This is a genomic window from Nocardioides mangrovi, from assembly GCF_020073815.1.
Taxonomy (GTDB): Bacteria; Actinomycetota; Actinomycetes; order Propionibacteriales; family Nocardioidaceae; genus Nocardioides; species Nocardioides mangrovi.
On the sequence record NZ_JAIQZJ010000014.1, the window covers coordinates 1 to 56,488 of the forward strand.

Annotated in this window: 51 protein-coding genes, 1 tRNA gene and 1 pseudogene (1 of these 53 cut by a window edge); 33 read left to right on the forward strand and 20 right to left on the reverse strand. The window is 71.8% G+C overall.

All coding sequences use genetic code 11. The features are described 5' to 3' along the window. Nucleotides 1-128: 128 nt before the first annotated feature. The 3 genes from K8U61_RS19745 to K8U61_RS19755 are packed head-to-tail and all read right to left on the reverse strand — an operon-like array spanning nucleotide 129 to nucleotide 2,555. A complete protein-coding gene (locus K8U61_RS19745) occupies nucleotides 129-386 on the reverse strand; it encodes a hypothetical protein (RefSeq protein WP_224124778.1) in 258 nt (85 codons plus the stop codon). Between the two features lie 29 nt (nucleotides 387-415). Then, nucleotides 416-1,291 carry a 1,4-dihydroxy-2-naphthoate polyprenyltransferase gene (locus K8U61_RS19750; protein ID WP_224124779.1) on the reverse strand — a complete coding sequence of 292 codons (876 nt, stop codon included), beginning with the start codon at nucleotides 1,289-1,291 and terminating at the stop codon, nucleotides 416-418. Nucleotides 1,292-1,301: 10 nt separating this feature from the next. Continuing rightward, nucleotides 1,302-2,555, reverse strand: coding sequence for an MFS transporter (locus K8U61_RS19755; protein WP_224124780.1), 1,254 nt, complete (start codon nucleotides 2,553-2,555; stop codon nucleotides 1,302-1,304). A 199-nt stretch (nucleotides 2,556-2,754) separates the two neighbouring features. Here K8U61_RS19755 and K8U61_RS19760 point away from each other — a divergent pair, with 199 nt between their 5' ends. The 4 genes from K8U61_RS19760 (at nucleotide 2,755) to K8U61_RS19775 (ending at nucleotide 7,654) form a co-directional block, all read left to right on the forward strand. Then, nucleotides 2,755-3,729, forward strand: coding sequence for an AMP-binding protein (locus K8U61_RS19760; RefSeq protein ID WP_224124781.1), 975 nt, complete (start codon nucleotides 2,755-2,757; stop codon nucleotides 3,727-3,729). Next, nucleotides 3,726-4,673 carry an o-succinylbenzoate synthase gene (locus K8U61_RS19765; RefSeq protein ID WP_224124782.1) on the forward strand — a complete coding sequence of 316 codons (948 nt, stop codon included), beginning with the start codon at nucleotides 3,726-3,728 and terminating at the stop codon, nucleotides 4,671-4,673. Before K8U61_RS19760 ends, K8U61_RS19765 begins: the two co-directional genes overlap by 4 nt. Then, entirely contained in the window at nucleotides 4,670-6,250 is a 1,581-nt protein-coding gene (gene menD / locus K8U61_RS19770; protein ID WP_224124783.1) for a 2-succinyl-5-enolpyruvyl-6-hydroxy-3-cyclohexene-1-carboxylic-acid synthase, read from the forward strand. The genes K8U61_RS19765 and menD overlap by 4 nt, the downstream gene beginning before the upstream one ends. An 81-nt stretch (nucleotides 6,251-6,331) precedes the next feature. Beyond that, entirely contained in the window at nucleotides 6,332-7,654 is a 1,323-nt protein-coding gene (locus K8U61_RS19775) for a hypothetical protein (protein ID WP_224124784.1), read from the forward strand. A 10-nt stretch (nucleotides 7,655-7,664) separates the two neighbouring features. Here the strand turns inward: K8U61_RS19775 and K8U61_RS19780 are convergent, their stop codons facing one another. After that, nucleotides 7,665-8,288 (reverse strand): hypothetical protein, encoded by a 624-nt coding sequence (locus K8U61_RS19780; RefSeq protein WP_224124785.1) that lies wholly within the window; start codon nucleotides 8,286-8,288, stop codon nucleotides 7,665-7,667. Nucleotides 8,289-8,350: 62 nt separating this feature from the next. Here K8U61_RS19780 and K8U61_RS19785 point away from each other — a divergent pair, with 62 nt between their 5' ends. From K8U61_RS19785 to K8U61_RS19795, 3 genes are read left to right on the forward strand one after another with little or no spacing between them, the layout of a single operon-like run. Next, nucleotides 8,351-9,259, forward strand: coding sequence for a helix-turn-helix domain-containing protein (locus K8U61_RS19785; protein WP_224124786.1), 909 nt, complete (start codon nucleotides 8,351-8,353; stop codon nucleotides 9,257-9,259). A gap of 36 nt (nucleotides 9,260-9,295) precedes the next feature. After that, on the forward strand, nucleotides 9,296-11,152 hold the full coding sequence (locus K8U61_RS19790) for a Na+/H+ antiporter (protein ID WP_224124787.1): 1,857 nt from the start codon (nucleotides 9,296-9,298) through the stop codon (nucleotides 11,150-11,152). Further along, a complete protein-coding gene (locus K8U61_RS19795; RefSeq protein WP_224124788.1) occupies nucleotides 11,149-11,862 on the forward strand; it encodes a cysteine hydrolase family protein in 714 nt (237 codons plus the stop codon). Before K8U61_RS19790 ends, K8U61_RS19795 begins: the two co-directional genes overlap by 4 nt. Here the strand turns inward: K8U61_RS19795 and K8U61_RS19800 are convergent. The 3 genes from K8U61_RS19800 to K8U61_RS19810 are packed head-to-tail and all read right to left on the reverse strand — an operon-like array spanning nucleotide 11,800 to nucleotide 14,062. Continuing rightward, entirely contained in the window at nucleotides 11,800-12,978 is a 1,179-nt protein-coding gene (locus K8U61_RS19800; protein WP_224124789.1) for a cytochrome P450, read from the reverse strand. The genes K8U61_RS19795 and K8U61_RS19800 overlap by 63 nt on opposite strands. After that, complete coding sequence (locus tag K8U61_RS19805; RefSeq protein ID WP_224124790.1) at nucleotides 12,975-13,457, reverse strand: GNAT family N-acetyltransferase; 483 nt, start codon at nucleotides 13,455-13,457, stop codon at nucleotides 12,975-12,977. Before K8U61_RS19805 ends, K8U61_RS19800 begins: the two co-directional genes overlap by 4 nt. Continuing rightward, entirely contained in the window at nucleotides 13,454-14,062 is a 609-nt protein-coding gene (locus K8U61_RS19810) for a LysE family transporter (RefSeq protein ID WP_224124791.1), read from the reverse strand. The genes K8U61_RS19805 and K8U61_RS19810 overlap by 4 nt, the downstream gene beginning before the upstream one ends. Before the next feature lie 35 nt (nucleotides 14,063-14,097). On the opposite strand from K8U61_RS19810, the gene K8U61_RS19815 reads away from it, so the two are divergent. Continuing rightward, on the forward strand, nucleotides 14,098-14,736 hold the full coding sequence (locus K8U61_RS19815) for an MBL fold metallo-hydrolase (protein ID WP_224124792.1): 639 nt from the start codon (nucleotides 14,098-14,100) through the stop codon (nucleotides 14,734-14,736). A gap of 83 nt (nucleotides 14,737-14,819) precedes the next feature. Here the strand turns inward: K8U61_RS19815 and K8U61_RS19820 are convergent, their stop codons facing one another. Then, a complete protein-coding gene (locus K8U61_RS19820) occupies nucleotides 14,820-16,046 on the reverse strand; it encodes an isochorismate synthase (RefSeq protein ID WP_224124793.1) in 1,227 nt (408 codons plus the stop codon). Between the two features lie 64 nt (nucleotides 16,047-16,110). On the opposite strand from K8U61_RS19820, the gene K8U61_RS19825 reads away from it, so the two are divergent. After that, nucleotides 16,111-16,764, forward strand: a complete 654-nt coding sequence (locus K8U61_RS19825; RefSeq protein WP_224124794.1) for a hypothetical protein — start codon at nucleotides 16,111-16,113, stop codon at nucleotides 16,762-16,764. A 4-nt stretch (nucleotides 16,765-16,768) separates the two neighbouring features. Here K8U61_RS19825 and K8U61_RS19830 read toward each other — a convergent pair whose 3' ends face one another. After that, nucleotides 16,769-17,623, reverse strand: a complete 855-nt coding sequence (locus tag K8U61_RS19830) for a L,D-transpeptidase family protein (RefSeq protein WP_224124795.1) — start codon at nucleotides 17,621-17,623, stop codon at nucleotides 16,769-16,771. A gap of 127 nt (nucleotides 17,624-17,750) precedes the next feature. On the opposite strand from K8U61_RS19830, the gene K8U61_RS19835 reads away from it, so the two are divergent. The 16 genes from K8U61_RS19835 to K8U61_RS19910 all read left to right on the forward strand — a co-directional run bounded on the left by K8U61_RS19835 (nucleotide 17,751) and on the right by K8U61_RS19910 (nucleotide 35,387). Further along, a complete protein-coding gene (locus tag K8U61_RS19835; protein WP_224124796.1) occupies nucleotides 17,751-18,440 on the forward strand; it encodes a demethylmenaquinone methyltransferase in 690 nt (229 codons plus the stop codon). Between the two features lie 288 nt (nucleotides 18,441-18,728). Further along, nucleotides 18,729-19,088 (forward strand): NADH-quinone oxidoreductase subunit A, encoded by a 360-nt coding sequence (locus K8U61_RS19840; RefSeq protein ID WP_224124797.1) that lies wholly within the window; start codon nucleotides 18,729-18,731, stop codon nucleotides 19,086-19,088. 145 nt (nucleotides 19,089-19,233) lie between these two features. Next, nucleotides 19,234-19,788 carry a NuoB/complex I 20 kDa subunit family protein gene (locus K8U61_RS19845; protein ID WP_224124798.1) on the forward strand — a complete coding sequence of 185 codons (555 nt, stop codon included), beginning with the start codon at nucleotides 19,234-19,236 and terminating at the stop codon, nucleotides 19,786-19,788. Nucleotides 19,789-19,855: 67 nt separating this feature from the next. Continuing rightward, nucleotides 19,856-20,536 carry an NADH-quinone oxidoreductase subunit C gene (locus tag K8U61_RS19850; RefSeq protein ID WP_372454322.1) on the forward strand — a complete coding sequence of 227 codons (681 nt, stop codon included), beginning with the start codon at nucleotides 19,856-19,858 and terminating at the stop codon, nucleotides 20,534-20,536. Next, nucleotides 20,536-21,873 (forward strand): NADH-quinone oxidoreductase subunit D, encoded by a 1,338-nt coding sequence (locus K8U61_RS19855; protein WP_224124799.1) that lies wholly within the window; start codon nucleotides 20,536-20,538, stop codon nucleotides 21,871-21,873. The genes K8U61_RS19850 and K8U61_RS19855 overlap by 1 nt, the downstream gene beginning before the upstream one ends. After that, nucleotides 21,870-22,622 carry an NADH-quinone oxidoreductase subunit NuoE gene (gene nuoE, locus K8U61_RS19860; protein WP_224124800.1) on the forward strand — a complete coding sequence of 251 codons (753 nt, stop codon included), beginning with the start codon at nucleotides 21,870-21,872 and terminating at the stop codon, nucleotides 22,620-22,622. The genes K8U61_RS19855 and nuoE overlap by 4 nt, the downstream gene beginning before the upstream one ends. After that, entirely contained in the window at nucleotides 22,615-23,925 is a 1,311-nt protein-coding gene (nuoF, locus tag K8U61_RS19865) for an NADH-quinone oxidoreductase subunit NuoF (RefSeq protein WP_224124801.1), read from the forward strand. Before nuoE ends, nuoF begins: the two co-directional genes overlap by 8 nt. After that, nucleotides 23,898-26,312 (forward strand): NADH-quinone oxidoreductase subunit G, encoded by a 2,415-nt coding sequence (locus K8U61_RS19870; RefSeq protein ID WP_372454324.1) that lies wholly within the window; start codon nucleotides 23,898-23,900, stop codon nucleotides 26,310-26,312. The genes nuoF and K8U61_RS19870 overlap by 28 nt, the downstream gene beginning before the upstream one ends. A gap of 8 nt (nucleotides 26,313-26,320) precedes the next feature. Next, a complete protein-coding gene (nuoH, locus tag K8U61_RS19875; protein ID WP_224124900.1) occupies nucleotides 26,321-27,604 on the forward strand; it encodes an NADH-quinone oxidoreductase subunit NuoH in 1,284 nt (427 codons plus the stop codon). Further along, nucleotides 27,604-28,176, forward strand: a complete 573-nt coding sequence (nuoI, locus tag K8U61_RS19880) for an NADH-quinone oxidoreductase subunit NuoI (protein WP_224124803.1) — start codon at nucleotides 27,604-27,606, stop codon at nucleotides 28,174-28,176. Before nuoH ends, nuoI begins: the two co-directional genes overlap by 1 nt. Further along, nucleotides 28,176-29,015 (forward strand): NADH-quinone oxidoreductase subunit J, encoded by an 840-nt coding sequence (locus K8U61_RS19885; protein ID WP_224124804.1) that lies wholly within the window; start codon nucleotides 28,176-28,178, stop codon nucleotides 29,013-29,015. The genes nuoI and K8U61_RS19885 overlap by 1 nt, the downstream gene beginning before the upstream one ends. Continuing rightward, nucleotides 29,012-29,311 (forward strand): NADH-quinone oxidoreductase subunit NuoK, encoded by a 300-nt coding sequence (gene nuoK, locus K8U61_RS19890; protein WP_224124805.1) that lies wholly within the window; start codon nucleotides 29,012-29,014, stop codon nucleotides 29,309-29,311. The genes K8U61_RS19885 and nuoK overlap by 4 nt, the downstream gene beginning before the upstream one ends. Nucleotides 29,312-29,322: 11 nt before the next feature. Next, complete coding sequence (gene nuoL, locus K8U61_RS19895) at nucleotides 29,323-31,254, forward strand: NADH-quinone oxidoreductase subunit L (RefSeq protein WP_224124806.1); 1,932 nt, start codon at nucleotides 29,323-29,325, stop codon at nucleotides 31,252-31,254. After that, on the forward strand, nucleotides 31,251-32,780 hold the full coding sequence (locus K8U61_RS19900; RefSeq protein ID WP_224124807.1) for an NADH-quinone oxidoreductase subunit M: 1,530 nt from the start codon (nucleotides 31,251-31,253) through the stop codon (nucleotides 32,778-32,780). Before nuoL ends, K8U61_RS19900 begins: the two co-directional genes overlap by 4 nt. Before the next feature lie 4 nt (nucleotides 32,781-32,784). Next, the gene (nuoN, locus tag K8U61_RS19905; RefSeq protein ID WP_224124808.1) at nucleotides 32,785-34,386 is read left to right on the forward strand and encodes an NADH-quinone oxidoreductase subunit NuoN; all 1,602 of its coding nucleotides are present in this window, start codon (nucleotides 32,785-32,787) and stop codon (nucleotides 34,384-34,386) included. Next, nucleotides 34,383-35,387: a polyprenyl synthetase family protein gene (locus tag K8U61_RS19910; RefSeq protein ID WP_224124809.1), complete on the forward strand. Its 1,005-nt coding sequence runs from the start codon at nucleotides 34,383-34,385 to the stop codon at nucleotides 35,385-35,387. The genes nuoN and K8U61_RS19910 overlap by 4 nt, the downstream gene beginning before the upstream one ends. Before the next feature lie 98 nt (nucleotides 35,388-35,485). Here the strand turns inward: K8U61_RS19910 and rarD are convergent, their stop codons facing one another. The 3 genes from rarD to K8U61_RS19925 form a co-directional block, all read right to left on the reverse strand. Next, nucleotides 35,486-36,397, reverse strand: a complete 912-nt coding sequence (gene rarD, locus K8U61_RS19915) for an EamA family transporter RarD (RefSeq protein WP_224124810.1) — start codon at nucleotides 36,395-36,397, stop codon at nucleotides 35,486-35,488. Between the two features lie 145 nt (nucleotides 36,398-36,542). Then, entirely contained in the window at nucleotides 36,543-37,610 is a 1,068-nt protein-coding gene (locus K8U61_RS19920) for a 2-oxoacid:ferredoxin oxidoreductase subunit beta (RefSeq protein ID WP_263427492.1), read from the reverse strand. 14 nt (nucleotides 37,611-37,624) lie between these two features. After that, nucleotides 37,625-39,562, reverse strand: a complete 1,938-nt coding sequence (locus K8U61_RS19925; RefSeq protein WP_224124812.1) for a 2-oxoacid:acceptor oxidoreductase subunit alpha — start codon at nucleotides 39,560-39,562, stop codon at nucleotides 37,625-37,627. Between the two features lie 277 nt (nucleotides 39,563-39,839). Between K8U61_RS19925 and K8U61_RS19930 the strand changes: the two genes are divergently transcribed. The 4 genes from K8U61_RS19930 (at nucleotide 39,840) to K8U61_RS19945 (ending at nucleotide 43,516) form a co-directional block, all read left to right on the forward strand. Next, nucleotides 39,840-40,868, forward strand: coding sequence for a sulfate ABC transporter substrate-binding protein (locus K8U61_RS19930; RefSeq protein WP_224124813.1), 1,029 nt, complete (start codon nucleotides 39,840-39,842; stop codon nucleotides 40,866-40,868). Between the two features lie 104 nt (nucleotides 40,869-40,972). Next, complete coding sequence (gene cysT, locus K8U61_RS19935; protein ID WP_372454327.1) at nucleotides 40,973-41,716, forward strand: sulfate ABC transporter permease subunit CysT; 744 nt, start codon at nucleotides 40,973-40,975, stop codon at nucleotides 41,714-41,716. Then, a complete protein-coding gene (locus K8U61_RS19940; RefSeq protein WP_224124815.1) occupies nucleotides 41,709-42,542 on the forward strand; it encodes a sulfate ABC transporter permease in 834 nt (277 codons plus the stop codon). Before cysT ends, K8U61_RS19940 begins: the two co-directional genes overlap by 8 nt. Continuing rightward, nucleotides 42,539-43,516 carry a sulfate/molybdate ABC transporter ATP-binding protein gene (locus tag K8U61_RS19945; protein ID WP_224124816.1) on the forward strand — a complete coding sequence of 326 codons (978 nt, stop codon included), beginning with the start codon at nucleotides 42,539-42,541 and terminating at the stop codon, nucleotides 43,514-43,516. Before K8U61_RS19940 ends, K8U61_RS19945 begins: the two co-directional genes overlap by 4 nt. 25 nt (nucleotides 43,517-43,541) lie before the next feature. Here K8U61_RS19945 and K8U61_RS19950 read toward each other — a convergent pair whose 3' ends face one another. Beyond that, nucleotides 43,542-44,549 (reverse strand): hypothetical protein, encoded by a 1,008-nt coding sequence (locus tag K8U61_RS19950; protein WP_224124817.1) that lies wholly within the window; start codon nucleotides 44,547-44,549, stop codon nucleotides 43,542-43,544. Nucleotides 44,550-44,569: 20 nt separating this feature from the next. Next, the gene (locus K8U61_RS19955; protein WP_224124818.1) at nucleotides 44,570-45,652 is read right to left on the reverse strand and encodes an alpha/beta hydrolase; all 1,083 of its coding nucleotides are present in this window, start codon (nucleotides 45,650-45,652) and stop codon (nucleotides 44,570-44,572) included. A gap of 114 nt (nucleotides 45,653-45,766) precedes the next feature. Between K8U61_RS19955 and K8U61_RS19960 the strand changes: the two genes are divergently transcribed. Beyond that, nucleotides 45,767-46,516, forward strand: coding sequence for an ABC transporter ATP-binding protein (locus K8U61_RS19960; protein ID WP_224124819.1), 750 nt, complete (start codon nucleotides 45,767-45,769; stop codon nucleotides 46,514-46,516). Nucleotides 46,517-46,523: 7 nt separating this feature from the next. After that, nucleotides 46,524-49,079 (forward strand): ABC transporter permease, encoded by a 2,556-nt coding sequence (locus tag K8U61_RS19965; protein ID WP_224124820.1) that lies wholly within the window; start codon nucleotides 46,524-46,526, stop codon nucleotides 49,077-49,079. A 13-nt stretch (nucleotides 49,080-49,092) separates the two neighbouring features. Here K8U61_RS19965 and K8U61_RS19970 read toward each other — a convergent pair whose 3' ends face one another. Beyond that, nucleotides 49,093-49,584: a YajQ family cyclic di-GMP-binding protein gene (locus tag K8U61_RS19970; protein WP_224124821.1), complete on the reverse strand. Its 492-nt coding sequence runs from the start codon at nucleotides 49,582-49,584 to the stop codon at nucleotides 49,093-49,095. 120 nt (nucleotides 49,585-49,704) lie between these two features. Here K8U61_RS19970 and K8U61_RS19975 point away from each other — a divergent pair. Next, nucleotides 49,705-49,786, forward strand: a tRNA-Tyr gene (locus tag K8U61_RS19975). A gap of 24 nt (nucleotides 49,787-49,810) precedes the next feature. Here the strand turns inward: K8U61_RS19975 and K8U61_RS19980 are convergent. Both K8U61_RS19980 and K8U61_RS25645 read right to left on the reverse strand, forming a co-directional pair. After that, nucleotides 49,811-50,194 (reverse strand): hypothetical protein, encoded by a 384-nt coding sequence (locus tag K8U61_RS19980; RefSeq protein WP_224124822.1) that lies wholly within the window; start codon nucleotides 50,192-50,194, stop codon nucleotides 49,811-49,813. A gap of 316 nt (nucleotides 50,195-50,510) precedes the next feature. Continuing rightward, nucleotides 50,511-51,062, reverse strand: a pseudogene (locus K8U61_RS25645) (alcohol dehydrogenase catalytic domain-containing protein); the annotation flags it as partial. A gap of 17 nt (nucleotides 51,063-51,079) precedes the next feature. Between K8U61_RS25645 and K8U61_RS19990 the strand changes: the two are divergent. Further along, a complete protein-coding gene (locus K8U61_RS19990) occupies nucleotides 51,080-51,655 on the forward strand; it encodes a TetR/AcrR family transcriptional regulator (RefSeq protein WP_224124823.1) in 576 nt (191 codons plus the stop codon). 17 nt (nucleotides 51,656-51,672) lie between these two features. Here the strand turns inward: K8U61_RS19990 and K8U61_RS19995 are convergent, their stop codons facing one another. The 3 genes from K8U61_RS19995 to K8U61_RS20005 form a co-directional block, all read right to left on the reverse strand. After that, nucleotides 51,673-51,954 (reverse strand): hypothetical protein, encoded by a 282-nt coding sequence (locus tag K8U61_RS19995; protein WP_224124824.1) that lies wholly within the window; start codon nucleotides 51,952-51,954, stop codon nucleotides 51,673-51,675. A 46-nt stretch (nucleotides 51,955-52,000) separates the two neighbouring features. After that, on the reverse strand, nucleotides 52,001-53,926 hold the full coding sequence (locus K8U61_RS20000; protein ID WP_224124825.1) for a potassium transporter Kup: 1,926 nt from the start codon (nucleotides 53,924-53,926) through the stop codon (nucleotides 52,001-52,003). A 145-nt stretch (nucleotides 53,927-54,071) separates the two neighbouring features. Next, on the reverse strand, nucleotides 54,072-56,488 hold the 3' portion of the coding sequence (locus K8U61_RS20005; protein WP_224124826.1) for an ABC transporter permease. The gene runs 250 nt beyond the window's last position; only the last 2,417 of its 2,667 coding nucleotides appear in the window; its start codon lies off the right edge, out of view — the gene reads right to left on this strand; its stop codon occupies nucleotides 54,072-54,074.

Consider the following 56,488-nt stretch of genomic DNA (forward strand, 5'->3'; position numbering starts at 1 on the left):
GCCAAGGGCGCGTTAGCGTGAGTCACGAGGACCTCCAGTAGGTGGGTAGGTGTGGTAACCCCCTCCGTACTGGAGGTCCTCGCTATTCGTCTACGCCTCGCCGTTCACAACCTGATGAGGAACTACACCTAGGCGTCGGTGTCGTAGCCCTTCGTGGCCTGACGTGCGGCCGCGGCCGGGTCGTAGCTCCGTACGTCGTGCGTTCGCACCACGTGGACCACGGCGATGAGTGCGGCCGCGCCGGCCAGGACCCACATCAGCTCGCCGACCGCGTCCCGGGCGGGCGTGCTGGTGGTGCGCTGGTGGAAGAACACACCGACGAGCACGAAGTAGATCGCGACGGTCCCGGCCAGCACGGCCGGGTAGTACGACGGTCGCTGCGGCATGGCGTGAGCATGCCACCTCCCGCCCGGGTTCAACCGGCGACGACGAGCCCGACGGCCACCAGAGCCGCCCACAGCAGCTCGGCGAGGCCCGTCTGCTGGAGCACCGGGATCAGGCCGGGCCCGACCGCTGCGCCCAGCACGGTGCGGGTGGCCGGGGCGGCGAGCACCAGGAAGCCGAGCCCGAGGACGGCCCACCACGAGGTGACGACGGCGACGCCGAGGACGGCGAGCGCAGCGACGACCACCAGCGCGGCGTACAGGCGGCGGGTGCCGCGGTCGCCGAGCAGCACCGCGAGGGTGCGCTTGCCGGCGAGCGTGTCGGTCGGGATGTCCCGCAGGTTGTTGGCGACGAGGATCGCGCAGGCCAACGCACCGACGCCGACGGCGGCCCAGAGCGCGGCCCACTCCCAGGTCTCCGTCTGCACGTACGTCGTGCCGATCACGGCGACCAGGCCGAAGAAGACGAAGACCATCACTTCGCCGAGGCCGAGGTAGCCGTAGGGCTTCGAGCCGCCGGTGTAGTACCAGGCCGCGACGACGCAGACGAGCCCGACCGCGACCAGCCACCAGGCCGTGGTCGCCGCGAGTACCAGGCCGGCGACCCCGGCCACCCCGAAGGCGAGGAACGCCGCGCGCTTCACCGCACCAGGCGCGGCCGCGCCGGAGCCGACCAGCCGCATCGGCCCGACCCGGTCGGCGTCGGTGCCGCGGATCCCGTCGGAGTAGTCGTTGGCGTAGTTGACCGCGACCTGGAGGGCCAGCGACACCACGAGGGCGAGCAGCGCCTTCCACCAGACCGCGCCGTCGGCGTACGCCGCGACGCCGGTGCCGGCCAGGACCGGGGACACGGCAGCGGGCAGGGTGCGCGGCCGGGCGCCGGCGAGCCACTGAGCAGGAGTTGCCACGACGGATGATTCAAGCAGCAGCGTCGGCGTGGACGCGCGCGAGGTAGCGCTCGGCGGCGCGCGAGGACGGCCCCATGCCGAGGACGCCGACCACGATGATCGCCGCGATCAGCAGCCAGCCGGTCGTGCCCCACTCCATCGCCAGGTAGGTGAACAGGGCCGGTGCCCACACGTTGCCGAGGATGCTCCCGAGCTGGGCTGCGCCCTGGTACTCGCCGCGTCGGTCGGGATCGGACAGCTCGGAGAGGAAGCCCCAGTGCCCGGCCGACTGGAAGAGCTCGGCACCGGTCACCGTCACGTGGCCCAGCCAGACGAGCAGGATCGTGGTCCAGCCGAGGGTGTCGTGGGTGACCAGCACGATCAGGCAGGACAGCACGAAGAAGGCGCCGCTGATCCGGGCGGCGCGCAGCGAGGAGGAGACCGAGTCGACGCCCCGCGCGGCTGGGACCTGCAGCAGCACGGCGAGCACCGTGTTGGTGCCGAAGAGCCACGCCAGCAGCACGTGGGGGGCGTCGGTCTCCTGCACCAGCCAGAGCGGGATCACGATGTTGAGCAGCACCTGGTTGGTGCCGAGGATCCCGTCGCAGACGTTGAGCAGCACGAAGCCGCGGTTGCGCAGCGCGCTGCCCTGGACCGCCTTCTCCACCGGCACGACGTCCTCGGCCGTCGGCTTGTCGTGCGGGGCGTCCGGCAGTCGCGTGATCATCACGCCGTTCGCGAGCAGCACGCAGGCCGTCAGCCACGGGACGGCCCGGATCACGGTGTCGCTGTCCGAGGCGAGCGCGAGGCCGCCGATGAGGGCACCGATCGTGAAGCCGATGTTGAGCGCGGCCCGGACGAACGCCGAGGTCCGCACCCGCTCCTCGCGCGGGAAGATGTCGATCGTGTAGGCGCCCCGGCCGGACCAGCCGGCGTTCTGCACGACCTCGAGAAGCACGACGAGGACCAGGAACGTCGCGAAGCCGCCGATGAACGGCCAGACCAGGTAGAGCGCCGCCATCGTGAAGGCGCTCAACCCCCAGAGGCGCTTGGGCCCGAGCCGGTCGGCCAGCTTGCCGGCCGGGATCGAGCAGCAGAAGCTGGCCAGCCCGCCGACGGTCAGGCCGAGACCGACCTGGGCGGCGCTCAGGCCGACGATCTGGGTGAAGAAGACCGCGCTGCCGGTGAGGAACGCGCCCTCGCCCGTCGCGAAGAGCACCGACTGTGCCGAGAGCCTCCGCGCGAGTGGCGTCGGCGGCAGGAATCGATCCAGACGGGTCGGCACCAGGGCATCCCATCACGCGGGTCTAGTGCCGCGGGTGGAAAGTATCTGGATGGTGGGTGTCGTCAGGGTGCGTGCCTGGCAAGGCGGCGTCGCGCCGGGCTACCGGGCGTAGCTCCAGCGATGCCAACGCAGCCAGGTGCGTGCCATGGCGGCTCGAACCGTCCAACGACTTTTCGCCCGTGGCACTAGTCTCGGCCAGGTGATTTCGGAGGTCCGCGGGCTCGGCGCCTGGCTCGCCGCCGACGACCCGGGTCCGTGGATCGTCGAGACCTCCGGCTCGACCGGTGCGCCCAAGCGCGTGGTCCTCTCGCGGGCCGCTGTGCTCGCCTCCGTCGAGGCCTCCGCGCGCCGGCTCGGCGGCTCCGGCCGCTGGCTGCTGGCGCTGCCGTCGGCGTACGTCGCCGGCCTGCAGGTGATCTGCCGGTCCCTGGTGGCGGGCTACGAGCCGGTGGTGCTCGACGAGCACGCGACCTTCGCCGACGCGGCCCACGACTGCGACTTCGTCTCGCTGGTGCCGACGCAGCTGCACCGGCTCCTCGACTCGGACGCCGACGTGCTCCGCGCCTTCCGCACCGTGCTCCTCGGTGGGGGTCCGATCGACCCCGGTCTCCGGCGCCGGGCCGAGGACGCAGGGGTCCGCGTGGTGGCGACGTACGGCTCGGCCGAGACCGCCGGCGGGTGCGTCTACGACGGGCTGCCGCTCGACGGCGTCGGTGTCGCCATCGACCGCGACGGCCGGATCCGGCTGGGCGGGCCGACCCTCTTCGACCGGTACGACGGTGATCCCGAGCTCACCGCCCAGGTCCTGGTCGACGGCTGGTTCCTGACCTCCGATGCCGGTCGGCTCGACGACGACGGCCGGCTCCGGGTCCTCGGGCGGCTCGACGACGTGGTGGTCAGCGGCGGTGTGAACGTGCCCGCGCCCGCGGTCGCCGCTCGGGTGCGGGACCACCCGGACGTGGTGGCGGCCGAGGTGCTCGGCGTACCGGACGAGGAGTGGGGCAACCGTCTGGTTGCGTTCGTCGTCGGCCCGCTCTCCCTGGACGCGGTCCGGGAGTGGGTGGCCGACGCCCACCCGCGGTCCTGGGCGCCGCGCCAGCTGGTGGCGCTCGACGAGATCCCGCTGCTGCCCAACGGCAAGCCGGACCGGCTCACGCTCCGGAGCCTGGTGTGATCGTCTACAGCGTGCCGATGCGCACCCGCTTCCGCGGCATCACCGTGCGCGAGGGCGTGCTGGTCGAGGGTCCCGCGGGCTGGGGCGAGTGGAGCCCCTTCCTGGAGTACGACGCGGCGGTCGCCGAGCCGTGGCTGCGCTGCGCCGAGGAGGCGGCCGCGGGCGACTGGCCGGCGCCGGTGCGCGACTCCGTGCCCGTCAACGTCACCGTGCCGGCGGTCGGTCCCGAGCAGGCCCACGAGATCGTGCGCCGCGGCGGCTGCCGCACCGCGAAGGTGAAGGTCGCCGAGCCCGGGCAGACCCGCGCCGACGAGCAGGCCCGACTCGAGGCGGTGCGCGACGCGCTCGGCCCGGACGGCCGGGTCCGGATCGACGTCAACGGCCTGTGGGACGTCGACACCGCCGTCGCCGCCATCGGCGTCCTGGACCGCGCGGCCGGCGGGCTGGAGTACGTCGAGCAGCCGGTCGCGACCGTCGAGGACCTCGCCGTCGTCCGCCGCCGCGTGGACGTGCCGGTCGCGGCCGACGAGTCGATCCGGCGGGCCGAGGACCCCTACCGGGTGCGCGACCTGGCCGCCGCCGACGTGGCGGTGCTCAAGGTCCAGCCGCTCGGGGGGGTGCGGGCCTGCCTGCGGATCGCCGAGGAGATCGGGCTGCCGGTCGTCGTGTCGTCCGCTCTCGAGACCAGCGTCGGGATCGCCGCCGGGATCGCGCTCGCCGCCGCCTTGCCGGAGCTGCCCTACGCGTGCGGCCTCGCGACGGTCCAGCTGCTGACCGGCGACGTCGTCACCGAGTCGCTGCTGCCCGTCGACGGCGCGCTCCCGGTGCGGGTGCCGTCGGTCGACCCGGCGCTGCTCGCGACGCACGCCGCCGCTCCGGACCGGGTCGCCCACTGGGAGGCCCGGCTCGCCGACGTACGCGCCCTGCGAGAGGATCGGGTGTGACCTCCACCGACCTCGCGCGCCGGGTGCTGACCGCGCTGATCGAGGCCGGCGTCACCGAGGTCGTGGTCTGCCCCGGCTCCCGCAACGCGCCGCTCTCCTTCGCGGCGTACGACGCCGCGGCGGCGGGACTGGTCCGGCTGCACACCCGCATCGACGAGCGGGCGGCCGGCTTCCTGGCCCTCGGGCTGACCAAGAACCACCGCCGCGCGGCCGTGATCTGCACCTCCGGCACCGGCGTCGCCAACCTGCACCCGGCCGTCCTCGAGGCCGCGCACGCGGGGGTCGACCTCGTCGTCGTCACCGCCGACCGGCCGGCCCGGCTGCGGGGCACCTCGGCCAACCAGACCACCGACCAGGTCGGCATCTTCGGGCCGCTGGTCGCGACCCAGGACGCGACCGGGGGGATCGACCTGATCACCGGCTCGCCGGTGCACCTCAACGTGCCCCTCGACGAGCCGCTCCTGCCCGACGACCGGTGGGCTCCGGACGTCGTGCCGGGGGAGCCGGTCCACCGCGCCGTCGCCGCGTCGCTGACCACGCTCCCGGTCGGTCCGCGCACCGTCGTGGTCGCGGGCGACGACGCCGGTCCTCGTGCCCGGGTGCTCGCCGAGCAGGCCGGGTGGCCGCTGCTCGCCGAGCCGTCCAGCGGCTCGCGCACCGGCGACAGCGCCATCCGCACCTACCGGCTCCTGCTCGGCTCCGACCTCGGCGAGCGCGTCGAGCGGGTCGTGGTGTGCGGCCATCCGACCCTGTCGCGTCCGGTCAGCCGGCTGCTCGGCCGCGAGGACGTGGAGGTCGTCGACATCGGGGGCAGCTGGGGTGCCTGGTCGGAGCGACCCTTCCCCGTCGACGGCCGGGTCATCGGTGGCGTCGGGGTGGACGAGCCCGACGACCCCACCTGGCTCGAGGACTGGCGCGAGGCGGACCGCTCGGTCAGCCGTCAGCTGGACGCGCTCCTCGCGGCCGAGCGCGACCTCACGCCGCACGAGGTCGCCGGGACCGTCGCCCGTGCGCTGCCGGCCGGCGGCCTGCTCGTCGTCGGTGCCTCGAGCCCGATCCGCGACCTCGACCTGATGGTGCCCCGCTACGACGTCGGCGCGCGCCGCAAGGTGATCGCCAACCGCGGCCTGGCCGGCATCGACGGCACCGTCTCGACCGCGATCGGCGCCGCTCTCGCCCGGTCGAGCACCCGGTCGTTCGCGCTCATGGGGGACGTGACCTTCCTGCACGACGCCAACGGTCTGGTCATCGGCCCCGGCGAGCCCGTCCCCGACCTCACCATCGTGGTCGTCAACGACGACGGTGGCTCGATCTTCACCATGCTCGAGCAGGGGGCGCCGCCGTACGCCGAGCAGTACGAGCGCCTCTTCGGCACCCCGCACCACGTCGACCTCGCCGCCCTCTGCGCCGCCACCCGCACCCCGCACTGGCGGGTCGGGTCGCTGCCCGAGCTCGAGCAGGCGCTCGCCTCGCCCAACGGCGGCATCGAGGTGGTCGAGGTCGTGGTCCGCCGCGACAACCGGCGCGACCTCGACGAGCGGATCCGCGCGCTGCGGCCGTCGCCGGGCGCCGGCTAAGAGAAATCGCGGTCGCTCCCGCCCTCGACTTACCCGATCTGCGGGCTGCGGCGGAGCGGGGTCCGGGTGTGCGCTCGGACCATGTGGTTCTCGACTCGGCGGAGACGGCGGATCCAGGTCGGCGCGGCAGCGGGTGCGCTGCTGGCTGGGCTGCTGAGTGGGCTCGTGGTCGCGGCGCCGCCACCGTCGGCGGCGGGTCCGGTCATCCCGTCGCTGCCCCGGGCGGACGCCGACGACCGGACGCCGCGCGTGGTCGACGACGCCGCGGTGCCGGAGGCGGGGGTCTACGAGCTGCACCAGGTCGGGGGGACGATGTACGCCGGCGGCGACTTCCGCACCGTCCTGAGCGCCGACCGGCGGACGACGTACGCGCGCCGCAACTTCCTCGCCTTCGACGCCACCACCGGCGCCGTCTCGTCGTTCGCCCCACGCTTCGGCGGGCAGGTGTGGGCGATGGAGTCGAGCCCCGACGGCCGCTACCTCTACATCGGCGGCACGTTCGGCTCGGTCGACGGCGTGGCCGCGAACCGCCTGGTGAAGTGGGACCTGCAGCTCAACCGGGTGGACCCGACCTTCCGCTTCACGGTGCCGGTCCAGCGGGTCAGCGACCTGCAGCTGGTCGGCAACCGGCTCTTCGTCGCCGGCACCTGGGAGGGCGGGCTCGTCGCGGTCGACCCGACGACGGGTGCGGCCTCGGGCTACTTCGACGGCACCCAGGTCCGCGGCGGCAACACGCAGTGGTCGACGCGCGCCTACCGGTTCGCGGTCAACCCGGCCGCGACCCGGATGGTGGTCATCGGGTCGTTCACCTCGGTCGGCGGCCAGCGCCGTGCCGAGGTGGCGATGCTCAACCTCGGCACGACGGCCGCGACCGTGTCGGCCTGGCACTCAACCCGGTGGGACCAGATCTGCAACGGCAGCCGCTGGTACACCCGCGACGTCGACTGGCTGCCCGACGGGAGCGCGTTCGCCGTCGTGACCTCGGGTGGGGACGAGCCGACGGGGTCGACGCTGCTCTGCGACGCCGCGTCCCTCTGGCGGCCGGTCGACGCGGACGGTCAGCAGCCGGTGTGGGTCAACTACACCGGCGGCGACACCTTCCACTCCGTCGCCGCCACCAACCGGGCGATCTTCGTCGGCGGCCACCAGCGCTGGCTCGACAACCCCCTCGGGAACAACGCCGCCGGCCCGGGCTCGGTGCCGCGACTGGGTCTGGGCGCGATCGACCCGGCGACCGGCCGGGCGCTGTCGTGGAACCCGTGGAAGAGCACCGAGGGCGGCCTGGGCGCCTACGACCTCTACTTCACCTCCCGGGGTCTCTGGGTCGGTCACTTCGAGCGCGGGCTCGGCACCGGCCCCAACGGGCACGAGACCCACGAGGGTCTCGGCCTGCTGCCCTACTGAGGGCTGCTCGTCAGCCCAGCAGACGTCCGGTCAGGTCGGTGATCGCGGCGGCCACCTCCGCGGGGGCGACCAGCTGGTGCAGGTGCCGGCCGGGCAGGCCGAGGACCGGCCAGCCCCGGTCGTGGGCGAGGCGGATCTCCTCGGCGTACGTGCCGCCGAAGGCGAGGTACGCCGACGGTCGGTCGGCCCAGCCGTCCGGCACTGGCACCCGCGTCTCGAAGGAGGAGACCGGCAGCCGCGGCTGCTCCGCCTCGACCGCGGCCCGGGTCGCGGCGTCGGGGAAGAGCGGGTCGACATCCGCGTCGTCCCACCAGTGCGACCAGGGCGGCAGGAGGCCGGCGTCGTCGGCGAGCCTCGAGAGGAAGTCGAGGAAGCGGGGTGGGGCCAGCGCCGTGTCGGACGCACCCCCGGCCGGCAGCGCGGCGTCGACGTAGACGGTCGCGCGGGCGCCGAGCCTCTCGGCGAGCCGCGGGGCGTGCAGGCCGGCGTTGCTGTGCGGCACGAGCACGACTCCCTCGGCCTGGGTCCGGTCCAGCTCGTCGACCGTCGCGACCCTGGCGCCGAGCAGGTCGGCCACCGGCGCCCACGACGCGGGTCCGAGCAGCGGGCTCGGGACCAGGATCAGCTCGACCACGCGAGCAGGCTACGCAAGCACGATCAAGCGCGACCTCCGCCCGGCGCAGCATGATCGGGGGCATGCCCGCAGCCGACACGTTCGCCCAGTTCGTCGACCACCTCGCCGAGGCGCTCGACGACCACGGGCTGAGCGCCGACGACCGGGCCGCGCGGCTGCACTTCTCCCGCTACCACCTCGACCGGATGGTCCGGGCGGTCGCGGGCGAGCCGCCGCAGGCGCTGCGCCGCCGGGTGCTGCTCGAGCGCGCGGCGTACCGCATGATCACGACCACGGCCCCGCTCATCGACGTCGCCGTCGAGGCGGGCTACGGGTCCCACGAGGCGTTCACCCGCGCCTTCGCCCGGGCGTACGGCGTCGCTCCCGCGACGTGGCGGCGCAAGCCGGGACACCTCCAGATCGACGCGCCCAACGGCGTGCACTTCCACCCACCCGGCAGCCTCCGGCTGCCGGCGAGAGACCAGGTGACCCAGATGGACCTGATGATGAAGATGGTCGAGCACCACGTGTGGCTGACCGGCGAGATGATCCGCGTCGCGGGCGAGCTCACCGACGAGCAGCTCGACCAGCCGATCGAGCTCGACGTCGACGACGACCGCCAGACGATCCGGACGCTGCTGTCCCGGCTGGTCGGCCAGATGGGCATGTGGAACGCCGCCCTCGCGACCCGCGACTACGACTGGACCGTCGAGGAGCACGAGCCCCTCGACGCGATGCGGGAGCGGCTCGCGGTCGAGGGGTCGACGTACGTCGGGCACGTCCGCGACGTCATCGACCAGCAGCGCCTCGACGACACCTTCGTCGACGCGCTCTGCGAGCCGGCCGAGGTGTTCACCTACGGCGGGATGATCGCGCACGTGCTGACCTTCGCGGCCCACCGCCGCACCCTGGTGGCCCTGGCGCTGACCCGCCACGGGGTCGGCGACCTCGGCTGGGGCGACCCGATGCTCTGGGTCGCGCAACCCGCCTGACCCCCGCGCGTCACGGGTATCCGGGAAGATGGCTGCGTGCATGTCGCCCTCCTCCTGCTCGCGCTCGCTGCCGGCGTGCTGGCCTGCGTCGTCATCGCCGCCCGGGTCGGCGTGCCCGCGCCGCTCCTGCTGGTGGTCGCGGGCGTCGGCGCGTCCTTCCTGCCGTGGGTGCCGCAGATCCACCTCGAGCCCGAGGTGGTGCTGCTCGGACTGCTGCCGCCGCTGCTCTACTCGGCCTCGATCTCGTCGTCGCTGATCGACTTCAACGCCCACCGGCGCGTGATCCTGGCGCTCTCGATCGGCGCGGTCCTCTTCACCACGGCCGGGGTCGGGCTCGTCGTCCACCTGCTGCTCCCGGGTGTGTCCTGGCCGATCGCGTTCGCGCTGGGCGCGGTCGTGGCGCCGCCCGACGCGGTGGCCGCGACCGCGATCGGCCGCCACATCGGCCTGCCGCGCCGGGTCGTCACCATCCTCGAGGGCGAGTCGCTCTTCAACGACGCGACCGCCCTGGTGTCCCTGCGCACGGCGCTCGCCGCGACCGGCATCTCCTGGTACGTCGGCCTCGACTTCCTCCTCGCGGCCGGGGGCGGCGTGCTGATCGGCGTGGTCGGCTTCCTGGTCATCGGCTGGCTGCGCAAGCGGATCACCGACCCGGTGCTCGACGTCGGCCTGTCCTTCGTGATCCCCTTCGCCTGCTTCATCGCCGCCGAGGAGATCCACGCCTCCGGCGTCGTCGCGGTCGTCGTCGCCGGCCTCCTGCTCGGCCACAAGGCGCCGATCCTCCAGACGGCGCAGTCGCGGATCGCCGAGCAGACCAACTGGCGCACGATCGCCTTCCTGCTCGAGAACACCGTCTTCGCGCTCATCGGCCTCCAGGCCCAGTGGCTCTTCCAGGACCTCGCCGACAGCGACCTGTCAGGCGTCCGGGTGACCGCGATCTGCGCGTCGACGCTGCTGGCCTGCATCGTGCTGCGGATCATCTGGGTCTTCATCTCGCGCTGGATGCTGGTCCGTCCGGGTCCGGACCCCTCGACCGGGCGACGTCCCCCGGCCGCGCAGACCTTCCTCATCGGCTGGGCCGGCATGCGCGGCGTGGTGACCCTGGCCGCGGCGTTCCTGATCCCCGAGGACACGCCGCACCGCGAGGTGCTGCTGATGGCGGCGTTCACGGTCGTGGCCGGCACGCTGCTCATCCAGGGCCTGTCGCTCCCGATGCTCGCCCGCCGTCTGCGCGTGCCGCAGCCGGACCCGCTCGACGACGCGCTGGCCCGGGCCACGCTCCTCCAGCAGGCGTCCAAGGCCGCACTCGACGAGCTCGACGACCTCGACTACGACGACCGCGCCGGCGTCGTCGACCTGATCCGGCAGCGCCTCGACCAGCGCAACTTCGCGGCCTGGGAGCGGCTCAGCACCACCGCCGACCAGGAGTCGCCGGCCGCGCTCTACTACCGGATCCGCACCGAGATGCTCGACGCCGAGCGCCGCCGCATCCTCGAGATCCGCAGGTCCGGCACCGTCGACTCCGAGGTGATCGCGGACGTCCTCGCGACCCTCGACATCGAGGAGTCGATGCTCGACAGCGCCGAGGCCGAGCGCGACGAGTCGGCGGCGTACGCCGCGCGCCGCTGGACCACCGGCGACCTCTGCCCCGACCTGGAGCAGCACGGCGCGGTCGACGAGCCGCCGGCGACCTACTGCCAGGCCTGCCTCGACGAGGGCACCCAGTGGGTCGCGCTGCGGCGCTGCCTGGAGTGCGGCAACATCGCCTGCTGCGACTCCTCACCCAAGCAGCACGCGACCCGGCACTTCCACGACGAGCAGCACCCCGTCATGCAGTCGGCGGAGCCGGGCGAGGACTGGCGCTGGTGCTATGTGCACCACCTGACCGCATGAGCCCTGCCCGGCCGCACCGGTGGCACATCGACGAGGCGGAGTACGCCCGCCACGAGAGCCGCCGGGGACGGCGGCACGCGTTCGACCGGATCGAGCCGACCCGGACGGCGCTGGTCGTGATCGACCTGGTGCCGTTCTTCGTGGAGGAGAACGACTACTGCCGGGGCATCGTGCCGAACGTCCAGCGGCTCGCGACCGCCCTCCGCGACGCAGGCGGCACCGTGGCCTGGGTGCTGCCGCACGGCGGCCTCCCGGCGACGCTCGCCGAGGAGCTCCTCGGCCCCGAGGTCGCCGCGCGGTACGCCGCATCGGGCGGCGCCGGTCCGCTGCGCGAGCGCCTCTGGCACGAGCTCGACGTACGAGACGAGGATCTGCTGGTCGAGAAGTCGGCGCAGAGCGCGTTCTTCCCGGGGCGCTCGCCCCTGCCGGAGCTCCTGGCGGAGCGCGGCATCGACACCGTCGTCGTCACCGGCACCGTGACCAACGTCTGCTGCGAGTCGTCGGTCCGGGACGCCAGCACCCTCGGCTACCGCGTCGTGATGGTCGCGGACGCCAACGCCGCCCCGAGCGACGAGGTCCACAACGCCACCCTCCGCACGGTCTACCGGTCGTTCGGCGACGTACGCACCACCGACGAGGTGCTGGCGCTAGTGGCCCGCGGTGAAGCGGATCGGGAAGCGCAGCGCCCCGGTGTTGCCGGAGACCGGTAGCCACTCACCCGGCCCGTCGGGGACGGCGTCCGGCATCCGGCGGGCGAGGAGTGGGAGCGCGACGGCCATGTCGGTGCGGGCCACGAAGTGACCCAGGCAGTGGTGCACGCCGGCGCCGAAGCCGTGGTGCGGCGGCCGCTGCTGGGTGATGTCGAAGGCCGGGTCCGGCATCGCCGCCGGGTCGGTCCCGGCGCTGTGCGAGAGCATCTGCACGATGCCGCCCTGCGGGATGTGGAGACCCTGGAAGTCGACGTCCTCGAGGGCCTCGCGGGTCACCCAAGTGACGGTCGGGTTGACCCGCATGACCTCCTCGACGGCGTTCTCGCCCAGCTCGGGGTGCTCGCCGAGCTGCCGCCACTGGTCCGGGTGGGCGAGCAGCGTCTGGAGGGCGAGGCCGAGCTGGTTGCGGGTGGTCTCCATCCCGGCGAACGCCAGGAAGACCAGGGCCACGCCGAGCTCGTGCGGGCTCAGCCGGTCGCCGTCCTCGGTCGCCTGGACGAGCGTCGTCACCAGGTCGTCGCGCGGGTGGGCGCGGCGGTCGGCGACGACCTCCTCGACGTACCCGTAGAGGCCGTCGAGGGCGGCCTCGATCTTCGGCACCTGGTTGCCGACGTCGATGGAGAACGACGCGCCCAGGTCGTCGGCCCACTGGGCGACCTGGTGCCAGTGGTCCTCCGGCAGTCCCAGCAGCACGCAGATGATCCGGGCGGCGTACGGCTCGGCGAACTCGCTGACGAACTCCACCGAGCCGCGGTCGGCGAAGCCGTCGATCAGCTCGTTGGCGAGCGCCTGGAAGCGGGGCCGCATCGCGGCGATCGTCCTGTTGCGGAAGGCCGGCATCAGCAGCCGCCGGATCCGCGCGTGGTCGTCGCCCTCCAGCGACAGCAGGGTCTCCTGCCACCAGTCGGAGAAGAGGCCGGAGTGGATGCCGTTCTGGGCCGGCCAGCGGGCGTTGCCCTGGCGGAACCGGCGGTCGCGCAGGAGCGCGCTCACCTCGGCGTACCGGAGCACGGCCCAGCCCCAGTTGGTCTCGACGTACCAGCTCTCGTCGCGGGCCGCGTGCACGGCGGGCGATGTGACGTCGAAGGTCGGGTCGGAGAGGTCGAAGCGGGTCACGGGCGCACCATCCGGATCTCGTCAGCGCCGAGGTCGGCGTAGTGCTCGCGAGCGCCGTCGGCGGCGAACCCGTTGCGGCGGTAGAACCCCTGCGCCCGCTCGTTGGCCGCGAGCACCCAGAGCGAGCACGGCCCGTCGGGCCGCACCTCCTCCCAGAGGCGCTGCCCGAGGCCGGTGCCCCAGAAGGCCGCGCGGGTGTAGATCGCGTAGAGCTCGTACGGCGTGGCGCCGTCCTCGTCGCGGCTCGGCCCGGCCACGGCGAAGCCGACCAGCGCGCCGTCGGACTCCGCGACCGTGCGTGGCGGCCCGGACGCGAGCTGCCGGGTCCACGCGGCCACCCACGGCGCCGGGTCGGCCAGGCGCTCCTCGAGGAGCGCCGCGTCGACGTACGGGCCGTAGGCCTCGCGCCAGCACGCCCGCTGGAGGGCGGCGCCGGCCTCGATGTCGGCCGTGGTCGCCGGACGGAGCAGGGGAGTCACGCGAGCATCGTATGGAGCGCCAGCAGCGCGATGACGGCGGCCGACACCAGACCGGTCACGAGGTGCGCCCGGTGACCGGTCGCGACCCGGCCGAGCGCCGCGCCGCCGCCCGCGAGCACCAGCTGCCAGGACGCGCTCGCCACGAAGGCGGCGACCACGAACACCGTGCCCTCGGCCGCGCCCGACACCAGGTGCTGGTTGCCGAGCACGACGGCCGCGAAGTAGACGACCGTCGTCGGGTTGACGGCGGTGATGCCCAGGAACAGCGCGTACGCCGCACCCGGCCGCATCGGCCGCGCCTCGCGGACCCGGCCGGCGGTGCCGATCGCGTGCGCCGCCGTCAGCCCGGCGATGACGAGCAGCACGATCCCGGACGCGATCGTCAGCGCGTGGCTGACCGGCTCGAGCACAGCGGCGATCGCCGCACCGGCGATCACGGCGAGGGCGGCGTACGTCCCGTCGACGGTCGCGATGCCGAGCGCGCCGGCGGCCCCGACCCGGAACGACGTCCGCGACGCGAGCGCGACCAGGAACGCCCCGACGGCGCCGATCGGGATCGCGATCGCCCAGCCGGTGACGAGACCTGAGAGGACGACCTCGGACACGTGCCGCATCGTGGCAGCGGACTAGTGTCGAGGGCATGCGGATTACCAAGTTCGGCCACGCCTGCGTCCGGATCGAGCACGACGGCACGACGCTCGTGCTGGACCCCGGGATGTTCACCGACGCCGAGGCGGCCGACGGCGCCGACGCCGTGCTGATCACCCACGAGCACCCCGACCACTACGTGCCCGACCACCTGCGCGCGACCGACGCCGCGATCTTCACGATCGAGGACGTCGCGGCCAAGATCCGCGCGGACGCTCCGGAGGTCGCCGAGCGGATCACGGTGGTGGCGCCGGGGGAGAGCTTCGAGGTCGGCGGCCTCCCGGTCCGCGCGGTCGGCGAGCTGCACGCCGTCATCCACCCGGAGTTCCCGCGCCTGCACAACAGCGGGTACGTCGTGACCGCTGGCGACGCGAAGATCTACCACCCCGGCGACTCGCTCACCGAGCCGGGCGAGGCGGTCGACGTACTCCTCGTGCCGTCGTCGGCGCCGTGGCTGAAGGCGATGGAGGCGATCGAGTTCGCCCGCGCCGTCAAGGCCCCGCGCAACCTGGCGATCCACGACCGGATCTACACCGAGGCCGCCCACGGCATCCTCGAGATGCAGATGAACTCGTTCCTCCCGGCCGCCGGCCAGGAGTACCTCCGCCGCGGGGACGGCGAGGACTTGTAGGGCACTCCTGGTGGTTGACAGCCGTTGCAACCCCCGACAAGCGACGGGATACCCGGTCGACCGGGGATCCCCGCCGGCGGCGGTCAGCCCGCGGTGAGCGCGTCCCGCACGGGGACGAACTTCGCCTGCGCCTCGGCCAGCTCCGCCTCGGGGTCGGAGTCGGCGACGATGCCGCAGCCGGCGTAGAGGCGGACGGTCGAGCCGGAGAGCCAGGCGGAGCGCAGCGCGATGCCCCACTCGCCGTCGCCGCTGGCGTCCATCCAGCCGACCGGACCGGCGTAGCGGCCGCGATCCATGCCCTCGATCTCGGAGATCAGGTCGACGGCGACCGGGGTCGGGGTGCCGCCGACGGCGGCCGACGGGTGCAGCGCCTCGGCCAGCTGCAGCGAGGACACCGTCGCGGCGTCGTGGACCACGCCGGCGACGTCGGTCGCGAGGTGCATGACGTTGGGCAGGTGCAGGACGAACGGCGCCTCGGGCACGTTCATCGACGAGCAGTGCGGCTCCAGCGCGTCGGCGACGGAGCGGACGGCGTACTCGTGCTCCTCGAGGTCCTTCGACGACCGGGCGAGGGTGGCGGCGAGGGCGAGGTCGCGCTCGTCGTCGCCGGTCCTCCGGATCGTGCCGGCCAGCACCCGCGAGGTGACCAGCCCGCGCTCGCGGCGGACGAGCATCTCCGGCGTCGCGCCGAACATGCCGTCGACGTGGAAGGTCCAGCACATCGGGTAGCCCTCGGCCAGCCGACCCAGCGGCCAGCGCACGTCGATCGTCTCGTCGGCGGTGGCGACCAGGTCGCGCGCCAGCACGACCTTCTCCAGGTCGCCGCGGCTGATCCGCGCGACCGCGTCGGCCACGACCGACATCCACTGCTCGCCGTTGAGGGCGCCGTCGGCGAAGCTCACGCCGGACGGCGGGTCCGGGATCTCGGCCGGCTCGAGCGAGGGCGTGGGTACGTCGCCGACGGTCGTCAGCCAGGCCACGTCGCCGCGCCGGCCGACCACCACGCGGGGGAGCACCAGGACCGACTCGCCCGGGTCGTCGGCGAAGCCGAACGTGCCGAAGGCGACCGGGCCGGTGCCCGGCTCGTTGACCTCGTCGTGGACGACCGCGTTGGCGGTGGTCTCGCGCCACCACTTGTCGGCGTCCGCGAAGCGGGTCACGCCGCCGGTGCGCACCTCCGCCGCGCAGCCCCAGCCGACCAGCCCGTCGCCGCGGCGCAGCCACGTCACGGGCCGGTCCGCCGGGACCAGGTCGAGGAGGCGCGTGGCCGCATCGAGGTCGAGGCGGACGGTGCGGACGGTGAGCGGCACGAGCCGAGACTACTCACGGACCCGAGCGTGAACGGCGTCGCCCGGCCCGGTACCGTCGGCGGACGTGAGCACCCCCACTTCCGGCCAGTCCGCCAGCCGTACGTCGAGCTGGGTCGGGATCGCCCTCGGCATCGTCCTCCTCGGGCTGGTGGCGGCGTTCGCGATCGGGCTGCCCAAGGCGGTCGGCGACACGGCCGACGCCGAGCCGGCTCCGGTGACCCTGCCCGACGAGCTGCCGGGCGGCTACCCCGCGGCCGACGACCCGGCGGCGTTCAAGGACAGCGACTACGCCGACCAGGCCGAGGACATCGCCAAGCAGCAGAAGGCGGCCACCGACTACGGCAACGACGTGCTGCCCGACGCCCTCGGCCACCCGGCCGCTACGCGGACCTACGTCGCCGACGGCACCACGCCGGTCTTCGTGCAGGTGTTCCGCGCCGACGGCGGTGCCTTCGCCCCGGAGACGATGGTCGACCCGACCACCTCGCAGGGCCAGGGCGGCACCACCATGGAGGCCGTCGGCGACGGCGCCTGCATCCTCACCTACGGGCAGTCGCAGACCGACGGCACCGACGTGGGCGACCCGAGCACGATCCAGTGCCAGATCAGCCGGGACGGCCTCACCGTCCAGATCGAGGCCTCGGGGATGAAGGCCGACGACATCGTCGACACCGGCGACGCCCTCCTCGACGAGCTGGTCAAGCAGGACCAGGAGTAGCCGTCTACGACCAGTAGACGACGACCGTGTCCCCGACGTGGACGCGGTCGTAGAGGGCCGCGACGCCGTCGTAGTCCCGGACGTTGACGCAGCCGTGCGACGCGCCGGCGTACCCCACCGTCGCGAAGTCCGAGGAGTAGTGCACGGCCTGGCCACGGTCGAAGAACATCGCGTACGGCATCGACGAGCCGTAGAGGTGCGACACGTGGTCGGCGTCCTTGACGTAGACGTGGAAGACGCCCTCACGGGTCGGCGTGGTGGAGGCGCCGAAGCGGACGTCGAGGGTCTGCTGCACCTCTCCGTCGACCACGAAGCGCAGGGTGCTCGACGTCTTGTCCACGCACAGCACCCGGCCGGTGGTGCACCGCGGGTCGAGCGCGCCGGGCCGGTTGACGTTGACGCTGTTGGTGAGCTCGCCCTGCGTCGGCTCGGTGGTCATCGCGGCGAGCCGGTCGAGGGTGCGCTGGTCGACGTACCCGGTCACCGGGATCCCGCGCTTGCCCTGGAAGCCGCGCACGGCTTCGACCGTGCGGGGGTCGTAGGAGCCGCTGACGTCGCCGGCGTACCAGGCGATCTGCTTGAGCCGCGCCTGGAGGTCGCGGACGTCGGCGCCGCGGTCGCCGCTGCCGAGCAACCGGGCTCCGGGGTCGACGACCGGGTCGTGGGGCCGGACCGGGCGCGACGCGCGGTGCGGGGGCTCCTCGGTGGGGCCGGCGGACTCGGTGGGAGCCGGCCGGCCGGTGCCGGACGCGGACGGGCTGCCGTCGTCGTCGCTGACCGCGACCCCGGCCGCGAAGGCGCCGGTGGACAGCACGGCGGCGACGACCGCGAGCAGGAGGAGGCGACGGACGAGACGCATGGTGAGCTCCCCAGGGGAAGGTGGTGAGTCGGACACGAGGGTGACGCTCGAACGGGCCGTCCGGTTGCACGTCGTCCGGCGTGCCCCGGCACCGTGACCAACCTGTGACCGCCAGTAGTCTCTGCGGGTGGTCCGCGCAGAGCTCGACAAGCAGCCGTCCGACGTACGTCGCATGTTCGACGCCGTGGCGCGCCGCTACGACGTCACCAACGACGTGCTCTCGCTCGGCCAGGACCGCCAGTGGCGCAAGGCCGTGATCGCGGCCGTCGACCCGCAGCCGGGGGAGCGGGTGCTCGACCTCGCCGCGGGCACCGGTACGTCGAGCCAGCCCTTCGCCGACCGCGGCGCGCGGGTCGTCCCGTGCGACTTCTCCCTCGGCATGCTGCAGGTCGGCAAGCAGGCGAAGCCGCACCTGCCGTTCACCGCGGGCGACGGCACCCAGCTGCCGTTCGCCGACGAGACCTTCGACGCCGTGACGATCTCCTTCGGGCTGCGCAACATCGTCGACCCGCTCGCGGGCCTGCGCGAGCTGCGTCGGGTCACCCGCCCCGGCGGCCGGATCGTGGTCTGCGAGTTCAGCCACCCGACGTGGGCGCCGTTCCGCACGCTCTACCTCGAGTACCTCATGAGGGCCCTGCCGCCGATCGCCCGTGCGATCTCGTCCTCCCCGGACGCCTACGTCTACCTCGCCGAGTCGATCCGCGCCTGGCCCGACCAGCGCGGCCTTGCTGCCCTGCTCGCCGAGGCCGGCTGGCAGGCGCCCGCCTGGCGCGACCTCTCGGGCGGCATCGTCGCCCTGCACCGCGCCACCCGCTGACTCGCTCGCGGGTGACGGCTGCCAGCAGCCCTTCCCCGCCCGGCCCTCCCGCCGGTCGAATTAGGACACGTTCTCGTGCACTAAATGCCCAGGTCAGGCGTGGGATCGGGGACCTTCGACCCCAATTCACCCGCGAAGGTCCACCCGGCGTGCAGGGGCCAATCCGGAGTGGTTAACTGTGTTCCGCGCCACTTCGTGATCTGGTTCACAAAGTCACATTCGCGGTTCGCGGTGCGCGCAGCGGCACTGAGCAGCAGCACGAAGCAGCACTGGGAAGTGAGGCGAGGCATGGAGCTCTACACACCGGTCTTGTGGCTGGCCGCGATCGCGGCGGGCTTCGCGGGATTCTCGGTGATCATGAGCGTCGCGGTCGGCCCGAAGCGCTACAACCGGGCCAAGCTCGACTCCTACGAGTGCGGCATCGAGCCGACGCCGCAGCCGCTCGGCGGCGGCCGCTTCCCGGTGAAGTACTTCATCACCGCGATGCTCTTCATCGTCTTCGACATCGAGATCATCTTCCTCTACCCCTGGGCCGTGAACTTCGACGCGCTCAAGCTCTTCGGGCTGGTCGAGATGGTCCTGTTCATCGTCACCGTCTTCGTCGCCTACGCCTACGTGTGGCGCCGTGGCGGCCTCGACTGGGATTGAGCGCCGAGATGCACGCACATTGCCTTCGTTGTCGTCGGTCGACGGCCGCTCCGCTGCGCTCCGCTGAAGGCCGCCTTCCCTCCTCCGCCTTGGCACTGCACGCGCCTCTCGACGCTCAACCGGCACGAAAGGTAGGCCTTCACTGATGGGTATCGAGGAGAAGCTCCCCAGCGGCGTCCTGCTGACGACCGTCGAGGGCGTCGCCGGCTACATGCGCAAGGCGTCGTTCTGGCCCGCGACCTTCGGTCTGGCGTGCTGCGCGATCGAGATGATGACCAGCGGCGGCCCGAAGTACGACCTGGCCCGGTTCGGCATGGAGGTCTTCCGCGCCAGCCCGCGGCAGGCCGACCTGATGATCGTGGCCGGCCGCGTGAGCCAGAAGATGGCGCCGGTCCTGCGCCAGATCTACGACCAGATGCCCGACCCCAAGTGGGTGCTCGCGATGGGTGTCTGCGCCAGCAGCGGCGGCATGTTCAACAACTACGCGATCGTCCAGGGTGTCGACCACGTCGTCCCCGTCGACATGTACCTCCCGGGCTGCCCGCCGCGCCCGGAGATGCTCATCGACGCGATCCTCAAGCTCCACGACCAGGTGCAGCACACCAAGCTCGGCAGCAACCGCACCCGCGAGATCGAGGAGCAGGAGACCGCCGCCCTCCGCGCGCTGCCCACCTCCGAGATGAAGGGCCTGCTGCGATGAGCACCCCACGGAATCCTTCGTCTCCCCCGCTTCGCTCCTCCGCCGAACGATTCCGAGGGGACCCCGCATGACGGACAACGACGCCACGGACCAGATGCCGGAGAACGTCCCGGCGCCCACCGGCGAGGTCCACGAGGTCGGTGTCCGGCACGGCATGTTCGGCGTCCACGGCACCGGCGACACCAGCGGGTACGGCGGCCTGGTCCGTCCGACCGTCTATCCCGGCGACGCGCAGCGCCCCTACGGCGGTTGGTACGACGAGGTCGCCGACGCGCTCGAGGTCGCCACCCCGCGCGTGGTCATCGACCGCGGCGAGATCACCTTCCACGTGCGCCGCGAGGACCTGCCGACCGTCGCCAAGCTGCTGCGCGACGAGCTCAAGTTCGAGCTCCTCAGCGGCGTCAGCGGCGTGCACTACCCCGACGACCACGGCGCCGAGCTGCACGCGGTCTACCACCTGCTCTCGATGACCTACAACCGCCGGATCCGGGTCGAGGTGACTGCTCCCGACGCCGACCCGCACGTTCCGTCGCTGGTCCCGCTCTACCCGACCGCCGACTGGCACGAGCGGGAGACCTTCGACATGTTCGGCATCGTCTTCGACGGCCATCCCGCACTCACCCGCATCCTCATGCCCGACGACTGGCCGGGCCACCCCCAGCGCAAGGACTACCCGCTGGGCGGCATCCCCGTGGAGTACAAGGGCGGCTCGGTGCCGCCTCCCGACCAGCGGAGGTCGTACAACTGATGAGCACCGACTACTACGCCAGCGGCGCCGACACCACCGACGGCAAGGTCTTCACCGTCACCGGTCAGGACTGGGACTCCATCGCGCAGGGTCTCTCCGACGAGGAGATGGCCGAGCGGGTCGTGGTCAACATGGGCCCGCAGCACCCGTCGACCCACGGCGTGCTCCGGCTGATCCTCGAGCTCGAGGGCGAGACCGTCACCGAGGCGCGGTGCGGCATCGGCTACCTCCACACCGGCATCGAGAAGAACATGGAGTTCCGCTCCTGGACGCAGGGCGTCACGTTCTGCACCCGGATGGACTACCTCTCGCCGTTCTTCAACGAGATGACCTACGTGCTCGGCGTCGAGCGACTCCTCGGCATCGAGGACGACGTGCCGGAGAAGGCCCAGGTCATGCGGGTCCTGCTCATGGAGCTCAACCGCATCTCCTCCCACCTCGTCTGCATCGCGACCGGTGGCATGGAGATCGGCGCGCTGACGGTCATGACGATCGGCTTCCGCGAGCGCGAGCTGGTCCTCGACCTCTTCGAGCTGATCACCGGCCTGCGCATGAACCACGCGTTCATCCGCCCCGGCGGCGTCGCCCAGGACCTCCCGCACGGCGCGCTCGACGAGATCCGCAGCTTCATCGCGCTGATGCGCAAGCGCCTCCCCGAGTACGCCGACCTCTGCAACGCCAACCCGATCTTCAAGGGCCGGCTCGAGGGCGTCGGCCACCTCGACCTCGAGGGCTGCCTCGCGCTGGGCATGACCGGTCCGGTGCTGCGCAGCACGGGCTACCCGTGGGACCTGCGCAAGACCCAGCCCTACTGCGGCTACGAGACCTACGACTTCGAGGTGCAGACCTGGGACACCAGCGACGCCTACGGCCGCTTCCGCGTCCGCCTCAACGAGATGTGGGAGTCGCTCAAGATCGTCGAGCAGGCCGCGGACCGGCTGGCCAAGCTCGACGGTGCCCCCGTCATGGTCGCCGACAAGAAGGTCGCGTGGCCGAGCCAGCTCGCGATCGGCAGCGACGGCATGGGCAACAGCCTCGACCACATCCGGCACATCATGGGTGAGTCGATGGAGGCCCTGATCCACCACTTCAAGCTGGTGACCGAGGGCTTCCGGGTCCCGCCCGGCCAGGTGTACGTGCCCGTCGAGTCGCCGCGCGGCGAGCTCGGGGCACACGTCGTCTCCGACGGCGGCACCCGCCCCTTCCGGGCGCACTTCCGCGACCCGTCGTTCACCAACCTGCAGGCGACGAGCGTGATGTCCGAGGGCGGCATGGTCGCCGACGTGATCGTCGCGATCGCCTCCATCGACCCGGTCATGGGAGGTGTCGACCGATGACGCTGACTCAGGAGCACCTCGGCGAGCTGCGCGAGATCGCGGCCCGCTACCCCCAGGCGCGCTCCGGCCTGCTGCCGATGCTGCACCTCGTGCAGTCGATCGAGGGCCGGGTCACCGCCGAGGGGATCGAGGCCTGCGCCGACATCCTCGGGATCACCGCCGCCGACGTCAGCGGCGTCGCGACCTTCTTCACGATGTACAAGCGGCGTCCGGTCGGCGACTACCACGTCGGCGTCTGCACCAACACGCTCTGCGCGGTGATGGGTGGCGACGCGATCTTCCAGCGGCTCAAGGACCACCTCGACGTCGGCAACGACGAGACCACCGAGGACGGCAAGGTGACCCTCGAGCACGTCGAGTGCAACGCGGCCTGCGACTACGCGCCGGTGATGATGGTCAACTGGGAGTTCATGGACAACCAGACCCCGGAGTCCGCGGTCCAGGTCGTCGACGACCTCCGCTCCGGCGCCGAGGTCCACTCCACCCGCGGCCCGCGCATCGTCACCTGGCGCGAGGCCGAGCGGGTGCTCGCCGGCTTCCCCGACGGCCTCGCCGACGAGGGACCGGCCGCCGGCCCGGCCTCGCTGGTCGGCCTCGGCATCGCCCGCGAGCGCGGCTGGACGGCTCCGTCGTCCGACGCCGGTGCCGGCAGCGGCAAGACCGCTGAGACGAAGGAAGAGGCCGTCGAGCAGGCCGACACGAGCCGCGCCGAGACCGAGACCAAGCAGGAGGAGCGCAGCGATGACTGACGTGCTCACGCCGGTCCTCACCGACAACTGGGGCGACGACCGGGCCTGGACGATCGCGGCGTACACCGACCGCGGCGGCTACGCCGCGCTCGACAAGGCCTTCGCGATGGAGCCGGACGCCGTCATCGAGGCGGTCAAGGAGTCCGGCCTGCGCGGTCGCGGCGGCGCCGGCTTCCCGACCGGCATGAAGTGGGGCTTCATCCCGCAGGACAACCCGAAGCCGAAGTACCTCGTCGTCAACGCCGACGAGTCCGAGCCGGGCACCTGCAAGGACATCCCGCTGATGATGGCCAGCCCGCACACGCTGGTCGAGGGCGTCATCATCAGCAGCTACGCCATCCGGGCCCACCAGGCCTTCATCTACATCCGCGGCGAGGTCCTCCACGTCATCCGGCGCGTCCAGCGGGCGGTCGAGGAGGCGTACGCCGCCGGCCACCTCGGCAAGAACATCCACGGCTCGGGCTTCGACCTCGACGTCGTGGTCCACGCCGGCGCGGGTGCCTACATCTGCGGTGAGGAGACCGCCCTGCTCGAGGGCCTCGAGGGTCGTCGCGGCCAGCCGCGGCTGCGCCCGCCCTTCCCGGCCGTCGCCGGCCTCTACGCGAGCCCGACGGTGATCAACAACGTCGAGTCGATCTCGTCGGTGCCGAGCATCATCGAGCACGGCCACCAGTGGTTCGCCTCGATGGGCACCGAGAAGTCCAAGGGCTACGGCATCTTCTCCCTCTCGGGACACGTCCAGAGGCCCGGCCAGTACGAAGCCCCGCTCGGCATCACGCTCCGCGAGCTGATCGACCTCGCGGGCGGCGTCCGCGAGGGCCACGAGCTCAAGTTCTGGACCCCCGGCGGCTCCAGCACCCCGCTGCTGACGACCGAGCACCTCGACGTCCCGCTCGACTTCGAGGGTGTCGGCGCCGCCGGCTCGATGCTCGGCACCCGCGCGCTGCAGATCTTCGACGACACCGTCTGCGTGGTCCGGGCGACGCTGCGCTGGACCGAGTTCTACAAGCACGAGTCCTGCGGCAAGTGCACGCCGTGCCGCGAGGGCACCTGGTGGCTCGTGCAGGTGCTCTCCGCGCTGGAGAAGGGCCAGGGGAGCGAGGCCGACCTCGACCTCCTGCTCGACCAGTGCGACAACATCCTCGGCCGCTCGTTCTGCGCGCTCGCCGACGGCGCGGTGAGCCCGATCGCCAGCTCGATCAAGTACTTCCGCGACGAGTACGTCGCGCACCTCACCGAGGGCGGGTGTCCCTTCGACCCGGCCCGGTCCACCGCATGGGCAGCAGAGGAGGTGACGGTGTGACGACCGCCCCGGAGCAGACCGACCTCGTCACGCTGACGATCGACGGCATCCAGGTCAGCGTCCCCAAGGACACGCTGGTGATCCGCGCCGCCGAGCAGGTCGGCGTCCAGGTCCCGCGCTTCTGCGACCACCCGCTGCTCGCGCCGGTCGGCGCCTGCCGGCAGTGCCTGGTCGACATCCCCGACGCCGGCAACGGTCGCGGCTTCCCCAAGCCGCAGGCCTCCTGCACCCTGCCGGTCGCCGAGGGCATGGTCGTCAACACCCAGGCCACCAGCGAGGTCGCCGACAAGGCGCAGCAGGGGATCATGGAGTTCCTGCTGATCAACCACCCGCTCGACTGCCCGGTCTGCGACAAGGGCGGCGAGTGCCCGCTGCAGAACCAGGCGATGTCCAACGGCCGCGGCGAGTCGCGCTTCGCGGCGAGCGGCGGCGTCAAGCGCACCTTCCCCAAGCCGATCAGCATCTCGCCGCAGATCCTGCTCGACCGGGAGCGCTGTATCGTCTGCCAGCGCTGCACCCGCTTCGCCGCGGAGATCCCCGGTGACCCGTTCATCGCGCTGATCGAGCGCGGCGCGCAGCAGCAGATCGGCATCGCCGAGGACGCGCCGTTCCTCTCCTACTTCTCGGGCAACATCATCCAGATCTGCCCGGTCGGCGCGCTCACCAGCGCCGAGTACCGCTTCCGCTCCCGCCCCTTCGACCTCGTCTCGGCGCCCAGCGTCGCCGAGCACGACGCCTGCGGCGCGGCGATCCGGGTCGACCACCGGCGCGGCAAGGTGATGCGCCGCCTGTCCGGCAACGACCCCGAGGTCAACGAGGAGTGGATCACCGACAAGGACCGCTTCGCGTTCCACTACGCCAGCCAGCCCGACCGGCTGACCTACCCGCAGGTGCGCGACGAGGACGGCAGCCTCCGGCCGGCGTCCTGGCCCGAGGCCTTCGCGGTCGCGGCCCGCGGCCTCGCCTCGGCGGGCGCGACCGGCGTGCTCACCGGTGGCCGCGTCACGGCCGAGGACGCCTACGCCTACAGCAAGTTCGCCCGGGTCGCGCTCGGCACCAACGACATCGACTTCCGGGCCCGCCCGCACTCCGCCGAGGAGGCCTCCTTCCTCGCCAGCGAGGTCGTCCTCCGCATGCCGGTGACGTACGCCGACCTCGAGACCGCCCGCACCGTCGTCCTCGCCGGGCTCGAGCCCGAGGACGAGGCCGGCACGATCTTCCTTCGGCTGCGCAAGGCGGTCCAGGGCGGCACCCGCGTCGTCGCGCTCGCGCCGTACGCCACCCGCGGCCTGCGCAAGCTCGGCGGCCACCTCGAGGTGACCACCCCGGGCGAGGAGGGCATCGTCCTCGGCGGGCTCACCGAGCACGCCGAGCACGGCATCGACAGCACCGCGGTGATCCTCGTCGGCGAGCGCCTGGCCACCGTGCCGGGGGCGCTGACCGCGGCCGCCCAGCTCGCCGCCCGCACCGGCGCCAAGCTCGCCTGGGTGCCGCGCCGCGCCGGCGACCGCGGCGCGGTCGAGACGGGCTGCCTGCCCAACCTGCTGCCGGGCGGACGTCCGGTCGCCGACGCGCAGGCGCGGGTCGACGCGGCCGCCGCGTGGGGCGTCGACCACCTCCCCGACGCACCGGGCCGCGACGGCGACGCGATCGTCGCCGCCCTCGGTTCCGGCGCCCTCGGCGGCCTCGTGGTCGGCGGCGTCGATCCCGACGACACGGCCGACCCGGCCGCCTTCCGGGCCGCGCTCGACAAGGCCGCCTTCGTGGTGGCGCTCGAGATCCGCGAGACCGACGTGACCCAGGCCGCCGACGTGGTCTTCCCGGTCGCGCCGGTCACCGACAAGCCCGGCATGTTCGTGACCTGGGAGGGCCGGCCGCGTCCGTTCGACGCGGTCTTCGTCAGCCCGACCTCGCTGCCCGACCTGCGCGTCCTCGCCGGCATCGCCGAGGAGCTCGACCGCCCGCTCGGCTTCCGCACCGTGCCCGAGGCGCGGGCGCAGATGGAGGAGATGGGGCCCTGGGACGGGGAGCGCGCGGCCCACGGCGGATCCGCGACCGGCGCCAGCGCGCCGTCCTCGACCGGCGACGGCCTCGCGCTCTCGACCTGGAAGCTGCTGGTCGACAACGGCTCGATGCAGGACGGCGACAAGGCCTACCACGCGACGGCCCGGCAGGCCGTGGTCCGGCTCAGCCCGGCGACGTACGACGCCCACGGCCCGGTGGTCACCCTCACCGGCGACCGCGGCTCGGTGACGCTGCCGGCCGAGGCGGCCGACCTGCCCGACGGCGTCGTGTGGGTGCCGAGCAACTCCTTCGGCAACGGCGTGCTGGCCGACCTGGCCTCACCCGGCAGCCGGGTGACGATCGCGAAGGGAGCTGACCAGTGATCGTTCCGATGGAGGCCGACGACCTCTCGGCCTTCGGCCACGACGTCTGGTGGATCATCCTCATCAAGTCGGTGCTGATCTTCCTGATCCTGGTGCTGCTGACGCTCTTCAACATCTGGTGGGAGCGCCGCGTCGTGGCCCGGATGCAGCACCGCATCGGCCCCAACGTGCACGGCCCCTTCGGCCTGCTCCAGTCGCTCGCCGACGGCGTGAAGCTGGCGCTGAAGGAGGACATCACCCCGACGGCGGCCGACAAGATCGTCTTCATCAGCGCGCCGATCATCTCGGCGACGACCGCCTTCATCACCTTCGCGGTGATCCCCTTCGGTCCGACGGTCAGCATGTTCGGCGAGCGCACACCCCTGCAGCTGACCGACATGCCCGTCGCCGTGCTCTTCGTGATGGCGATCGCCTCGATCGGCATCTACGGCATCGTGCTCGGCGGCTGGTCCAGCGGCTCGACGTACTCCCTGCTCGGCGGCCTGCGCTCCAGCGCCCAGATGATCTCCTACGAGGTCGCGATGGGCCTCGCACTCGTCGCGGTCTTCCTGTACGCCGGCTCCCTGTCGACCTCGGAGATCGTCGCGGCCCAGGGCGACCTGTGGTTCGGCCTGATCCTGATCCCGTCGTTCGTGATCTACGTGATCGCGATGGTCGGCGAGACCAACCGCGCGCCCTTCGACCTCCCCGAGGCCGAGGGCGAGCTGGTCGGCGGCTTCCACACCGAGTACAGCTCGCTGAAGTTCGCGCTGTTCTTCCTCGCCGAGTACATCAACATGGCGACCGTCTCCGCGCTGGCGACCACGCTCTTCCTCGGCGGCTGGCACGTGCCCTTCTGGATCGACCACGTGTGGGCCGGCGCCAACGAGGGCTACTGGCCGGTGCTGTGGTTCATGGGCAAGGTCCTCTTCTTCGTCTTCTTCTTCATCTGGCTCCGCGGCACGCTGCCCCGCCTGCGCTACGACCAGTTCATGCACTTCGGCTGGAAGCGCCTGATCCCGATCTCGCTGGTCTGGATCGTCGCGGTCGCCACCATCCGCGCGGTCTCGCTCGACGGCGGTGTCGACCGGAAGTACCTCTACATCGGCGCCGGTGTCCTCGCGGCGATCTTCCTGGTGCTCTTCTTCGTCGGCGAGAGGTCCGAGGAGGAGACCGAGGAGGTCTCGGGGGCGACCGCCTCCGGCGGCTTCCCGACCCCGCCGATGCCGGCGGGCGGCGCCGTACGCGGTGCGGCGCAGCCGCTCACCTTCGCCCGCTCGAGCTCCACCCCAGTCACAGGAGGCGACGCCTGATGGACGAGGAGTCCAAGAGTCTCAAGGAGCAGTTCTGGGACCCGATCGCCGGCTTCGGCGTGACGTTCCGGACCATGTTCAAGAAGGTCGTCACCGAGCAGTACCCCTTCGAGAAGATGCCGACCGCGCCCCGCTTCCACGGGCGGCACCAGCTCAACCGCTGGCCGGACGGCCTCGAGAAGTGCGTGGGCTGCGAGCTGTGCGCGTGGGCCTGCCCGGCCGACGCGATCTACGTCGAGGGCGCGTCCAACAGCGACGACCCCGACGGCGACGGCCGCTTCAGCCCCGGCGAGCGCTACGGCCGCGTCTACCAGATCAACTACCTGCGCTGCATCCTCTGCGGCCTGTGCATCGAGGCGTGCCCGACCCGGGCGCTCACGATGACCAACGAGTACGAGCTGGCCGACAACAACCGCGCCGACCTCATCTACGAGAAGTCCGACCTGCTCGCCCCGCTGCTCCCGGGCATGGAGCAGCCGCCGCACCCGATGCGGCTCGGCGACGACGAGGGCGCCTACTACCGCGGTGAGTACGCCGCTCCCGCGCCGACCGTGCGGGGAGGGGACGTCTGATGGTGGGCTTCTGGATCCTGGCGCCGATCATGGTGCTCTGCGCCCTCGGCATCCTCTTCGTCCGCAAGGCCGTCCACGCCGCGCTGCTCCTGGCGGTCGTGATGATCTGCCTGGCGTTCCTCTACGCCGGCCTCGACGCGCCGTTCCTCTTCGCGGTGCAGATCATCGTCTACACCGGCGCGATCCTGATGCTCTTCCTCTTCGTGCTGATGCTGGTCGGCGTCGACGCGTCCGACTCGCTCGTGGAGACGATCCGCGGGCAGCGGGTGGTCGCCACCATCGGCGGCGTCGGCCTGGGCATGGTGCTCGTGATCGGCCTCGGCCAGATCTCGCTCGGCACCGCCGTGGGCCTCGACGACGCCAACAGCGGCGGCAACATGCAGGCGATCGCCAACATCCTCTTCTCCCGCTACGTCTTCGGCTTCGAGGTCACCAGCGCCCTGCTGATCACCGCCGCCGTCGGCGCCATGGTCCTCGCCCACCGCGAGCGGCTGACGCCGAAGGACACCCAGCGGTCGCTGGCCGCCCAGCGGGTGCAGGACTTCAGCGAGAAGGGCACCCACCTCGGCCCGCTGCCGCCCCCGGGCGTCTACGCCCGCCACAACGCGGTCGACACCCCGGCGCTGCTGCCCGACGGGACCGCGGCCGAGTCCTCGGTGTCCCGGGTGCTCGCCGCCCGCGGCACGGTCCGCTCCGCGCCGGCCACCGCCGACGCCGTCGCCGAGATCGAGACCCAGCTGGGCTGGGCGCCGCACGCCGGCCGCGACGCCGCGCCGCCCGCGACGACGACCGAGGAAGCCCCCGCGACGGGTGGCCAGGAGACGGGAGGGCACGCATGAACATCACGGCGTACGTCGTCCTCTCCGCGATCCTCTTCACCATCGGCTGCGTCGGGGTGCTCACCCGCCGCAACGCGATCGTGGTCTTCATGTGCGTCGAGCTGATGCTCAACGCCTCCAACCTCGCGCTGGTCGCCTTCGCGAAGCAGCACGGCAACCTCGACGGTCAGGTCGCCGCGTTCTTCGTCATGGTGGTGGCCGCGGCCGAGGTCGTGGTCGGACTCGCGATCATCATGACCATCTTCCGGACCCGTCGCTCGGCCTCGGTCGACGACGCCAGCCTCCTCAAGTACTAGGAGCTGCGTAGATGTTTGCGTTCCACGAAGGCGGCGCCGTCCCGGTCGTCGACCCGACGTCCGCCGACGGGGTCTTCTCCCTGCTCTGGCTGGTGATCGCGCTGCCGCTCGCCGGCGCCGCGATCCTGCTGATCGGCGGGCGGCTGACCGACAAGTGGGGTCACCTGCTCGCGACGCTGCTGCCGATCGGCTCGTTCGGCATCGCGCTCGCGATGTTCGTCGGCGTCCTCGGCCGCGACGACAGCGACCGCCAGGTCAGCCAGCACCTCTACACCTGGTTCGAGACCGGCCACCTGAACGTCGGGATGGACCTGCTCTACGACCCGCTGTCGGCGCTCTTCCTGCTGCTGATCACCGGCGTCGGATCGCTGATCCACGTCTACTCGATCGGCTACATGGCGCACGACCCGCGCCGGCGCCGGTTCTTCGCCTACCTCAACCTGTTCCTCGCGGCGATGCTGATGCTGGTGCTGTCCGAGAACTACCTCGGGCTCTTCCTCGGCTGGGAGGGCGTCGGCCTCGCGTCCTACCTCCTGATCGGCTTCTGGCAGCACAAGCCGTCCGCGGCCGCCGCGGCCAAGAAGGCCTTCGTCATCAACCGGGTCGGTGACATGGGGCTCTCCCTGGCGATCATGCTCTTCTTCATCACCTTCGGCTCGACCAGCTTCACGGTGATCAGCGCCGGGGCGGGCGACGCCTCCGACACGACCGTCACGATCCTCGGCCTGCTGCTCCTCCTCGGTGCGTGCGGCAAGTCCGCCCAGTTCCCGCTCCAGGCCTGGCTCCTGGACGCGATGGAGGGCCCGACCCCGGTCTCCGCGCTCATCCACGCGGCGACGATGGTGACCGCCGGCGTCTACCTGATCGTCCGGTCCAACTTCATCTTCGAGCTCGCGCCGCACGCCCAGACCGTGGTCGTGGTGGTCGCGGTGATCTCGATCCTCTGGGGTGCCTGGATCGGCTGCGCGAAGGACGACATCAAGAAGGCCCTGGCCGGCTCCACGATGAGCCAGATCGGCTACATGATGCTCGGCGCCGGCCTCGGGGTCGCGGGCTACGCCTTCGCGATCTTCCACCTGCTGACGCACGGCTTCTTCAAGGCCAACATGTTCCTCGGCGCCGGCTCGGTCATGCACGGCATGGACGACGATGTCGACATGCGCCACTACGGCGCGGTCCGCAAGGCCATGCCGGTCACCTACCTGACCTTCGCGATGGGCTACCTCGCGATCATCGGCTTCCCGGGCTTCTCCGGCTTCTGGTCGAAGGACAAGATCATCGAGACCGCGCTCGCGGACAACTGGATCGTCGGCCTCTGCGCGCTGCTCGGCGCGGGCGTCACCGGCTTCTACATGACCCGCCTGATGCTGCTGACCTTCTTCACCGAGAAGCGCTGGGAGAAGGACGTGCACCCGCACGAGTCGCCCTCGGTCATGACCGTCCCGCTCATCGTGCTGGCGGCCCTGTCCGTGCTCGGCGGCGTGATGCTGGCGGGCGACTGGATCGTCGACTTCCTCTCCCCGGTCACCGGCGTCGCCCCGCACGAGGATCCTCCGATCCCGGCCCTCGCGGTGACGGTGATCGCCGTGGCCGTCGTCGCCGTCGGGGTCGCGCTCGCGTGGTTCCTCGTCGGCAAGCGCGACGTACCGCGCGAGGCTCCGCAGGACGTCTCGTGGGTCACCAAGGCCGGCCGCAACGAGGTCTACGGCAACCTGATCAACGACACGCTCGTGGTCAACCCGGGTCGGCACCTCACGACCGCCCTCATGGCCACCGACAAGTACGCCGTCGACGGCACGCTCACCGGCGGGCCGGTCGCGATCGGCGCGGTGGCGAGCGTCGCCCGGAGGCTGCAGAACGGCTACGTCCGCTCCTACGCCTTCTCCGTGCTCGCGGGCGGTCTCATCGTCCTCCTGGCCCTCCTGGTGGTGAACGCGGCATGAACGACTTCCCCTGGCTGACCGTGCTGATCGCGGTGCCGCTCGCCGGCGCCGTGCTCACCGCGCTCACGCCCCGCTTCGGCGCCGCCACCCTGTCCAAGCAGGTCGCGCTGCTGGTCTCCCTGGTCACCCTGGTCATCGGCATCCTGATCGCCACGCAGTACGACGCGGGCGACGGCATGCAGCTGACCGAGACCCACACCTGGATCAAGCCGCTGGGCGTCCACTACGCCCTCGGCGTCGACGGCCTCGGCCTGCTGATGATCCTGCTGACCGTCGCGCTGGTGCCGATCGTCTTCGTCGCCTCGTGGCACGAGGCCGACGACCGATCGCCGGCTGCGTTCTTCGCCTGGGCGCTCGCCCTCGAGGCGTTCGCGCTGTGCGTCTTCGCGGCGACCGACGTGTTCCTCTTCTACGTCGTCTTCGAGGCCACCCTGATCCCGGCCTACTTCCTCATCGGCGGCTTCGGTCGCGAGGGCCGGGCCTTCGCGGCGCTGAAGTTCCTCATGTACCAGCTCGGCGGCGGCCTCGTGCTGCTGGCCGCGGTCATCGGGCTCTACGTCGTCTCCTCCGACGCCGGCACCCCGTCGTACCTGCTCTCCGACCTGCAGCAGCTCGACATGAGCACCACCGCCGAGCGGTGGCTCTTCGTCGGCTTCATGGTCGCGTTCATCGTCAAGGCGCCGCTCTTCCCGCTGCACACCTGGCTGGCCGACACCACCGAGAAGGCCACGCCCGGCACGAGCGTGCTGCTGGTCTGCGTGCTGGACAAGATCGGCACCTTCGGGATGCTGCGCTTCTGCCTCGGCATGTTCCCCAACGCCTCGCAGTGGGCCACCCCCGTCGTGATCGTGCTCGCGCTGATCTCGATCGTGTACGGCGCGTTCCTCGCCATCGGCCAGGACGACATCCTGCGGCTGATCGGCCTGACGTCGCTGAGTCACTTCGGCTTCATCACGCTGGGCATCTTCGCGCTGACCACCCAGGGCGGGTCCGGCTCGATCCTCTACATGGTCAACCACGGCGTCGGCACCGCTGCGCTGTTCCTGCTCGCGGGCTACCTGATCCGGCGCAAGGGCACCTCGCTGATCAGCGAGATCACCGGTGTGGAGAGCCGGGCGCCCGTCCTCGCCGGCCTGTTCCTCGTGGCCGGTCTGGCCACGCTCGGCCTGCCCGGGCTGAGCCAGTTCGTCTCCGAGATCCTGGTGATGATCGCGGCCTTCGACTACCACTGGTGGGTCGGCGCGGTGGCGGTCACCGGCATCGTGCTGGCCGCGATCTACGTGCTCTGGCTCTACCAGCGCACCATGACCGGACCGTCCGTCCCGGGCGACGAGGGCATCCGCGACCTCGACCGGCGCGAGCTGGCCGCGGTCGTGCCGCTGGTGGCCGCGCTCGTGTTCTTCGGCTTCGTGCCGATGCCGATGCTGCACGCGGTCAACCCGACGGTCGAGTCGCTGCTCCAGCACGTCGGCGTGACCGACGACCCGCCGACCGTGCCTGCTGCCGAGACCGAGGAAGGTCACTGAGTCGATGGACTTCACCAAGCCCACCATCGAGTACGCCGACCTCTGGCCGATGCTCGTCGTCTACGGCGTCGCCTGCCTCGGCGTGCTGGTCGAGGCGTTCCTCCCGCGGGAGCGCCGCTTCGGCGTCCAGTCGCTGCTCGCCGGCGCCGGCCTCGTGGCCGCGCTGGTCGGCACCATCCTGGTCGGCCGCGACCTCGACGTCCTCGGCGACGGCGCGGCCCGCGGCACCATCGACGTCGAGGGCACCATCGCCATCGACGGCCCGGCGCTCTTCCTCTGGGGCATCATCCTGGTCTTCGCGATCGGCGGCGTGCTGCTCTTCGCGGAGCGTCGGCTCGAGGGCGGCGTCTCGTCGTTCGCCGGCCAGGCCGCCGCGCTGCCCGGCACCGAGGCCGAGCGCCAGGCCTCGACCCGCGGCCTCGAGCACACCGAGGTCTACCCGCTGCTGATGTTCGCGGTCGGCGGGATGATGCTCTTCCCGGCGGCGAACGACCTGCTCACCATGTTCGTGGCCCTCGAGGTCCTCTCGCTGCCGCTCTACCTGCTCTGCGGCCTCGCCCGCCGGCGTCGCCTGCTGAGCCAGGAGGCGGCGATGAAGTACTTCATGCTCGGCGCCTTCTCCTCCGGCTTCTTCATCTACGGCATCGCGCTGGTCTACGGCTTCGCGGGCTCGATGCAGTTCGCCGACATCAACGAGGCGGTCCGCAACGACCTCGGCAACGACGCGCTGCTGCTCATCGGCCTCGGCATGATGTCGGTCGGCCTGCTCTTCAAGGTCGGCGCGGCGCCGTTCCACCAGTGGACCCCGGACGTCTACCAGGGCGCCCCGACCGCGGTGACGGCGTTCATGGCCGCCGGCACCAAGATCGCGGCGTTCGGCGCCCTGCTGCGCCTCTTCTACGTCGCCTTCGGGTCGGACCGCTGGACCTGGCAGCCGATGCTCTGGGTGATCGCGATCCTCACCATGGTCGTCGGCGCCGTGCTCGCGGTCGTCCAGACCGACATGAAGCGGATGCTAGCCTACTCCTCGGTCGCCCACACCGGCTTCCTGCTCACCGGCGTCCTCGGCGTCCAGCAGGCCACCGAGCTCTCCGACGGTGAGATCACCTCGCTCCAGGCGGTGCTCTTCTACCTCACGACGTACGGCTTCGCGATGATCGGCGCGTTCGCCGTGGTGACGCTGGTCCGCGACTCGGGAGGCGAGGCGACCACGTTCGCGCGCTGGCAGGGTCTCGGCCGGCGCTCGCCGCTGGTGGCCGGCCTGTTCGCGTTCTTCCTGCTCTCCATGGCCGGCATCCCCCTCACCGCGGGCTTCGTGGGCAAGTGGGCGGTCTTCACGGTCGCCCTCTCGGCGGGCGCCTGGCCGGTGGTGATCGCGGCGATCCTGTGCAGCATCGTGGCGGTGTTCTTCTACGTCCGGGTGATCGTCCTGATGTTCTTCGTCGACGGTGACCCCGCCCCCGGTGGCGAGCTCGCGGTCGTGACCCGGCCCTCCGTGCTCACCTCGGCGACCATCGTCGTCGGGGTCGCGGCGACCCTCGTGCTCGGCGTCGTGCCCGGCCCGGTTCTCGACCTGGCGGGTCATGCTGGACAATTCCTCAGGTGACCACCGCAACTCCTGCCCTGGCGCTCCCCGTCACCGACGAGGCACTGGCCGCGCGACTGCGTGACCGCCTGGTCGTCGTCGAGGAGGCACTGGCCGGTCACGTGCGCACCGGCGCGCCCTTCGTGAACGAGACGGCCAGCCACCTGATGGAGGCCGGCGGCAAGCGCTTCCGGCCGCTGCTGGTGCTGCTGGCGGCCGAGGCGGGCGACCAGCCCGAGGCCGCGGAGGTCGTCACGGCGGCCTGCGTCGTCGAGCTGACCCACCTCGCCTCGCTCTACCACGACGACGTCATGGACGAGGCCGACCTGCGCCGTGGGGCGGTCACCGCCCACTCGCGCTGGGGCAACCACGTCGCGATCCTCACCGGCGACTTCCTCTTCTCGAAGTCCTCCGAGCTGACTGCCGAGCTCGGCCCCGATGCCGTGCGGATCCAGGCGCAGACCTTCACCCGCCTGGTCCAGGGCCAGATCCTCGAGACCGTCGCGCCGGGTCCGGGTGAGGACCCGCTCGCCCACTACCTCGAGGTCGTGGCCGGCAAGACCGGATCGCTGATCGCCACCTCCGCGCAGTACGGCGCCCGCTTCGGCGGCGCCAGCCGCGAGGTCGAGCAGGCGCTCACGGCGTACGGCGAGATCGTCGGCGCGGCCTTCCAGCTCTCCGACGACATCCTCGACATCGCCTCCGACTCCGGCGAGTCCGGCAAGACCCCCGGCACCGACCTGCGCGAGGGCGTGCCCACGCTCCCGGTCCTCATGGCCCGCGCCTCGACCGACCCGGCCGACGCCCGCCTCCACGAGCTCCTCGACGGCGACCTCACCGACGACGACCGCCACGCCGAGGCCCTCGACCTGCTGCGCAAGCACCCCGCCCTGGACGAGGCCCGCGCCTACGTCGTCGGTCAGGCCCAGGAGGCCAAGCAGCAGCTCGCCCCGGTCCCGGCCGGCCCGGTCCGCGACGCCCTCGAGGCCTTCGCCGACATCGTCGCCGTCCGCTCCGCCTAGCCAGTCGAGTCGTAGGTTCCGGACATGTGAGTCGTAGGTCCAGGACACGCGTCGCGTCAGGGACCTACGAATGAAGCGTCCCCAACCTCCGACTCGACCTAGATGGCGGTGGTGGCCTCGACGGTCAGCCGGAGCTGCCGGCGCCGGTGGGTGACCGCCTCGAAGGTGAAGAGGACCAGCGCGATCCAGACGAGCACGAAGCCGGCCCAGCGGCCGGCGGGCATGTCCTCGTGGTACCAGAGCACGCCGAGGGCGAACTGCAGGATCGGCGCGAGGTACTGCAGCAGGCCGAGGGTCACCATCGAGACCCGCGTCGCGGCGGCGCCGAAGCAGATGAGCGGTACGGCGGTGATCAGGCCGGTCGACATCATCAGCAGCACGTGCCCGACGCCTTCGCTGCCGAAGGTCGACCGCCCGGCCGCGGTGAGCCACACCAGGTAGCCGAGCGCGAACGGCGCGATGACGGCGGTCTCGAAGGCGAGGCTCTCGGTGGCGCCGACCGACGCGGTCTTCTTGCACAGCCCGTAGCTGCCGAACGACACGGCGAGCACGAGCGCGACGTACGGCAGCCGGCCGTAGTCGACGGTGATCACCACGACCGCGAGGGTCGCGATCCCCATCGCCAGCCACTGCAGCGGGCGCAGCCGCTCGCGCAGGATCAGCACGCCCATGAGGACCGTGACGAGCGGGTTGATGAAGTAGCCGAGCGAGGTCTCGACGACCCGGTCGTTGTTGACGCCCCAGATGTACGTCGCCCAGTTGACGCTGATCACCGCCGCCGCGACGGTCAGCAGCGTGCGGACCCGGCGGTCGGCGATGATCGCGCGCAGCTGCGGCCCGCGGCCGAGCGCCCAGACGATCACGATCATCGTCAGGAACGACCACACGACCCGGTGGGCCAGGATCTCCAGCGCGCCGGCGGGCTCGAGGAGCGGCCAGTAGAGCGGGAAAAGCCCCCACATGAAGTACGCCGCGGCGCCCAGCAGGAAACCGCGACGAGCATCTGGCACGGGTGCAGCCTAGGGGAGGCCGGTCCAGCCCGATGGCCTAGACCGGTGTTAGCGAACGGGGTGTATGGGTATGCAGCGGTCAGCCCGGAGGAATGGCCCCGTGCTCGGGCGGGGGCGCACCTCCGGGCCTACGTCTGTCCCGAGGTCAGACGATCGTCCAGGTGTCGCCGCCGCCGATGAGGGCGGCCAGGCGGTCCTGGCGCTCGCCGGGAGCCGCCTGCTGGGCCGAGGAGATCTGGCCGCGGGCGCCGTCGTCGTACGTCGGCCGCTCGACCTGGCGGAAGATGCCGATCGGCGACTGGTTGAGGTAGCCGGAGTCGGTCAGCCGGGAGATCGCGAACGCCGTGGTCGGGTCGGTGCGGTGCGCGTCGTGCACGAGGATCGCGTCCTCGCCCACGTCGGCGACCAGCGCGACCTTGACCCCGCCGGTCTCGCTGTCGCGGATCAGGCCCTTGGAGCCGTTGCCGAAGACGATGGGCTCGCCGTGGACCAGCGGGATGATCGCGTCGGCCTTGGTGTCGGGGTTCTTGATCGCGTCGAAGGCGCCGTCGTTGAAGATCGGGCAGTTCTGGTAGATCTCCACGAACGACGTGCCGCGGTGGGCGGCGGCCGCCGAGAGCACCGACGTGAGGTGCTTGCGGTCGGAGTCGATGGTCCGGGCGACGAACGACGCCTCGGCGCCCAGCGCCAGCGACACCGGGTTGAAGGGGTGGTCGAGTGAGCCCATCGGGGTCGACTTGGTGATCTTGCCGGCCTCGGAGGTGGGGGAGTACTGACCCTTGGTCAGGCCGTAGATCCGGTTGTTGAAGAGCAGGATCGTCATGTTCACGTTGCGGCGCAGCGCGTGGATCAGGTGGTTGCCACCGATCGAGAGCGCGTCGCCGTCGCCGGTGACGACCCAGACGGAGAGGTCCTCGCGGGCCGTGGCGATGCCGGTCGCGATCGACGGCGCGCGGCCGTGGATCGAGTGCATGCCGTAGGTGTCGAGGTAGTAGGGGAACCGCGACGAGCAGCCGATGCCGGAGACGAAGACGATGTTCTCCCGGCGCAGCCCGAGCTCGGGCAGGAAGCCCTGGACGGCCTTGAGCACGGCGTAGTCGCCGCAGCCGGGGCACCAGCGCACCTCCTGGTCGGAGGTGTACTCCTTGCCGGTCTGCGGCTGGTCGTTGGTCGGGACGAGCTCGACGCCGGAGCGGAGCCCGGGGAAGGGCAGTTCGGTGCTGGTGCTCACTGGGATGCCTCCTGGGCGGTGGCGGTCAGGTCGATCTCGACGCCCTCGGCCTCGCCGACGAGGCCGGCGATGGCCTCCGCGAGGGCGGCGGCCTTGATCGGCATGCCGTTGACCTGGTTGTAGCCGATCGCGTCGACGAGGTACTTGCCGCGCAGCAGCAGGCTGAGCTGGCCGAGGTTCATCTCGGGGCACAGCACCTTGTCGTAGCGCCGCAGGATCTCGCCGAGATCCTTCGGGAAGGGGTTGAGGTGGCGCAGGTGGACCGACGCCACGTTGAAGCCGGCCTTGCGGACGCGGCGTACGCCGGCGCCGATCGGGCCGTACGTCGAGCCCCAGCCGATGACGAGCACCTTCGCCTCGCCACTGGGGTCGTCGACCTCGAGCGGCGGCAGGGAGTCGGCGATCCGGTCGACCTTGGCCTGGCGGGTCCGGACCATGAAGTCGTGGTTGGCCGGGTCGTAGGAGATGTTGCCGGTGATGTCGGCCTTCTCGATGCCGCCGATGCGGTGCTCGAGGCCGGCGACGCCGGGTGGCGCCCACGGCCGCGCGAGGGTCTCGGGGTCCCGCGCGTAGGGCTGGAACACCTTCTTCTCCGGGTCCTTCGGGTCCTCGACCAGGTCCTCGGCGGTCGCGAAGCCGGGCTCGATGGCCGGCAGGTCGACGAGCTCGGGGATCCGCCAGGGCTCGGAGCCGTTGGCGAGGTAGCCGTCGGAGAGCAGCATCACCGGCGTGCGGTAGGTGATCGCGATCCGGCATGCCTCGAGCGCGGCGTCGAAGCAGTCGCCGGGCGACTGCGGCGCGACGATCGGCACCGGCGCCTCGCCGTTGCGGCCGTACATCGCCTGCAGCAGGTCGGCCTGCTCGGTCTTGGTCGGGAGGCCGGTCGAGGGGCCACCGCGCTGCACGTCGACGACGACGAGCGGCAGTTCGGTCATCACGGCCAGGCCGATCGCCTCGGACTTCAGCGCGATGCCCGGCCCGGAGGTCGTCGTGACGCCGAGCGAGCCGGCGAAGGAGGCGCCGATCGCGGCGCCGATGCCCGCGATCTCGTCCTCGGCCTGCAGCGTGGTGACGCCGAACGCCTTGTGCTTGCTGAGCTCGTGGAGGATGTCGGAGGCCGGGGTGATCGGGTAGGAGCCCAGGAAGACCGGGAGGCCCGACTGCACGCCGCCGGCGACCAGGCCGTAGGCCAGCGCCAGGTTGCCGGTGATGTTGCGGTAGGTGCCGGGCGCCATCGGGGCCGGCTTGATCTCGTACTGGACCACGAACGCCTCGGTGGTCTCGCCGAAGTTCCAGCCCGCCTTGAAGGCGGTGATGTTGGCGTCGCGGATGTCGGCGACCTTGGCGAAGCGCTTCTGCAGGAAGCTGATCGTCGGGTCGGTGGGCCGGCCGTACATCCAGGACAGCAGGCCCAGCGCGAACATGTTCTTCGCGCGGGCGGCGTCCTTGCGGGAGAGGCCGAACTCCTTGACCGCCTCGACGGTCATGCCGGTCAGGTCGACCGGCGTGACCTGGAACTCGCCCAGCGGGTCGTTGGCGTCGCCGAGCAGGTCGAGCGGGTTGACGTCGTAGCCGGCCTTGTCGAGGTTGCGCTTGGTGAAGTCGTGGGTGTCCACGATGATCGCCGCGCCCTTGGGCAGGTCGCCGAGGTTGGCCTTGAGCGCCGCCGGGTTCATCGCGACCAGCACGTCCGGGGCGTCGCCCGCGGTGAGGATGTCGTGGTCGGCGAAGTGGACCTGGAACGACGAGACGCCCGGCAGGGTGCCCTGGGGCGCCCGGATCTCGGCGGGGAAGTTCGGCAGCGTCATCAGGTCGTTGCCGAACACCGCTGACTCCGACGTGAACCGGTCGCCGGTGAGCTGCATGCCGTCACCGGAGTCACCCGCGAACCGGATGATCACCCGGTCGAGCTGCTTGACCTGCTTACCTGACACGGCGCGTGCCCACTTCCCTCGTGCGTGCGGATCGTACCCACGGTACGCGAAGATCTAGAACACGTTCCAGTTTCCCGCTCAGATCGTGCTCCGACTGACCACGATAGACCGCCGTACGCCGCTCCCAAGGGGATCTCTCCCAGTGGTCGGAACGAGGCGCGTGAGCCACAACACACCGAATCGAGTGTGTCCATAATGCGCATCAACTGGGTTAAGTCCAGTAGTCTCCTCGTCATTCACGAGAAACGCCTCGGTTGGGGGCGGGGAAGAGACGACGATGAACAAGACGATCAAGGTTGCGGTGGCGCTCTCGGCCGCCGGGGTGCTGGCCTTGACCGGGTGCGGCAGTGACTCTGGCTCCGGTAGCGACAGCGACTCGATCAACGTGGTGGGCTACTCCGTCCTGGAGCAGGCCAACACCGAGGTCATCAAGGCCTTCAACGACACCGACGCCGGCGACGGCGTCGACATCAAGGGCTCGTACGGCGCCTCCGGCGACCAGAGCCGTGCGGTCGAGGCCGGCCAGGACGCCGACGAGGTCCACCTCTCCCTCGAGCCCGACGTGACCCGACTCGTCGACGACGGCCTCGTGGACAAGGACTGGAAGGACAACGACACCGACGGCATCTGCACGCAGTCGATCGTCGTCATGGTCGTCCAGAAGGGGAACCCGAAGGGCATCGACAGCTGGGACGACCTCGCGAAGCCCGGCGTCGGCATCGTCACCCCGAACCCCGCCTCGTCGGGCTCGGCCAAGTGGAACCTCCTCGCGGCGTACGGCTCCGTGCTGGCCGACGGCGGCAGCGCCTCGGACGCGGAGGCCTACATGAAGTCCTTCTTCTCCAACGTCGTGGCGCTGCCGGACTCCGGTCGTGACGCCACCACCGCCTTCACCAGCGGCACCGGCGACGTGCTCCTCTCCTACGAGAACGAGGCGATCCTGGCCCGCCAGAGCGGCACCGACTTCGACTACGTCATCCCGGACTCGTCGATCCTGATCCAGAACCCCTGCGCGCTGACCAAGGACGCCCCGAAGGCGGCCGAGGACTTCATGGCCTTCCAGAAGTCCGAGGCGGGTCAGAAGCTGTACGCCGAGACCGGCTACCGCCCGCTCGTGGACGTGGGCGACGTCGAGGTGGACGGCGCGAACGACCCGTCGAACCCCTTCCCGGACCCGAAGAAGCTGCTCACCATCGACCAGGACTTCGGCGGCTGGAGCGAGGCCAACGACAAGTACTTCGGTGACGGCGAGGACGGCAACACCCTCGGCATCCTGACGAAGATCCAGGCGGAATCGGGCGCCTGATGGCCACCGCAACCCTTGCGGTCGACAGCCGATCGGCGCGGAGGCGCCGGTCGGCTTCGGCCGGTTCGTTGACAGCGGCGTCGAGCCTCGGGCTCGGCGTGGCCATGATCTGGTTCAGCCTGCTGGTCCTGATCCCGCTCGCCGCCATCGTCGTCAAGGCCACCGGTGGTGGCTGGTCGACGTTCGAGTCGGTGCTCACCAACGAGAACACCCGGGCAGCGCTGACGCTGACCGTGGTGTCGTCGCTGATCATCACCGCGATCAACATGGTGATGGGCACGATCATCGCGTGGGTGCTCGTCCGTGACCGGTTCTGGGGCAAGGCGCTCCTCGACCTGATCATCGACGTGCCGTTCGCGATGCCGACGATCGTCGCGGGCCTCACCCTGCTCTCGCTCTACGGTCCGCAGAGTCCGATCGGGGTCGAGATCAACGGCACCCGCTGGTCGGTGCTGCTGGCGATCGCGTTCGTCACGCTGCCCTTCGTCGTGCGCACGGTGCAGCCGGTGCTCGAGGAGCTCGAGACCGACGTCGAGGACGCCGCGGCGTCCCTCGGAGCGACCCGCTTCACGACGTTCCGCCGGGTGGTCCTGCCGGCGCTGGTCCCGGCGATCTTCGCCGGCGCCGCGCTGTCCTTCGCCCGCGGCATCAGCGAGTACGGCGCGCTCGTGCTGATCAGCGGCAACCTGCCGCGACGGACCGAGGTGGTCTCCGTGCGGCTGTTCTCGTTCCTCGAGGGCGGCAACACCCAGTCGGCGGCCGCGGTCGCCACGATCATGCTGCTCGTCGCGCTCCTCGCGATCGTGAGCCTCGACATCATCCAGCGACGGGTGGCCCGCCGTGGCTAGCCGGAGCGCGGCCGTCGGGAACAGCTCCCCGGTCGTGAAGTGGGTGCTGCGGCTGCTGGTCGTCGGCTACCTCCTGATGCTGGTCGCCTGGCCCACGGCGTACGTCGTCAAGCACACGTTCGCCGACGGCTTCACCGGGATCCAGGACGCCCTCGCCGACCCCGACGTGGTGCACGCGCTCAAGCTCACCGCGCAGATCGCGGTGATCTCGGTCGTCATCAACACGATCTTCGGCGTCGGCATGTCGCTGCTGCTCGTGCGGACGAGCTTCCTCGGCAAGCGGGCGCTCTCGGTGCTCATCGACCTGCCGCTGTCGGTCTCGCCGGTGGTCGTCGGTCTCGCGCTGGTGCTCGTCTACAACGGCCGGTTCGGCTGGTTCGGGCCGTGGCTCGAGGACCACGGGCTCCAGATCATCTTCGCCCGGCCCGGCATGATCATGGCGACCTGCTTCGTGATCCTGCCGCTGGTGATCCGCGAGGTCGTGCCGGTGCTCGAGGAGCTCGGCGACGACCAGGAGCAGGCGGCGCGCAGCCTCGGCGCCAACGCCCGCCAGACCTTCCTGCGGATCACCCTGCCCGGCATCAAGTGGGCGGTCGTGTACGGCGTCGTGCTGAGCCTGGCGCGCGCCCTCGGTGAGTTCGGCGCGGTCAAGGTGGTGGCCGGCAACGTCGGCGGCCAGACCCAGGTCGCGACCGTCCTCGTCCAGCAGAAGTACCAGAACTTCCAGCAGGAGACGGCGTACTCCGTGGCCTTCATGCTCGTCTTCGCGGCGGTGCTGTGCCTGATCGTCGTCGCCCTGCTGCGTCCCAAGGAGCACCAGTCATGAGTATCGAGATCAAGGGCGTCAACAAGTCGTTCGGCGACTTCGTGGCGCTGGACGACGTGAACGTCTCGCTGCCCACCGGGCAGCTCACCGCGCTGCTGGGTCCCTCCGGCGGCGGCAAGTCGACGCTGCTGCGGATCATCGCCGGGCTCGACTCGGCCGACAGCGGCACCGTCACCATCGAGGGCACCGAGGCGACCCACCTGCCCCCGCAGAAGCGCAACGTGGGCTTCGTCTTCCAGCACTACGCGGTCTTCAAGCACATGACCGTGGCGAAGAACGTCGCGTTCGGGCTGGAGATCCGCAAGCGGCCCAAGGCCGAGGTCGCGGAGAAGGTCGACGAGCTGCTCCGCCTCGTGCACCTCCAGCAGTTCGCTCACCGGCTGCCCTCGCAGCTCTCGGGTGGCCAGCGGCAGCGCATGGCGCTGGCGCGGGCGCTGGCGGTGGAGCCGACGGTGCTGCTGCTCGACGAGCCGTTCGGCGCGCTCGACGCGAAGGTCCGCAAGGAGCTGCGCGACTGGCTGCGCCGGCTGCACGACGAGGTGCACGTGACCACCGTGTTCGTGACCCACGACCAGGAGGAGGCCATGGAGGTCGCCGACGAGATCGTGGTCATCAACAACGGCCGGGTCGAGCAGGTCGGCACCCCCGACCAGCTCTACGACGAGCCGGCGAACGACTTCGTGATGGGCTTCCTGGGCGAGACCACCAAGCTCGGGGGGACCGTCCTGCGCCCGCACGACGTCCACCTGTCGCTGAGGCCGCAGGTCCCCGGCGCGCACGAGGGCACCGTCGCCCGCGTGCTCCGGGTCGGCTTCGAGGTCCGCGTCTTCGTCCTCACCGACGACGGCGACGAGGTCACCGTGACGCTCACCCGTACCCAGGCGCGCCAGCTGGGCCTCGAGCAGGACACCCGGGTCTGGGTCAGCGCCGTCGCCGGCGCGACCACGGTCGACCCGGTGGCCGCGGTCGTCTGACCGTCGTCTGACCGTCGGCTGACCCTCAGTCGGCCGGCAGGAGGCGGACGGAGTCGACGAACCGTCGTACGACGTCCGCCTCCCGCCGCCACTGGCCGGGCGTGGCGCTCCAGGTGACCTGGACGCCGCGCCCCGCCACGGTGACCGCCCGCCAGGTGCCCGCGGGCTCACCGAGCTCACCCGCCTCGTCGCGGGTCCACCGCCAGGTGAGGCGATCGCCGGCGAGGTGCACGCCGCTGACGTGCCCGCGACCCCGCAGCGAGGCCGCGATCTCGGGGAGGGTCCGCGCGGGCGCCGGCACGACCTGGGCGTACCGCTGCAGCGACGCGCGGCCCGGCTGCAGGTAGAGGTGGCAGCCCGGCCCGCTGGAGTCGATCGACTCGGTCCGCGGGATCGGCGGTCGGAAGGTCGCGGTGCGACCGTGCGCCGTGCAGGTGCTGGTGTCGCTGCGGACCAGCGCCAGGCCGGCGCGGACCGCGTCGAGCTCGGCGAGGCGCGGGTCCTTGCGGTGCGGGGTCGTCCAGTGGACGCGTACGCCGCGGGCCTGCAGCACCCGCTCGTCGAGGTCCTGGCCGTCGCAGTAGCAGTACCACTCGAGCCGCTCGCCGTGGTGCGACCCGAAGACCGGGACGTCCTCGTCGTACGCGATGTCGCTGACGGAGTCGTCGCCGCCGACGTCCTCGTCGGGGTCGAGGTCGCGCTCCTTGACGCTCGCGAGCGACTCCATCGGCCCGAACGACACCGTCAGCTCACGGCCGAAGCCGTCCCCGCTGAAGTCGCAGGTGCCGCCGTCGCGGGTGCCGGGCCCGAACTCCGCCGGCAGCGCGAAGCGGACCGCCATCCCGGTGCCGTGCTGCGAGCGCAGGTCGGAGCACTGGACGACGGTGGCGCCGTCCGGCGTCGTCGGATCGGCGGCCCGGAAGGGCTGCGGCTGCTGCTCGACTCCGGGCCCGGTGCCGGCCTCGCTCCCGCCGTCGCCGGTGCACGCCGCCGTCAGCAGCACGGCGGCGAGGAGAAGTGCCCGAGCATCCACCGGGCCAGCATGACCGACGATCAGGCGCGCGGCCGGTACACCCGCACCGTGGTCGACACGTGCTCGAGGCGCACCGTGTGCGACCCGTCCTGCTGGAGGTAGGCGCGCACCTTCGGCGGGTCGAGGAAGGTCGCCTTCAGATGGTCGCCGACGACGCGCGCGAGCCACCGCTGCTGCTCACCCGGGCGCGGACGTCGATCGCGGGCGCAGCCCGGCTCCGACGCCGTGGCGTCGTCGTGGTGCAGCGCGACCACGGTCCGGTTGAACCAGTTGTGGTTGGCACGCCGCGCTGTCAGCAGCACCATGGGCGTGGTGCGCTGGTCCGCGCGGGACCGCTCGACGTACGTCGCCCCGGTGTCGCCGGTGTCGCCGTCGCAGGTGCCGACGGTGACGGTCGTCGGGATGTCGGGCAGGTGCCAGCCGCCGTCGTACGGCGCGGCGAGGAAGAGCGACCGGACCTCGGGGTGGCTCTTGGCCCAGCGCACGCTGTTGAAGCCACCACGCGAGTGACCGACGAGCGCGATGCGCTGGGTGTCGACCTTGCCGGTGAGGTCGACTCCGAACTGGTCGGCCGGCGCGGTCCCGTCGGAGCTGGCCTGGAGCTCCTGCAGGATCGTCGAGACGATGTCGGAGTAGCGCCGCCGCTCGTTGAGCTCCCCCCACCCGAACGTGTACGCCGCGTTGACGTCGGGTGCGACGGCGACGACGCCGAGCTGCGCGAGCCGACGGCCGAGGTAACCCAGCCCGAGGTCGTTGCGCTGCTCGCGCTGCCAGCACGGCCACTCGGTCGCGAGGTCGATCTCCCGGCAGCCGTCACCGTGTGCGCCGTGGCTGATGACCACGACCGGGTAGGGGCCCGGTCCCGTCGGCACCGAGATGGATCCCCAGAGCCGGATCGGCACCTTCGCGAACGCGCCCTCGCCGGCCTGGTCGAAGTGGCGGACGCCCAGGTCGTAGTCGGCCGTGGTCACCGCGACCGTGGCCCATCGAGCCGCGGTGGTCGGCCGCGGCGCCGCCGCGCTCGGTGCGAGGGCCGGGCCGAGCGTGACGACGGCGACGAGGCTTGCGACGAGGGTCGCGACGGCGTGGGCTCGGGCGCGCATGCGTCCAGCATCGCCCGGGGCGACCGCTCGGATGGTCGTACTTCTCGGGTGAACCGGGGGCCCGGGAAGGGACCTAGCCTCGGGAGCACTCGTCCCCGATCCGTGGAGGATCCGATGCCGTCAGCGTCCGCCCCGCCCGTCTCGACGGCAGCCCGAGCCGTCGACGCACGCAAGACGTACGGCGCGGGGGAGGCGGCCGTCCACGCGCTCGCGGGCGTCACGGTGTCGTTCCCCGAGCGTGAGTTCACCGCGATCATGGGGCCGTCGGGCTCGGGGAAGAGCACGCTGATGCAGTGCGTCGCCGGGCTGGACCGACTGACCTCGGGGTCGGCCTACATCGGCGACACCGACATCTCGCAGCTGAACAAGACGCAACTCACGCTGCTGCGGCGGGACCGGCTCGGCTTCATCTTCCAGCAGTACAACCTGATCCCGTCGCTGACGGCGCGGGAGAACATCCTGCTGCCGATGACGCTGGCGGGGACCAGGCCGGATCCCGAGTGGTTCGACACCATCGTGCGCACGGTCGGCATGGGGGATCGTCTGGGCAACCTGCCCAGCGAGCTGTCCGGCGGCCAGCAGCAGCGGGTGGCGGTCGCGCGGGCGCTGGTGCCCAGGCCCGACATCGTCTTCGCCGACGAGCCGACCGGTGCCCTCGACTCCCGCACCGGCATCGAGATCCTCAGCTTCATGCGCCGGGCCGTCGACGAGACCGGCCAGACGATCGTGATGGTGACCCACGACCCGCACGCCGCGTCGTACGCCAACACGGTCCTGTTCCTGGAGGACGGGCAGATCGTCGACTCGATGGAGGCCCCGACCGCCGACCGGGTGCTGGACCGGATGAAGCGGTTCGAGGGCTGAGGCCCCGATGCTGAGGCTCGTCCTGAGCAGCGTCCGGCACAACGCCGGGCGCTACCTGGCGACGCTGGTCGCGATCGTCACCGGCGTCGGCTTCTACACCGCCGTCGGGTTCATCTCCGACCGCGTCATCGACTCCCTCGAGGGCAACGTCGACGCGCAGTACGGCAACGTCGACGTCGCCGTCATCCCCGAGGACCCGACCACCGCCGAGGGTGCCGCCCACGACCCCGCCGAGCTGCGGATCTCGCAGGACTCCGTCGACCGGCTGCTGGCGCTCCCCGGCATCGAGGGGGGCGCCGGCATCCTCACCGGGTCGGTCGCCTTCCTCGGCGACGACGGTCGGGCCTTCGCGACGGGTGCGACGGGTCGGCTGTGGGTGACCGACCCGGACCTCGACCCCCTGCAGGTCGACTCGGGTGAGGCGCCGACCCGCTCGGGGCAGATCGCGGTTGATCGCGGCCTCGCCGACGACGAGGGACTCGAGGTCGGCGACGACGTCACGCTGCTCACCCTGGCCGGCAAGGAGCCGGCGACGATCGTGGGCATCACGTCCTTCGGCGACAGCGACGCCCTCGACGACGGCGGCACGGTGTCGATCTCCGAGGCCGACGCGTTCGACTGGCTCAACTCCGGCCAGCACGAGTACGAGACCTACTACCTCCGCGGCTCCGGTGACCAGCAGGACCTCGTCGACGAGGCTGACGCCGTCGTGCCCTCGGGCTTCCGGGCTCAGACCGGCGACGACTTCCGTGACGACCAGCGCGAGACGGCCGGTACCTTCGGCAACACCCTGAAGAAGGGGCTCCAGGCCTTCGCGATCCTCGCGCTCCTGGTCGGTGGCTTCGTCATCTACAACACATTCAGCGTCATCGTCGCCCAGCGGCTCCGCGAGCTCGCGGTGCTGGCCGCCATCGGGGCGACGCCCCGACAGCTCAAGCGGTCGTTGCGCCTCGAGGGTCTGGCGATCGGGGTCGTCGGCTCGGTGCTCGGGGTCGTGGCCGGCTTCGTGCTCACCCTGCTGCTCGACCTGGTGCTCCGCGTCACCGGCAACTCGCTGCCCGGGAGCGGCACCACGATCGGCGTCGCCAACGTGGTCGGCGGGCTGGTGCTCGGCACCGTCATCACCGTGCTCTCGGTGATGATCCCTGCCCGCCGGGCGGCCCGGACCGAGCCCATCGAGGCGATGCGGGACGCCGCGGTCGAGTCGAACCGGCTGGGCCGCACCCGCGGCCTGATCTGCCTGGCGCTCGTGGTGCTCGGGCTCGCCGCGACCCTGGTCGGCACGGGGATCGCGACCATCGGCCTCGGCCTGCTCGCCTTCATGGCCGGCGTGTTCGTCGGGGCGCCGTACATCGCGAAGGGCGGAGCCCGACTGTCCCGCCCCCTGCTCGAGCGTGTCGGGATGGAGGGCCGGCTGGCCGTCGACAACTCGATCCGCAACCCCAAGCGCACCGCGACGACCGCCAACGCCCTGCTCATCGGCGTCTTCCTCGTGACCCTGGTCGCGGTGGCCGGCAACAGCATGAAGGACTTCGCCGTCGGCGAGGTCAACAAGCTGCAGTCCGCCGACTACCTGGTCACCAGCACCGGTGGCACCATCGACCCGACCTTCGTCTCGAAGCTGGAGCAGGTGCCCGACGTCAGCCGGGTGGCGCCCTTCCGGCGGGAGCCCGTCACCATCGACGGCGAGGCGACCGTCGTGTCCAGCGGCGACCTCGGCGACCTGACCGCGGTCGCCAACGTGCGAGCGTCAGCCGGCAGCCTGGACGACCTCGGACCGGGGAAGATCGCCGTCCTCGACACCCGTCCCGAGGCGCAGGGCAGTGCCGTCGAGCTCAGTACCGGGTCGGTGCAGGACCAGCACGTCGACGTCGGCTCCACGGTGGCGCTCGAGGACAACCGGGGTCACCAGCAGGACTTCACCGTCGTCGCCCTCATCGAGCCCAGCCTCGACTCGGTCCAGGTCGGCTCGCTCCTCGACCCCGACACCTTCGACTCGCTCTTCGGTCAGGTCGCACCGACGGTCGCCTTCCTCGACGTCGACTCCGGGGCTCAGTCGGAGACCAAGGACGCGATCAACGACCTCGCCGACCTCCGCCCCGACATCACGGTCCAGGAGGGCAACGCGATCGGGCAGCTGATCGGGACGATCTTCGACTTCCTCATCAAGGCCGTCACCGGCCTGCTGCTCATGAGCGTCGTGATCGCCCTGATCGGCATCATCAACACCATGTCGCTCTCGATCCTGGAGCGGCGTCGCGAGCTGGGGCTGCTGCGGATCATCGGGATGACCGACAACCGGGTACGCCGCATGGTCACGCTGGAGTCGGCCCTCATCGCGTTCCTCGGGACGCTGAGCGGCCTGATCTCCGGCCTCGTCGTCGCGCTCGCGCTCGTGCTGTCGATCAACCGCCTGAGCGAGGCGACGATCTCGCCCAGCGTCCCCTACCTCGAGCTGGTCGGCATCCTGGTGCTGGGCGTGGCGCTCGGTGTCCTGGCCGCGCTCGTCCCGGCCCGCCGCTCGACCAGGCTCCCCGTGCTCGACGCGATCGCCGCCGGCTAGAGGTCGGCGGTCGTCAGCGGTAGTTGGTGAACTGCACCGCGAAGTCGTAGTCCTGCGCCTTCACCAGCGCCTGGACGGCCTGGAGGTCGTCGCGCTTCTTGGACGACACGCGCAGCTCGTCGCCCTGGATCTGCGCCTTGACGCCCTTGGGGCCCTCGTCGCGGATCAGCTTGGAGATCTTCTTGGCGTTCTCCGAGGAGATGCCCTCCTTGAGCGCGATGGCGATCTTCGACTGCTGGCCCGACTGGCGGGGCTCGGAGGCGTCGAGGATCTTCAGGCTCTGCTGCCGCTTGACCAGCTTGTCCTTGAAGACGTCGAGGACGGCGCTGGCGCGGTCGTCGGCGGAGGCGGAGATCTCGATCGCCTGCTCGCCCTGCCACTCGATGGTGGCGCCGGTGCCCTTGAAGTCGAACCGCGTCGCGATCTCGCGGGCGGCCTGGCCGAGCGCGTTGTCGACCTCCTGGCGGTCGATCTTGCTGACGATGTCGAACGACGAGTCGGCCATGCGAACTCCCTCTCCGTGCCGGGTCCCAGGAGGGGCCCCGGCGTTTTCACCTGCGGTTGTGCCTGCGCTATTCTTTCGTCTCGTTGCCGCCGGGCCAAACAGCCGGGCGGAGACACCCGAGGCAGGTTGCCCGAGCGGCCAATGGGAGCGGACTGTAAATCCGTCGGCTTTGCCTTCGAAGGTTCGAATCCTTCACCTGCCACACCGGGACGAGGGCCCCGCACAGTCAGCTGTGCGGGGCCTTCTGCATGCCGGGCGCCGTCGACCTCCGCGCCGTCCCGCCCGAGGACGGAGGCAGCGGGTCGCGGCGCAGGACGAGCTTTGTGGTCCGGGCGAGGTAGGCCTCGGGCGCGTCCTCCCAGTCGGCGAGGGTGGTCGTGACCTTCTCGGCCGGGAAGCCGGTGCGCGCGACGAAGTCGAGGACGTCGGGCAGGATCGGGCGCACGTGGGAGACGCCGACGGTGAGGGTGGCGCAGGTGGCGTACATGTCCATGACCGGCAGGGCCGTGTTGGTGCCCAGGTAGTAGCCGGTGCCGGTGCAGACCCCGCCCGGGGCGAGTGCGCGCAGCGCGGCCCGCAGGCCCGGGCCCTTGGAGGAGGCCTCGACCACGATGTCGTAGCGTCCGGCGCCGACCCGCGAGCCAGGAGCCGCGCCGTCGGGTGTCGAGCCGGTCGGCGGTCGCGCCGAGTGACTGGGCGATCTCCAGGCGCTCGTCACGGGTGTCGACGTAGTCCACGACGGCAGCGCCGTGGGCGACGGCGAGGCCGGCGGCGTACAGGCCGATGCTCTGCCCACCGCCACCGATGACCAGCACCCGCGCCTCGGGGTGGGACGACAGGTGGGGGACGACGGACCGCCACGCGTCGGAGAGGTTGTCGCTGGCCGCGGCGACGCGGAGCGGGTCGAGCCCGTCGGGCACTCGCACCAGCATGTGGTCGGCGTAGGGGACCCGCAGCGAGTCCGCGACCATCCCGCCCCACGGCCCTGAGGCGGGGCCGAAGCCGAATGCAGCCAGCGTCCCGCCCGGCGAGGTGGTGACGGTGGTGGTGCACTTCGCGGTCAGACCGCGCCGGCAGTGGTCGCACCCACCGCACGAGACCGCCCACGGGACGACCACGACGTCGCCGACCGTCCATGCGGTCACCTCGGATCCGACCGCCGTGACCTGGGCGATCGCCTCGTGGCCGATCGCGAACGGCGCTCGGAAGGGGACGTCTCCGACGATCGAGGCGACCACGGGGTCGATCAGGCCGACCTTGAGGCCCGCCTGGAGGGGGCGGGAGACGTTGCGGTGCAACGGGAGGGTGTCGCCGTCGCAGCGGCTGGCCACGAACGGCCGCACCAGCGCATCGGTCGGCGCGACGAGCTCGGGCTCGGGTCGGTCGCGCCACTCGAGCGCGCCGCCACCGACGTAGGTCAGCTCACGCACAGGACCTCCTCCGATGGATATGCTATGCAGCAGAACATAGCAGGACACGAGGAGGGGACGACGCCATGGGGAGTCGCACCGACACCCGCAGCCGGATGATCGCCAGCGCCGCGCTGCTACTGCGCGAGCACGGCGTGGCCGGCACCACCGTGGCGCGCGTGCTCGACCACTGCCGTGGACCCCGGGGCTCGGTCGGCTTCCACTTCCCCGGCGGTCGCAGCCAGCTGCTCACCGAGGCGCTGGGCTGGGTCGGCGCCCTGGTCAGCGGTCAGCTCCGGCAGGGCGTCGACGTCGGGGTCGCCCCCGACGTGCTCTTCCGTGGCATCTGCGAGCACTACCGCACCCAGCTCGAGGAGTCCGGCTACACCGCGGCCTGCCCCGTCTGGGCCGTCGCGCAGGAGGCGTACGACGATCCCGACCTCGGCCCCGTCGTGGCCCAGGTCCTCGACGACTGGATCACCCTGCTCGCCCGCGCGCTCGGCGACGCCGGCCATGACAACGCGAGCGCGACCGACACGGCGACGTTGTGCATCGCCACCCTCGAGGGCGCGATCACCATGGCGCGGATCAGGCGCACCACCAGGCCCATCACCCTCGCCTACGAGGCCATGGCACCCCGGCTCGCACGGCCCCGGGCGTGACCGGCGAGCCCGGGGGGTCAACCCGCCGTGGAGGTGTCGTCCGCCCCGGTCGAGCCGGTGCCTCCCGGTGCCCCGGACGGCGGCGTCCCGTTGCTCGACGGCGGGAAGCCGCTCGTCGACGACTCGTCGCCCGCGAGGGCCGAGCTCACGGCGTACCCGCCGAAGACGCCGACGACGTGTCCCGCCACCAGGGCACCGACGACGGCGCGGATCCTGAAGGCGCGGTCCCGCCAGGTCGGGCGGCTCGGGGGAGCGGCGGGGTCCGGGTGGTCGCTGGCCGTGCTGTCGGAGGTGGTCATGTCACCGACGGTGCCGGGTGGGGCTGTGCGTCCGTTGTGCGGCGACCTAGACCTCGACGTGCGAGCCGACCAGCACCACGCGGTCGCGGGGGAGGCCGAAGTGCTCGGCGGCGTCGGCGGTGATGTGCGAGGTCGCGATGAACAGCCGCTTGCGCCACCGCGCCATCACCGGCTCGGGTCCGGGGAGCAGCTCGATCTTGGAGAGGAAGTACGTCGCGTTGTCGAGGTCGAGCTCGCCCTCGGTCTGCTCGGGGGTGAGCCGAGCGAGAGCGGCGGGCACGTCGGCGGTCTCGGTGTAGCCGAACCGGGCGGTGACGTGGGTGATGCCGTCGGCGTCGAGCCCGAGCGGGTCGACCTCGAGGCGCTCGCTCTCGGGGACGCGGGGGATCGTGTCGATGTCGATCGTCACGATCACGACGTGCTCGTGACGCACGTGGTTGTGCTCGACGTTGGCCCGCAGGGCCAGCGGAGCGGTCTCCTTGCCGCGGTTGAGGAAGATCGCGGTGCCGCGGACCACGCCGACCTCCCCGGTCGCGCCGGCCTCGTCGATCTCGCGGACGAAGTCGCGCAGCGAGCCCTCGATCTCGGAGCGCTCGGCGGTGACCGCCTCGCGTCCGCGCTGCCAGGTCGTCATCACCGTGAACGCCGTCAGCGCGATCGCGAGCGGGAGCCAGGCGCCGTGCACGATCTTGGTGGCGTTGGCGGCCAGGAAGAGCAGGTCGACCGCCAGCAGCGGCACGGCCGCCAGGCCGAGCACCCACCACGACGTGCGCCAGCGCCGGTGCGCGACGTAGAAGAAGAGGATGGTCATGATCGTGATCGTGCCGGTGACGGCCATCCCGTAGGCGTAGGCGAGAGCCGCGGAGCTGCGGAAGGCGAGGACGAGCGTCAGCACCGAGACCAGCAGCAGCCAGTTCATCCACGGCACGTAGATCTGGCCGTACGTCGAGTGCGACGTGTGCAGCACGCGCAGCCGGGGCAGGTAGCCCACCTGCGCGGCCTGCGACGCCACCGAGAACGCGCCGGTGATCACCGCCTGCGCCGCGATCACGGTCGCCATGGTCGCGAGCAGCACCATCGGCACCCGTGCCCAGTCGGGGACGAGCAGGAAGAACGGCGCGCGCAGGTTGTCGTGGTCGGCGAGCACCAGCGCGCCCTGGCCGAGGTAGCTCAGCGTGCTGGCCGGCAGCACGACGAAGAGCCAGCCCACGGCGATCGGCCGGTGCCCGAAGTGCCCCATGTCGGCGTAGAGCGCCTCCGCGCCGGTGACGGCGAGGACGACCGCGGCGAGCGCGAAGAACGCGATGTGGAAGTGGCCGAGCAGGAAGCCCGCGGCGTACGTCGGGGAGATCGCCCTGAGGATCTCCGGCTCCCGCGCGATGCCGCCGATCCCGCAGGCGGCGATGGTGGTGAACCAGGCGATCATCACCGGACCGAAGAGCCGGCCGACGACCGAGGTGCCGAAGCGCTGGGCGGCGAAGAGGCAGACCAGGATCACGGCGGTGACGGGGACGACCCACTCCGCGAAGCCGGGGTCGATCACCTCGATGCCCTCGACGGCCGAGAGCACCGAGATGGCCGGGGTGATCATCGAGTCGCCGAGGAAGAGCGCGGCGCCGAAGATGCCGAGCGCGGCCAGCACCGACGCGACCCGGACCCGGGTGTCGCCGGCCCACCGCCGCAGCAGCGTGATGAGGGCCATGATGCCGCCCTCGCCGTCGTTGGAGATCCGCATCGCGAGCGAGACGTAGGTGATCGTCACGATCAGCATCGCCGACCAGAAGATCAGTGACACCACGCCGTACACGTTGGCGTCGGAGACCGGCACCGGGTGCGGGTCCTCGGGGTTGAACACCGTCTGGATCGTGTAGATCGGGCTGGTGCCGATGTCGCCGAACACGACCCCGAGGGCGCCGACGACGACCGCCAGACGGAGCGGGCTGACAGGGCCGGCCGCTCGGTCGTGGGTCACGACGGAGGAGGCTACGCCGTCAGGGGGCGCGGGCGAGTCGTGGGACGGCCGGTCCGGACCTCGGGGGCACTCCTGGCACCTCGGGGGCGTGGCAACGGCCCCGAGGTGCGGGATTCCCCGGTGGACCGGGTACTCATGCGCCGGCTCAGCTGCGCAGCAGCTCCGCGAGCACCCGCCGGTGGAGCCGACGCCACTCGGAGAGCGCGACGGCCAGGGCGCTGAGCACCACGACACCCGCGACGAGCACGGTCCACCAGGGCAGCACGACGTCGGGCGTCCTGGTCTCGCCGGTGATCCGCTCCAGCGACAGGGACCCGAACGTCGCGGCCACGGCGCCGAGACCCAGCGCGAGACCGACCAGGGTGGCGACGACGACCGTGGTCAGCACCTCGCCGGCGAGCACCCGCCGCAGGTCGCGGTCGGCCAGGCCGAGGGAGCGCAGCCGGCCGAGTGACTGGCCGCGGGCGGGTGCCTCGGCGGCCGCGGCGAGCACCACGCCGAGGACCGCGAAGAGCAGCAGCGGCACCGACGACGCCGCGGCGAGCCGCACCAGCGCCGAGGCGAGCGGGGCGTCGCGTCGGGCGTCGAGCTCGGCGGCGTACGTCGTGACCGAGCCGACGTCACCGCCGGCCCGCGTCAGCGCGTCCGCGGCTCCCGGCCCGACGGTCCACACGGTGTCGGGTGTCGCCGTCACCCCGGCGCGGCCGAGCGCCCCGACGTCGACCACCACGACCGGTCCGATCGCGGCGTCCACGCGAGGCGCGGCCCCGACCACGTCGAGCGGGACGACGGCGTCCTGCCAGTGCAGGACCGGGCTGCCCTGCAGGTCCGGCGTGCCGCCGAGCAGCAGGGCGGGCACCCGGTCGTCCCCGGTGTCGAGACCCGCCAGCGCCGGTACGTCGGGCAGCGGGCTGGCCGCGAGCAGCCGCGCGTACGAAGCGGCGTCAACGACCACCAGCCGGACGGAGGCGGCGCTGCGCGCCGAGACGAGCTGGACGTCGTCGGCGACCCGGCCCGCGACCGCGGCGCGCACACCCGGCTCCTCGGCGACCTGGCGGGCGACCGTCTCGAGGTCGGGGTCCGGGGCAGCGGTCAGGCGCGCGTCGCCCCCGACGGCGAGCAGCGCCCCCGTCTCCTGGCCCCGGTGCTCGGTCGCGGCCAGGGAGATGCCGAACGTGAGCTGGGCGACCGCCACCGAGACCGCGAGCGCCGGAAGCACACGGGTCGCCGTCCGGCTGAGCCGTGCCGTGACGAGGAGCCCGACGGCATGCGTCGAGCGGTGGGCCGCCCGCTGGGCCACCCGGAGCACGGGCGCCACCAGCCGGACCGCGACCACCGTGCCGGCGACCGCGCACATCGTGGCAGCGGCCGCGGCCGTCACGCCGTCCCACCCGCCCTCCTGGGCCGTGCCGCGCTGGTGGAGGGCCACGAGGGACAGGGCTGCCACGACGAGCACCGTCGCCTCGACGACCAGCCGGCGGGCGCTCCGGGCGCGATCCAGCGCACGCCGTGCGGACCGGTTGGCCGGGACCCGGCGCACGCTCGTCGAGCGTGCCGCCAGCGCCGCGCCGAGGACCGGAGCCGCCAGGGCCGCGACGATGACGACGGGGAGGGACCAGGCCCAGCCGATCCCGCCCGCGAGCACCTGCGCCGCCGCGAGCCCGAGCGCGGCACCGGTCGCCGCGACGAGGACCGACTCGACGAGGAGCTCGCCGGCGATGTCGAGCAGCGTCGCACCGCGTTCGCGGGCGACCGTCACCGGCCCTGCGCGGCGGCCGACCAGCAGCTGCGCCGCGAGGGCGAGGACCAGCAGGGCGCAGACGACCAGCCCGACGACGACCACCTCCGCCTGGCCTCGGGCCGCGGTGACCTGGGCCCGGCCGTCGGTCAGCACGCTCCCGAGCAGGCTGCTCCAGGTGAAGCCACGGGCCGCGGGGTCCGCGGACGCCTGGAGGTGCGCGACGTCCTGGGTGAGTGCGCCGGACCCCGCCCAGCCGACCGCCTCCGGTCGGGGCAGGAAGGTGATGTGCTGCGCCAGCTCCTTGGCCGGTACGGCGAGCTGCAGGTCGGGGAGCGTCGCCGCCGAGACGAGTGCGGCACCGGTGGTCTGCTCGACACCCTGGGAGACGCCGACGGCGGGGTCGAGCAGGTCCGGCGAGAGCTGCCAGGTCGCGTCGCCCGGGTCGTCCGCGACGTACACGCCGCTGATCCGGATCCGGATCGGCTGGTGCTGGTCGTCCTCGGCCGGGAGCCGGTCACCCGGGCCGATGCCGAGCGCCCGGGCCACCGGCTTCGAGACGGCGACCTGGACGGGCCACGGCGGGGCGCCGGGGGTGGTCGAGGCCTCGGTCCGGCGCTGGGGCCGAGGCGCTCCCCCGGCGACGTAGTGCACGGCCGGCGCCTCGGCGTAGGTGAGGTGCAGGTAGCGGCCGGGGCCGGCGTCCAGCAGGTGCAGCGCCGGCGTCGTGACCGTCGAGACGGGGGCTCGCAGGACGGCCGCGAGCCGGGGCGGCAGCGCGAGCCGGGCCCGGTCGGCGTCCCTGCGCAGCTGCTCCGCCGCGC

What these genes read in the sequence shown, in the direction of transcription:
- K8U61_RS19830 (WP_224124795.1), bottom strand. Translation starts at nt 17,623, where the DNA reads ATGCGTCTCGTCCGTCGCCTCCTCCTGCTCGCGGTCGTCGCCGCCGTG.
- nuoK (WP_224124805.1), top strand. Translation starts at nt 29,012, where the DNA reads ATGAACATCACGGCGTACGTCGTCCTCTCCGCGATCCTCTTCACCATC.
- K8U61_RS19745 (WP_224124778.1), bottom strand. Translation starts at nt 386, where the DNA reads ATGCCGCAGCGACCGTCGTACTACCCGGCCGTGCTGGCCGGGACCGTC.
- K8U61_RS19960 (WP_224124819.1), top strand. Translation starts at nt 45,767, where the DNA reads ATGCCGTCAGCGTCCGCCCCGCCCGTCTCGACGGCAGCCCGAGCCGTC.
- K8U61_RS19845 (WP_224124798.1), top strand. Translation starts at nt 19,234, where the DNA reads ATGGGTATCGAGGAGAAGCTCCCCAGCGGCGTCCTGCTGACGACCGTC.
- K8U61_RS19945 (WP_224124816.1), top strand. Translation starts at nt 42,539, where the DNA reads ATGAGTATCGAGATCAAGGGCGTCAACAAGTCGTTCGGCGACTTCGTG.
- K8U61_RS19795 (WP_224124788.1), top strand. Translation starts at nt 11,149, where the DNA reads ATGAGCCCTGCCCGGCCGCACCGGTGGCACATCGACGAGGCGGAGTAC.
- K8U61_RS19785 (WP_224124786.1), top strand. Translation starts at nt 8,351, where the DNA reads ATGCCCGCAGCCGACACGTTCGCCCAGTTCGTCGACCACCTCGCCGAG.
- K8U61_RS19955 (WP_224124818.1), bottom strand. Translation starts at nt 45,652, where the DNA reads ATGCGCGCCCGAGCCCACGCCGTCGCGACCCTCGTCGCAAGCCTCGTC.
- K8U61_RS19900 (WP_224124807.1), top strand. Translation starts at nt 31,251, where the DNA reads ATGAACGACTTCCCCTGGCTGACCGTGCTGATCGCGGTGCCGCTCGCC.
- nuoI (WP_224124803.1), top strand. Translation starts at nt 27,604, where the DNA reads ATGGACGAGGAGTCCAAGAGTCTCAAGGAGCAGTTCTGGGACCCGATC.
- K8U61_RS19850 (WP_372454322.1), top strand. Translation starts at nt 19,856, where the DNA reads ATGACGGACAACGACGCCACGGACCAGATGCCGGAGAACGTCCCGGCG.
- K8U61_RS19885 (WP_224124804.1), top strand. Translation starts at nt 28,176, where the DNA reads ATGGTGGGCTTCTGGATCCTGGCGCCGATCATGGTGCTCTGCGCCCTC.
- K8U61_RS19965 (WP_224124820.1), top strand. Translation starts at nt 46,524, where the DNA reads ATGCTGAGGCTCGTCCTGAGCAGCGTCCGGCACAACGCCGGGCGCTAC.
- K8U61_RS19840 (WP_224124797.1), top strand. Translation starts at nt 18,729, where the DNA reads ATGGAGCTCTACACACCGGTCTTGTGGCTGGCCGCGATCGCGGCGGGC.
- K8U61_RS19815 (WP_224124792.1), top strand. Translation starts at nt 14,098, where the DNA reads ATGCGGATTACCAAGTTCGGCCACGCCTGCGTCCGGATCGAGCACGAC.
- K8U61_RS19870 (WP_372454324.1), top strand. Translation starts at nt 23,898, where the DNA reads ATGGGCAGCAGAGGAGGTGACGGTGTGACGACCGCCCCGGAGCAGACC.
- nuoE (WP_224124800.1), top strand. Translation starts at nt 21,870, where the DNA reads ATGACGCTGACTCAGGAGCACCTCGGCGAGCTGCGCGAGATCGCGGCC.
- nuoL (WP_224124806.1), top strand. Translation starts at nt 29,323, where the DNA reads ATGTTTGCGTTCCACGAAGGCGGCGCCGTCCCGGTCGTCGACCCGACG.
- K8U61_RS19970 (WP_224124821.1), bottom strand. Translation starts at nt 49,584, where the DNA reads ATGGCCGACTCGTCGTTCGACATCGTCAGCAAGATCGACCGCCAGGAG.
- K8U61_RS19990 (WP_224124823.1), top strand. Translation starts at nt 51,080, where the DNA reads ATGGGGAGTCGCACCGACACCCGCAGCCGGATGATCGCCAGCGCCGCG.
- nuoH (WP_224124900.1), top strand. Translation starts at nt 26,321, where the DNA reads ATGGAGGCCGACGACCTCTCGGCCTTCGGCCACGACGTCTGGTGGATC.
- nuoN (WP_224124808.1), top strand. Translation starts at nt 32,785, where the DNA reads ATGGACTTCACCAAGCCCACCATCGAGTACGCCGACCTCTGGCCGATG.
- cysT (WP_372454327.1), top strand. Translation starts at nt 40,973, where the DNA reads ATGATCTGGTTCAGCCTGCTGGTCCTGATCCCGCTCGCCGCCATCGTC.
- nuoF (WP_224124801.1), top strand. Translation starts at nt 22,615, where the DNA reads ATGACTGACGTGCTCACGCCGGTCCTCACCGACAACTGGGGCGACGAC.
- K8U61_RS19775 (WP_224124784.1), top strand. Translation starts at nt 6,332, where the DNA reads ATGTGGTTCTCGACTCGGCGGAGACGGCGGATCCAGGTCGGCGCGGCA.
- K8U61_RS19995 (WP_224124824.1), bottom strand. Translation starts at nt 51,954, where the DNA reads ATGACCACCTCCGACAGCACGGCCAGCGACCACCCGGACCCCGCCGCT.
- K8U61_RS19930 (WP_224124813.1), top strand. Translation starts at nt 39,840, where the DNA reads ATGAACAAGACGATCAAGGTTGCGGTGGCGCTCTCGGCCGCCGGGGTG.
- K8U61_RS19855 (WP_224124799.1), top strand. Translation starts at nt 20,536, where the DNA reads ATGAGCACCGACTACTACGCCAGCGGCGCCGACACCACCGACGGCAAG.